Origin of the sequence: Gemmatimonas groenlandica (assembly GCF_013004105.1) — a bacterium.
Classification (GTDB): Bacteria; Gemmatimonadota; Gemmatimonadetes; order Gemmatimonadales; family Gemmatimonadaceae; genus Gemmatimonas; species Gemmatimonas groenlandica.
The window spans coordinates 634,387-692,057 of record NZ_CP053085.1 but is presented as its reverse complement, the minus strand read 5'-3'; the positions used below and the strand labels follow the sequence as shown (position 1 = coordinate 692,057).

The window sequence follows — 57,671 nt, the reverse complement described above, 5'->3', positions numbered from 1 at the left end:
GCCCAAGGCATACGCCATCAGGTTCTGCGTGAAGTTGCGCACCAGCGGCGTGGGCCGCTTGAGCAGCGCCTTCTGCAGTTCGAGCGCGTTGGTGATCTTCGTACCGTCGTAGAAGTCGCCACGGGTGTCGAGCGGGGTGCCGTTCTCGCGAATGCGCCACTGGCCGTTCACATCGAAGTTGTCCATGGCCAGGCCGATGGGATCGATGAACACATGACACGACCGGCAACTCGGATTGGCGCGGTGCTCTTCCATACGCTCGCGCGTGGTGAGCATGCGACCTTCCTTGCTGTCACCCGTCTTCTCGAGATCGGGCACGTTCGGCGGCGGCGCGGGCGGCGGCGTGCCCATGAGCACTTCCATCACCCACTTGCCGCGCAACACCGGCGACGTGCGATTCGCATGCGACGTCAGCGTGAGCACACTGCCATGCCCGAAGATGCCGACGCGGCCCGAGTTGGCCGGATACTCGACGCGACGGAAGTCGGTACCGACCACGCCCGGGATGCCGTAATGCTTCGCGAGATCCTCGTTCACGTACGTCCAGTTGGCCGTATAGAGGTCGAGGAAGCTGCGGTTCTCGCGCACGAGATGATCGAAGAACAGCTCGGTTTCCTGCACCATGTCGTCCGCCAGCTGTTCCCGAAAGTCGGGATACTGCAGCGCATCAGGATGCACTTTTTCGATGTCCGACAACCGCAGCCACTGCGCCGCGAAGCGCGTGGACAGGGCGCTGCTGCGCTTGTCGGCGAGCATGCGCTTGGTCTGTGCGATCAGTACCGTGGTGTCAGTCAGCAGACCGCGACGGCCCAGCGATACGAGCTGCGAGTCGGGCGGAGCGCCCCACACGAAGAACGAAAGACGCGAGGCCAGATCGAGGCCATTCACCGCCACGCGCGAGCCCGGCTTCGACACCGCCGGCATCTCTTCCACACGGAAGATGAAGTGCGGGCTGGCCAGCAACGCTTCGACGGCGGTGCGAATACCGAGTTCGAAACCGCCGTCCTTGGCCCCGGCGTCATAGAACGTGAGCAGTCCCTTCAGATCGTTCGGCGCGAGCGGGCGACGATACGCCTGCGCGCCCAACCGCGTCATGATCTTCTCGGCGCACGGACGCGCCTCGGACGGCGTGAGCGGGCGGCAGCTGAAGATGCGACGACGGCTCGGCGTATCCGACACACCGGTCGGATTGAACGGGCCCGTGACGGCGAACATCTGCACGTGCGACTGCGTGGTGATACCGGCCTGCGAGCCGATCTGCGTGTCGGCAATGCTGTGCCCGATCGGCGCGATATTGTCATTCACCGGACCTTCGAACGTCCGGATAAACGCGGCCGTGATGCGCTGCGGACCGGCGCGCACCGAGATCGGCTTTGTGCGGATCTCCATGCCGTTCGGGTCGGCCTGCGACATGCCGCGGTCGACATCGAGCACCGCCATGCGCTCACCATTCACCGAGATTTCGATCTTCTCGTCGAACGGTGCGGCTGAACCGAACAGCTGCCCCGTAGGAATGGCGTGCAGCGTGATCGTGAACACGTACTCACCATCGGCCGGGAACGTGTGTGTCACCGACGTTCCGCCGCGCGTGCCGGCCGGTGCGCCTTCGACCGGATCAACCTGCGACGCCAAACGCGCAATCTTGTAGCTCGACGTGCTCACGCTCGCCTTCGGGTCGCCCACCGCGAGGCGACTGATCTCGCTGGCCGCGTCGAGGTAGGAGTCGAGCAGCGTGGCCGACGGCATCTGCACGTCGGCGATGTTGTCGAAGTTGGCGCTCTTGGTATCGAGCGGCAGCCAGGATTCGGCCTTGATATCCACGCCGAGGAGATCCTTCACGGACCGTTCGTACTCGGCGCGATTCAGACGCTGAAAGGTGCGCGCGCCGGGATTGGGATTGAGCGCGTAGCGCGCATCCATCATCCGTTCGAGGGTACCGGCGAGCACGTCGAGCGTGTCACCACCCGGCTTCGGACGACCCGGCGGCGGCATCATGCCTGCACGCAGCTTGCCGATCATCTTTTCGGCGAGCTCAGGACTGCCGTTGATGTTCGCCATGTCGAAGCCCTGCAGCGACAGGTTGCCCTGTTTGCGCTGCTCGCTGTGACAGCCGGCGCAGGTCTTCTTGACCACGTCGGTCAGCGCCGAAGGCGCGATCGCGGACGGGGCGGGCGATAGCACCGGATGCCCCAGACCGCGCCGCGTCGGCGCGGAAGCTCGCACGGGGGGATCCGAAAGCGGGGCGTCGAATGAAGCAGACGAGGCGAGCGGCGATGTCAGCGTCGGATTCGCGGCGGGATCAGGTCGATCAATGATCGCGACAGCGAGGAGCGACAGGCCACCAACCGAAGCGGCAACCAAGGATTTCATCCTCGGAACTCCGGGCTCAGGCGGGAACGGGCAGGATACGGCAACGTACGTGGATGCTGATTAACGCACGCGAAGTGGAAAGTGCTGAGATATCTATGAAAGCTATCGCGTTTTTGCCGGAAGTGAGCGCTTGGGGTACCGATTCTCAACACTCTTGCCCCGAATCTCGTTGGGGGGCATATACGCGGTACCCGGGGGCATCCCTGCCCCTTTCCCACCTGGAGGACTCTCCGTGCGCCCCTGCTGGATGCTGTCGGCCGCTGCTGTGGCCGTCTCTCTGAGCGCTGTCTCCCCCCTGCACGCTCAGACGCGCCTGAATCCCGTGATCGACCTGATTGCCAAGAAGCAGCCAGTGTTCGGTCTGTATGGCCCCGCCAACCGCCGCGCCCGCCCCGGCCAGCCCGCGCTGTCACCCGACTCGATCAAGTCACCGGCCCAGCTCGCCACCGACGCGCTCGGCTACAAGAAGGCCGACTACATCTTCGACGGCAGCATGGAAGGCGACTTCGACGCCGCCCTCCCGCAGTTCGCCGCCTTCGCGAAGGGTATGAGCGACCAGGGTGCCCTCCAGAAGGGTAAGGCGCCGCGTTTCACGCACCCGATCTTCGTGAAAACGCATGAAATTGCCCCCGATCCGGCGCTGGCCGCCAAGCGCATTGGTCAGCAGCTCAACCTCGGCGTCACGGGCATCGTGTTCGTCGGCGTGGAGAGCCCGGAAGAGCTCAAGCAGGGCCTCGCCGCCATGCGTTTCAAGTCTCAGGGCGGCACGCGCTCGGACGACGTGGGTGACGCCCCGGCCATGTGGGGCGTGACGCCGACCGAGTACAAGGCCAAGGCGGATCTGTGGCCGCTCAACCCGAAGGGCGAGCTGTACAACTTCACGATCGTGGAGAGCAAGGCCGGCCTGGCCAAGGTGCGCGAGATCGCCGCGGTGAAGGGCGTCGGCGTGCTCTTCCCGGGCGCGGGCACCCTGCGCGGCGTGTTCAGCACGACGGATGCGGCCGGCAAGCGCACGTTCGACGAGAAGGGCTGGGAAGCGGCAATCCAGCAGGTGCTGGCGGCATGCAAGGAATTCAGCGTGCCGTGCGGTTATCCGGCCGGTGCCGCCGATATCGAGATGCGCATGAAGCAGGGGTTCAGCGTCTTCGTGATCGGCTGGGGCGAGCCGGGCTTCAAGGCGGTTGAGATCGGCCGCGGCGTAGCGGGTCGGTAACACACGTCGCAGTTCGCTTTATACGCAAGCGAACAAAGAAGGCCGCCGATGCAGTTCGCATCGGCGGCCTTCTTCACGACTTCAATCGGCAACCGTTACGGGTTGCGGTCGAGGCAGCCGGTGAACTTCGGGTTGTTCCGCTCGATGAACGGAACAATCAACGTCACATCGGTGCCGTAGTTGTTGCCCGGGCGATAGCGCATGGGGCCCGTCGGGAACACCGTCGCTGCCGTACGCTGGTACTGCCGGATGAGCCGGCGCATATCGCCAAGGCGATGGCCGGTGAGGTACAGCCAGTAGGCGCGCTCCTTGAAGAGCATGTCGACGGCCGCGGCCTGCGTGGTCGGCGACGCCGCCAGCGGAGCGATGGCCGTGCTGAGACCGGTGGCACGCAGCGTATTCAGCTGCGCGAACACGGCATCACGATCGCCCTGCGTCGCGCCCTGCAAACGCGCTTCCGCTTCGATGAGTCGCGCTTCGATACCGTCGGCCAGCGTGAACGGCGCGGACTGCGACGTGTACTTCTGCTGACGCGGCAGGTTCGTGCTGGTGCCGTCGAAGCCAAGGTTCAACGTTGGCACCCAAGGCACACGCGGATCAGCCGGCGTCACGAGGTAGTCGATACCGTTGATGCCTTCGTTCGTGGTCACCGTGTATCGCGTGCCGGCATTGTACATCGCCGTCCAGAGGCCGTTGGTCTGACGACCGGTGGCGATCGAGTGGCTGAGCACGTACTTGTAGGTCGTGAGCACACCGCTCACGGCCGCTGCCGCCGCTGCGAACTGACCCTGGTCGAGCAGCACGCGCGCCTTGCCGATCTGGGCAAGACTACGGTAGTTGACGCCCGTCGCGTTCGTGAGCGCGGTGTCCATCGACGCGAGAGCGCGGGTGTAGACCTGCGCCGTCGTGAGCGGATCGCCGTACTCGAAGTCACCGCTCGCCGACACCTTACTGAACGGAACGCCCGAGCAATACCCCTCACCGAAGGCGGTCTCGGCAAAGCCGCGAATCGCGTACATCTCGCTGAGTGAGTCCTTGACCGCGGCCGTCGTGGGCTTGACCACGATCCACTTCTCGATCGCGGCGGCCAGACCGGCGCGCGCCAGCTGCAGCTGATTGTACGTGGTGTTCACGGCGCCACCGAGCACCTCGTTCGAGTTGCGCCCATCGGTGTTGTACCGGTCGGCAAAGGTGTCGGTGGTGTTCAGCTCATCGCCGAGGTTGCCCGAGACGACGACGAAGCCGTCCTGGGTGCCGGAGTACGAGACGATGAAGTCCTGCATGGAACCGTTGCGCAGCGTGGTCACGCCAAGGCTGCCGCCAATGGCACCCTCGGCGATCACGTCAGGCGTGGGGACCGAGAGAAGGTCCGAGCTGCACCCGGCCACCGCGAACGCGGCAGCCATGGCGCCAACTGGACGGATCACCCGGCGTGCGGAATTAAAGAATCGCATGGATGTGGGTCGTCTCAGAAGGAGAAGTTCATGCGCAGCGTCATGATGCGCAGAGGCGGCGTGGAGAAGTACTCCTCGTTACCGCGGGCGTCGTTGTTGGACTGCGCGGCTTCAGGATCGACGCCGGTGTAGTCCGTGATCACGCCGAGATTGCGGCCGGTGACGATGACGCTCCAGCGCGACGCGCGAACCGCGTTGGCCCACTTGGTCGGCATTTCGTACGACGCCGACAGTTCGCGGAAGCGCGTGAACGCGCCGTTCTCGAACATGCCCGTGTACACCGCCTGCGACGTCGCCAACGCGTTGGCCTGTTCCTGCAGCGAGGCGCTCTTATCGTAGCGGCCGCGGCAGGTCACGCCGTTCATGCACTGGTGACGCAGCGTGTTGTTGAACTTCTTGAAGCCCCACTTGCTGTCCACCTGACCCGAAATCTTGAGCTTCTTGTTGAATAGCTCAAGAGTCGGCGAGAACGCGATTTCGCGCGTGGGGAAGGTGTTGCCCTGGTACACCGCCGTATCACCACCAACGGGTCCGAACGTCAGCTCGCTGAGGTCCCGGTTCGCGTTGAACGTGATGATGCCGTCGTTGTTCTTGTCACTGAAGTTGATCGGCCGGCTCCAGAGTCCGAACAACGGATAACCCGGACGATTCTGCTGCGTGTCGCGATTACCCGACGCGATCGACGAAACACCTTCGCCAAGCTTCGTCATCCGGTTCTTGTTCGTCGAACCGGTGAACGCGAACGAGAGTGCCGCGGCGTCACGGTCGATGATGCGCTGATTCCACGTGAACTCGACACCCGAGTTCTTGATGTTGCCGATGTTTACGAACTGCGTGGTGAGACCCGACAGCGACGGCGCGATCTGGCGCTGAATCAGGGCGTCCGTCGTGCTCTTGCTATACGACGTCACTTCGATGTTCGTACGACCGGAGAACATGGCCACGTCGAAACCGAATTCGGTTTCGGCCGAGTATTCCGGCTTGAGGTTGGCGTTACCGAGCGAGCCGAGCGATGCGGCCGGGGCATCGCCACTGGCCGTCGTGAGCGGACCCGGCGAGTAGAAGCGCACGGCGTCGGTCGCACCCGGGATCTGCCCCGACGCGCCGTACGTACCGCGCAGACGCAGCGAGTTCACGAACTCCGGGAGCGGAAGGAACGTCTCGTCGGAGATGAGCCACGACGCACCGAGCTTCGGATAGTACACAGCGCGCGTGTTGGCACCGAAGGCGCTGGCGGCGTCACGACGCACGCCGCCCGTGATGAACAGGCGATCGCGCAGGGCGACCTGCTGCTCCACGTAGTAGCCGAGCGTGCGACGCTCGTTATACGTCTGGGTGCTGGAGCGCGTCGCGGCGGATGACACCGTGACACCGCCCGGCGGCAGGCCGATACCGGTACCCGACGTGAGGCCCACGGCGTTGCGGATGTACTGCATACCGATGCTCGTGGTCGACTTCATCCAATCGGTCAGCTGAAAGGTGCCGGTGGCACCGTAGTCTGCGGTCTGCTGGTTGATGTCGACACGCTGGCTCTGGATGTTGCCGGTACGGACCGTGCCCGTATTCGGGCCTTCACCGACCTTCGAGATGAAGAAGTCGTTGCGGCCGGTGTAGTCCGAGCCGATCGCGGCGCGGGTGGCGAGCCACGTGGTCGGCGTCCACTGGGCGGACACGCTGTTGATGAAGCGATTGAGCCCCTGCTTGGTGGTCTGCGAGAGCACATCACCCAGCATGAAGGCGCGATAGCCGCGGAGCGAATCGCCCTGCGCATCGACCAGGTCGGCGCGCCACGGGCCGCCGAGGGCGAGCACCATGAGGCCGTTGCCGTTGTCTTCGTTCTGCGGCAGGCGCAGCTCGCTGTTCACGTAGCCGGAGGATGCCTGCACGAAGAGTCCCTTGCGGAGCTCGGCGTTCACGTTGGCGCGGAAGCTGTTACGCGCCAAGGCGTTCGGGCGCACGATGTCCGACGGCAACGCGGTCACACCGCGGCGCGCCTTGAGTCGCGCGATTTCGTTGTCGGGCAGCTTGTAAATGCCCGTTTCGCCTTCGGTCTGACCGGAGACGAAGAACTGCACCTTATCGTTGCCGCCCGACGCCTGCAGGTTGTACTGCCGACGGCTACCGTCGCTGAGCGGGGTCAGGTTCGGATCGTTCAGGATGTTGCCGTGCGAGAGCGAATCCACGGACGTACAGGTGCCGAGGGACACGGCCGTGAGCAAGCAGGGCACGGCCCGGGTTGGCGAGGCCGCGGTGCGGCCCCACAGCGTCCACAGGTCGGGATATTCAGCCGTGTTGTCGATCTTGCCGTTCTCGACGCTCAGGCTGTAGTTCGTCTTGCCCGACTTACCGCGCTTGGTCGTGATGACGACCACGCCGTTCGCCGCTTCGGTGCCATATAGCGTGGCGGCCGACGGACCCTTCACGATTTCGATGGTCTCGATTTCGGAGGGGTTGATGTCGTCCAGACGCGACGGGCCCGAACCACCAACGCCAAGAGCGTTGTTCGTGGTCGAGGTGGCACGCACACCGTCGATAACGACGATGGGATCGTTCGAGAGCGAGAACGAGTTCTGGCCGCGGATACGGATACGCGAGCCGGTACCGGTGGCGCCGGTCTGCACGACCTGCACGCTGGAGGTACGACCCGAGAGCAGGCTGCCCATGTTGGACACGGGGAGCTCGGCGATCTTCTCGGCCACGTTGATCTGCGCCGTGGCGTTCGCCAGTTCGACCTTACGCTGCTGGCCGGTCACCGTGGTGACGACGGCGGCGAGCGAGAAGGCCGCCTGCTTGATCTGGACGTCGGCAACCACCGGCGTGGCGCCGACCGTCACCGTGATCTTCTGTGCTTCGTAGCCGATGCGATTCACATCGAGCGTCACGGCACCAGTCGTGGTGACGCGAAGCGTGTACCGCCCGTTATCGGCGGTGAGCGTACCGTTCTGCGTGCCGGAGACCAGCACACGTACCTGGGAGACCGGGTTCCCGGTGGCGGCGTCGGTGACGCGTCCGGAGATAGTTCCGCCGGCAGCCTGCGCTTCGAGGCGCGGAGCCGCAAGCAAGGAGGCGCCGACGAGCCCGGCAAACAGGGCAAGGCGGGCGCATACAGCGGCCAGTGGGCGGCGATAAACGGAATGATGTGGCGAGCGGATTCGCTCGCCACGATCAGTCGCGACGGGTCCGAACAATCGCATCTCGTGACTCCCTCAGAGAGCTGGATCACTCAACGGCCACCCAGTGTGGCCGAACATGGCCACGGCCAACATCCATCGCTCGCCTGACGGCGGGCAATCCAGTTGGCCATGCCACTACGGTGCACGGGCGTCGAAACACCCGATAGGCGCGAGGGGAACGGAAGGACGCTGCGGAAATCGCGCGACGCTCCCGGGTACGTGACACGCACGCGGTGGGAACTACAAGGGGATGAGCGGCACTACGCGGGACAACAGTCCGAACTGACAATCCGTCACCGAGGGCTGCGAAAATCGGTCGCGCCGCTATCGAACTGGTGTAGGACTGATACAGTAGGACCGCGAGAGGGTACGGCGCGGTACATCCCCTGTCAATATCGAACGGCATTAAGCGTGCTCTGAATACAACAATCGCATTCCCGTCGACGGACGAAACGTCCGCCGACGGGGACGACGGGAATTACGGTACCAACGGTGATGTCGGCGGTGGTGCCGGCAACTCGAACTTCAGCGTCGACATGGTTGCCGAATCGGACACGAGGGCCGTCTCGCCCGCCGGCAGCCCATTGAGCTTCAGAATGTATGTAACGGAGGTCAGGTACTGCTCCGGCGTCAACGTGCCAGGCGCATCGTCGGGCATGGTCGTCCGGATCTGCTCATACAGCTCGAACAACGAACGACCGACCCATTTCGTCTTGAAGTCGGCGCTGGTGACATCTTTCGATTCGTGACAGCCCGAGCATGTGGCGGTCCACACCTTCGCCCCCTCGACCGCCTGGGCTTCGGTATACAACTTGGCGCTGTCGGCTACGAACATCGCGGCGCGCAGCGGAGGTACGGCCAGAGGGCGCTGCGCGGACATCCGGCTACCACCGAAAACGCTGGCGGCGACCACCGTCGCGAGAAATGCGCTGGGAAGAACGTTGCTGATCGTCATGGCCGATCAACGTGCGTCGCGGGCAGAACGCTGACAAGGTGTGACGTGCGCGGCATCTCGTGATCCTTTCGTAAAAGTCGATTGCGATTGTGCGGGCTTGTGGACATTTTCGCCCCATGACGCTTACCCCGCCTGACCACGAACGTTTGAATCCCGCTGAGGATCCCATGGAGGATCCCGCGCACGAGCCCTCGGCCCTGCCCCGTCGCGACTTCCTCCGGATCGCCGGTGTCGGCGCGGGCGCCTTGCTCGCCTCAGGTTGCGCCTCCGCTGGGGCCTTTGCATCAGCCGCCCCGGTGCGCGGCATCGAGCGCGGTCGAGCGAAGGACGGCGGCGTCGGGCATGTCGTCGTGATCGGTGCCGGCGCCTGGGGCGGATGGACCGCCTACCATCTCCGCGAGCGTGGCGCCCGCGTCACCCTCATCGACGCCTACGGCCCCGGTAACTCGCGCTCCACCAGCGGCGACGAGACGCGGGGCATCCGCTCGTCGTACGGCGATCGCGCGACCGGTGAGCTCTGGACCCCGTGGGCACGTGCCGCGATCGAGCGCTGGCGGCTCTTCGAGAAGGAATGGGCGCCCGTCTTCCGCACGTCGTATTTCCACCAAACGGGCGATGTGATCATGCGGGCGACGGCCGAGCCCTTCATCACGAAGACGCTCGAGCTCTGGAAGGCGAACAACGTGCCGCATGAGGTGCTCAACGGCGCCGAACTGCGCAAACGGTATCCGGTCATCAAGGCCGATGACATGACCATCGCCATCACGGAGCCCGATGCCGGCGTCGTGCGCTGTCGGGCCGCGACGCAGGCGGTGGCCGCCGTTGGCCAAAAGATGGGAGTGAAGCTCGTCATCAGCCGAGTACGTCCCGGCCCGATCGTGAACGGCTCGATGGATGGCGTGATCCTCGAAGACGGCACCACCGTACGCGGCGATTCCTATGTGTTCGCCTGTGGACCGTGGCTGCGCAAACTCTTTCCATATATGGAGAACAGGATGCGCGTACCCATCGGCGTCGCCTGTTACTTCGGGGTGCCGGTCGGCGATTCACGATTCACGTTCCCCAATCTTCCCAGTTTCAACTTTCCGGGTGTCACCGGCTGGCCCGTGTTGCCCGTCGACTCGCGCGGCTTCCGCGTGCGCGGCGCGATCGCACCGCCGGCGCCACCGGCTGGCACGGCGCCCGCGACCCCGGCTGCCGTGGGACCCGCCGCGGGTGCACCCGTGGCGGCCGATCCGCTCCAGCAAGACCCCGACACCAGCGGTCGCTGGGCCAGTCAGGATCGCATCGATGGATCCCGTCGCTTCCTCGCCGCGCGCTTTCCGCTGCTGGCCAACGCCCCGCTGCTCGAAACGCGCGCCTGTCACTACGAATCGAGCGTGAACGGCAACTTCATCATCGATCACGTGCCAGGCACGTCGAACGCCTGGATCGCCGGTGTCGGTCAGGCCGAGGGATTCAAATTCGGACCCGTGGTTGGCGAGTACGTCGCGCAGCGCGTTCTGGGTATCAACGGAGAACCGAAGCTCGTGGCGGCGTTCAAGCTACCCACCGAAGAATACGAGAAGCCGCCCGGTTGATGCGACGCGTCGCACTCTTCGCGTTCGCGGCGCTCTTCTTCGCCTACGAACAGTGGTCGTTCTATACGTGGATGCAGCTGCACGGCTCGGCCACGGTCGGGCTCGCCTACGCGTGGGCCACACTCCGGCAGGATCCCATGGTGTTCATGGCTTGGAACGACATGGGCGTGTTTACCGCCATCGTCCTCGTGTGGCTGGCGCGTGATCTGCGGGCTCGCGGCCGCGCCATCTGGTGGTGGCCGGCCACACTCATCATGGGGTGTCCGCCCCTGCTGGTGTATCTGGCCACCGGTAGCGACGCGTCTCGCCATGGCGCAGCACCCGGAACCGATCGGGCGGTAACCCGCGCGCCGTAAGCGCGGCCGCCAGATCGCGCGGCGGCTGATCGAGCGGCTCGTCGGTGAGCGCGAACGTGCCCCAATGCACACCAACAGCTTCGTGCGCATTCACATCGAGCATCACCTGCACCGCTTCCTCGGGGTTCACGTGCTGCGTGCGCATGAACCACCGCGGCTCGTAGGCACCGATCGCGATCGCGGCGGCATCGAAGTGACCGAAGCGCGCGCCGATCTCGCGCGGTTCGTTCGAGTAACCGAGGTCACCGGAGTACCAGAAGCGGAAGTCGGGGTGCACGATGGCCCAGCTGCCCCATAGCGACAGATTGCGATCGAGCATCGTGCGATTCGACCAATGCTGCACCGATAAGAAATGCAGCTCGAGTTCCCGCGTGAGGCCGGGCCATCGCACCACGTCATCCCACGCGCAGCCGATCACGCGGGCATCCTGCGCCGCGCGCGGCAGATTCGTGGCAAACCACGATTCCGTGCCACGCGGCACGATGAACGCCGGAGTGCCACCACGCTGCACCGCCACGTCGCGCATCGAGCGCCGATCGAGATGATCGTAGTGGTTGTGCGACAACACCACCACATCGATGCGCGGGAGCTGGTCGGCGCGCAGGCCAGGAGGCTGGTGACGCTTGGGGCCGGCGAACCGAAATGGTGAGGCCCGCGAACTGAACACGGGATCGATCAGCACGTTCACGCCGTCGATCTGCAGCAGCAACGATGAATGGCCGATCCACGTGAGCGCCGGCTCACCGCGGTTGCCATGAATGAATGCAAGATCCGGCGCGACGCCGACGATGGGATGCGCGGGCGGACGCGGGAGTCGGTCGCGCGCCCGCTGCACCATCCACGTCGCCGCGCCGGCACCATCCACGTTGACGCCGGAGCGATTGGAGTACGGCGGTCCGGCGGGTGTGCTCACTCCGCCGACGGCCCCACGGACGACGGCACCACGCGTCGCTTGTTGGCCCGCGCACGGAACGGCAGGATGAACAGATACATCCCCGTGATCCAGAGCCCGAGCACGATCACGGCCGCGGGAAAGAAGACCCAGAGCTTCATGAGCGGATGAAAGAACGACCCGTCATGAATGGTCTCGATGAGATCCGACCGCCGATACGCCGACTGCAACAGCGCGCCGGTGGCGAGCTCCATCTGGATCTCCCAATTGGTAATCGTCGCGACCTTCACGATCCCCTTGCCCGGGCGGACATCGAGTCGATCGATGTCCGCCCAGCTCGACACCTTCGCCTCGGGCACCGACTGCGCGGTGGCGAGAATCTGCTCCATCGTGACCGTGGGCACGCGCACTGACGTTTTCTCCTCGGGCGGCTGCACCCAGGCGAGCTGCTTCTTGAGCTGCAAGAGCAGTCCGCTACAGAGAACGATAACGAACGGCAGCGCAACGCCGATCGAGCCCCAGCGGTGCAGCTTCCGATTCCAGATACGCGGATTGAATGTCGTCACGGCTTCCGCTTGCCCCACACCGGGGGCAAAGGCTCCTTCGTGGCGCGATCGTTCTTCCACGTGGAGAGCAGCCGCATCGCTTCCTGCACCGCCCGCTCGAGCTGGGGGTCGCGACCGGCGATCACGTCCTTCGGGAAATTCTCGACATCGATATCCGGTGCGACGCCTTCGTTCTCGACCGCGAACTTGTCGTCGCGCGAGAAGAAACCGAAACGCGGCGCGATCATCGAGCCGCCGTCCACGAAGTTCGGCGTGTCGGTGGTGGCCACCAGTCCGCCCCACGTGCGTGCACCAACCAATGGGCCAAGTTTGCGGCGCTTGAACATGTACGGCATCAGGTCACCGCCCGATCCCGCCATTTCGTTGATGATCATCACCTTCGGTCCCCAGATCCCATTGGCAGGGCTGGTAAACGGATAGCGCTCGCCGACGGGGTTGTTGAAGTAGCCGTCGTAGTCGCGGCCGAGCAGATCGACGATGTAGTCGGCCGCCGAGCCGCCGCCGTTGTACCGCTCGTCGACCACCACGCCCAACCGGTCCTGCTGGGCGAAGTAGTAGCGATTGAAGCTGGTGTAACCCGGCTGACCGGTGTTCGGCAGATACACATAAGCCAGCTTGCCCTGCGACAGCGAATCCACCTTGCGCCGGTTCGACTCCACCCACGCCCGGGTACGGAGACCCTGCTCGTTGGCGATCGGCAGCACGGTCACGCTGCGCGCGCCCTGCATCTCGGGACGCGAGTTCACCGTCAGCACGGTCTGCCGGTTCGCGGTGCCGTCGAGCAAGCGGAACATGTTATCCGGCGCGCGCAGCTCCACGCCGTTGATGGCGAGCACATAGTCGCCGGTGCTCACGTTCACACCCGGCACCGCGAGCGGCGCCCGCAGCTCCGGATTCCAACTCTCCGCGTCGTAGATGCGAGACAGACGATAGCGCCCGTTCTCGATCGTGAAGTCGGCGCCCAGCAGGCCGCCCGTGTTGGCCGGCACGTCGGGGATGTCGCCACCGCGCACGTACGAGTGCCCGATCGCGATCTCGGCGCCCATGTTGTCGATCAGATAATTCAGATCGGCACGGTGATTCACATGCGCCAGCAGTGGCTCATACATCTGCTTCACCGCCGGCCAGTCGGCGCCATGCGCGTTCTTCACGTACAGATTGTTACGCTGATTCCGCCAGCCTTCGTTGAAGATCTGCCGGAACTCTTCGCGCGGATCGATGTACGCACGTAGCGTCGCCGTAAGACGACCAGTGCCGGCCGTCGGCACAGTGCGGTCGGCGTCGACCAGATACAACCCGCCCTGCGCACCACCCGTGCGATACAGCAGCTTGCGGCCATCGGCACTCACCACGTACTGCGCCACACCCGTCACGAATTGCGCGGCGCGGCGCGTAGACAGCTGGAAGCGATGCAGCGTGTTGCCTCCACCCGGAGCACTGGCGCCACCAGTGCCCGTTACCGGCACCGGCTCGAGGAAGAACACGGTACCAGCCGGCCCCGCGCGCAGGTCGCCGTAGTCGCGTTCAGCCACACCCTGCACCGCAATGATGCGCTGCTGAATGCCGTCGAAATCAATGCGCACCGCTCGCGGCGCGGGGGCTGCCGCCGGTCGCGTGCTGTCGGCGCGTGCCGGCGCCGCCGCCGGTGCCGCCGCGCTGTCGCCCCGCGTGCGCGCCGCCTCTTCGTCGCTCTCCGGCAGCAACGGCGACGCGTCAGCTTTGCTCAGGACCGTGAGATACAGCGAGCGCGTTTCCGGACGGTCGTACTTCGACATGTCGAGCAGCGACGAGTTCAGAGCGAAGTTCGTCGACGCCAGGAACCACAGATACTTGCCGCCGGCGTCCCACGCCGGTGCCGTCGCATCGGCGAGGCCGTCGGTGATCTGCTTCACCGCACCCGTCTCCGCGTCGTACACGAAGATCGCGCGGAACAGCGACTTGAGTCGTTTCGGATACGCCATGTAGCGCGAATCGGGGCTCCAGACCGGCACGATCGAACGGTCGGCCATGAAATACGGATCAGTGTCGGCCACCTTGGCCTGCCCGCTCGCGACGTCCACCATCCAGATGCGGAAGTGCGTATCCTGAAACGCGATGCTGCGGCCGTTCGGCGACCAGCTTGGCGAGTACGGACGGCTCGGCTCGGGCAGCGTGATCTCGCGACGCGCGCCGAGTCCATCCTGCGGTGCGATCACCAGCTTGTACTCACCGCTGGCATCGCTGAAGAACGCCAGCGACTTGCCATCGGGCGACCAGACCGGCGCGATCTCGGCCGCGCCGCTCGTGTTGGTCATGTTGCGCACATCGCCCTTCTCGGCGGGGATCGTGAAGATCTCGCCGCGCGCTTCCACCGCGGCCCGTTTGCCGGTCGCTGAAATCGCGAGACTCGTGATACGCGACGACACATCCTTCCACGACGCCATCATCCACGGGAAGTCGCCGGCGGCCGTGATGTTCACCACGTGCTCGCGACCCGTCTTGGCATCGAGTTCGTGCACATAGCCGGCCTGCTCGAACACGACCGTGCCCGCCGACGCATCGAGCGACTTCACGTCGAAGTCACGGAACTTCGTGATCTGCGCCAACTGCTTCGACTTCGTGTCGTACGAGAATACGTTCGACACACCATCGCGATCCGACAGGAAGTACACAGCGTCGTTCACCCACACCGGGTCCATTTCCTTCGAGTTCGTGAACGGCGTCGAGTCGAGCACGAAACTCTTGAGATCGAGAATCCAGATCGGCTTGTTCTGTCCACCGCGATAGTTGCGGCGCTCTTCATCCCACGAACTCGGCATGCGATACGCCACGCGATTGCCGTCGGCCGAGAGCTTGCCCTGATACGCGCGCGGCATCGGCATCGGTGTTTCCACACCACCGGTTACCGGCACCGTCCAGAACCGCTGCGCGGCCGACGGCGCCCACGACGCGCGCGGGCTCGCGAACATCACCGACTTTCCATCTGGCGTCCAGCCCTGCACCATGTCGGCCGACGGATGCCACGTGAGGCGCTTGGGCTGACCACCACCCACCGGCACCGTGTACACGTCGGTGTTGCCGGCGTATTCGGCACTGAAGGCAATCAGCGCGCCGTCAGGCGAGAGCTTGGGGTTCTGCGTCTGCCCCTGAAAGCTCGTCAGGCGGCGTGCCGCGCCACCAGCGCGCTCGACCACCCAGATATTGTTGGCGTAGGCGAACGCGATGTGCTGCGCGCTCACACTTGGCGTGCGCAGCAGTCGCGTGCCGGACTGTGCGGAGGCAGAAGCCGCTGAAGCGGCGAGCAAGGCGAGCGCTGGAAGCGCTGCCCACGAGCGGGCGATCAATCGAGACATAGGGACGCCAGAGGGGGCCGCGAGATCGGGAGGGAACACACCGAGCACATCCTTCCTATCTTACACCTTGGCCTAGTAGATCGCGACCGCACCATGGGCGTCGGTGCGTACGACTAGCGACGCCACGACCTTTGAGTCCGCGCCGCGCGTCTTCACGCCAGGATCGGCAACGCGGTCAAGCACCACGCGCACCACGAACGCGGATGACGGCGCCAGTCTGGACAGGGCCAGCCGCGAGGCTGTCATCGCGAAGGCCCGACCATCGGCCGAGGCCGTCCATTTTGCCAAGGCCCAGTAGCTGTTGGACACGGCCGTTCCTCCGTCGGCCCCGCGATCCTTCTTGCGGACGTCGACCAACACGCGCGCGGCAGCACCAGCCCAGCGGCGATCCGCATCGGAGAGCGACAGCAGAAGGACCGGCTCGGTGTCGGGGAGTGCCGACAGGGCCGCTGGCACGGCGTCGCCGCTGAAGCTGCTCCAGCGATCGGCCCGCACCATCGCGGTGGTCGCGAGCCGCAGCGATGACGCGTGCGGGGCCTTATCGGGCAGATCGTCGAACCCGCCGAACTGGTGCCGAACCGACGCGGTGAGGTCGTCGTGCGTATCCACGAAGTTGGCCATCAGCACGCCAAGCGAATTCGTGGCGCTCAGGGCACCATGAGTCCCGCCCAGCGGACGCATGCGGTTCGCCACCGAGACCGCGCCGAGTCCCACCCGCATCTTGTCGTCGAGTGACACGAGAATCGGCGCCGGATTGAGTGTGATCGCAGTGTGCCCACGAACGATGCGGGGCGGCGCGGCCGGAAACGGCTCGGACGCCGTGTAACGGAGCCACGTCGCTGCCGTGGCGTAGCCGTCCGGCGATACCTCACGATCGTGCTGCATGCGCGTGAGCACGGCGGCATAGCGCAACGGGTCGCCGCGCACGGGGCGATAACGGTACACGGCGGAATCACCGCGGCCGCGCGTCGTCACCTCGGCCAACGCGCTATCGGCGCGCACGAGGAAGCGCCCGGCGCTCTCGCGTGTCGTCACCACCGCCACGCCGTCGAGCGCGGCCAACAGCGATGCCACGCGCTCCACCGAGTCGGGGTTCGCGAAGACGCCAAAGCCGGTCGTCACGCCATCGACGCTGAATGCCACGTCACGGGGATCGCGCAGCGTGCGCGCGGTGTGAAAGCCCTGTTGCTCCAGCGCCTCGACCACCGGGAGAAAGTCGGCCGAGATGGCGCGGTTGTGTCCATGATCGGACAGTATCAGGATCTCGAGATCGCGACCGGTACGCGCACGATACGTCCGCTGCAACTCCGCCAGTTTGCGGTCGAGATGCGCGAGATATCTGTCGAGATCCCCGCGCGTGTGCTGCAGCGCGTCGGGCCCGACATTGTACGCATAGATCGTGGGCCGACCGCCGCGCTTCAGGAACTCTTTCACGTCGACGTCGACTTCCTTCCGCGCCACCTGATTCGAGAGCAGATACGCCCCGAGGTGATGAAACTTCGTGCCGAAAGCGAAGTCCATACGATGCTCGTACTCGATCGGTTTGATCGCGTCGAACAACTCGCCCACCACCGCGTTCTGTCGCGCGCTGTAAAAAATCCGCTGGTATCCCGGGGGTGGCTGCACACCCATGATGTCGTGCCACGACACGTCGCTGATCGACGGGAAGGTCGAAATCAGGCGACTCGGCTCCCGGAACCCGGCGAACAGTCCCCTGGCACGCGCCTCCACGACATCCCGGTAGTCCACCCCGTCGAGCGCAAGGACGAGCCTGTTGGCTACCGGCGGCTCGCGCGGCGGGGCCCGACGCCAGGGGACACAGGCAACGGCCAGCGGGAATAAAAGCAGGTGAAAGACGGTCGTCTTGATGAGGCGGGTGGCGCTGTGCATGATTCACATGCTACCCTGACGGGAGGACCACACAAGCCCACCGCTCGGTCTCCTATGCCGCACTGCTCGTCCCACCTGAAGAATCTGCGCGCAACCCGACGCTGGCGCGTCGCATTGGCCGCATGCGCTGCCACGGCGCTTCTGCCCTGCACCGACCTCGCCGCGCAAGTCGCCACGCCGGTCCTTACCGGGCTCGTGAAAGGCACCGTCCTGACCGAGTTACGACGGCCGCTGGTCGGTGCACAGATCCGGTTCGGTAGCGCCGTCGACTTCGCCGAATCCGACGATGCCGGCCAGTTCACCGCCGCCAAAGTGAGTGCAGGCGCGATGTGGCTACGCGTACGCCGCATTGGCTACCGACCGGAATCGCTCCTCGTCACCGTCGTGGCCGGACAGTCGATCGAGCCGACCGTGACGATGAGCCAGATCGCCCAGAATATCGCAGCGGTGAAAGTGATCGGCCGACGCGACATGACTGGGCCGATGGCGGGCTTCTACAAGCGACTGCAGGCGGGCGGCGGACGCTACTTCACGCAGGCCGACATCGAAAAGCGTCAGCCGAACAGGATGTCGGACCTCCTACGCTCGGTGCCGGGGATCCGCATCGAGTCACGTGGCCTCGAGAACAAAGTGCGCATTCGAGGCGCCCGGTGTTCTCCCTTGGTGTGGATCGACGGCCAAGGCTTGTTTGCCGCCGAATTCGATCTTGATGCCGTCGACCCGCGATCGTTCGAAGGGATCGAGGTGTACAGCGGCCCGGCCAGCGTGCCGATGGAGTTCCAGGGCAACCAGCGCATGAGCAGTAGCTGTGGCACGATCGTCCTGTGGTCGCGCCGCGGCGAGTATCGCGAGAAGAAGCTCAAGAAAGGCGAGGTCACGCCGGCCGCGCGCATCGCGCAGTTGCTCGAGGAGGCCACGGTATTCACGGCCACTGATGTCGACGCCGGCGCGCGTGTCGATTCGTCCATGCTCGTGCGGCCGATCTATCCCGACTCCCTATTCGATGCGCAGGTGGCCGGCGAACTGATCGCCGAGTTCGTGGTCGGTACCAACGGTGAAGCGGTGATGGAGACGTTCAACTCGATCACGACCACGCATCGTGCGTTGGTCGAGCCGGTGCGCCGTGCCGTGCGCGAGCAGCGCTTCGTGCCCGCGGTGCGTAAGGGACGCGTCGTGCAGCAGGTCATGCAGCTGCCGTTCACGTTCGTTCCCGACTCCACCGCCCGCCGACGCCGCTGACATGAAAGCCTCAATGCTCGTCGTGATCGGATCGGTGCTGTTGGCATCGCCGGCCGCCGCACAGAAACTGGTCGAGATCGGCAAGACGTCGGTGGGCACGCCGGTATTTCTCGAGGCCAATTCGGTGCGACGCGCCAACGGAATTACGACCGCCACGGTGCGGGTGCGCCTGCAGCCGCCACTCAAACATGCCCTGGGTGATCTGCGCAGCTCGCGCACGATCGCGATGGTCGACTGCGCCAAGCAGACCGTGGCGACGAAAGAGAGCTGGTATTACCTCGACGACGCGGGGAAGAAAGTCGGCATGCACAAAGAGGTGAAGATCCCTGGCTTCGGTCCGTCGTTCAAAGGCTCGCTGGCTGACGTGGCGATGCGGCACCTCTGCGCGACTCCCCAGCCGCGCTGAGCAAGACACCGGCGATCACGAGCGCCGCTCCCGCCAGCCCCAGCGGCGAGAGTCGTTCCCCCCACACCACGTACGCGGCCACCACCGCAATCACCGGCTCCAGCGTCGCAATCGTGGCAGCGCGCGCCGAGGGCAGTCGCTTCACCCCCTCGGCGTAGGCGAGATACGCCGCATACGTGCACACGACGGCCAGGAACGCCACGCCGCCCCAGGCCGAGCGCGAGAGCGACTGAAACTGCACGAACGGCAGCATGGTGGCGGCGCCGACGCCCAACGCCCACGCCATCACGCGCGACGAGGCGTTGCGCGAAAAGAGCCGACGCCCCACCAGAAAGTAGAGCGCGTACATCGCGCCCGAGAGCAAACCCCACCCCACCGCACCCGGCGACCAGCGCACCTCGCCGGTGCCGCTGGCCAGCGCTACGATGGCGACGCCGACCAGGGTGAGCGAAAGCGCCGCGGCGGCCCGCGCGCTGACCCGTTCGTGAAAGAAGATCCGTCCGCCGATCGCCACCCAGATCGGCGCCGAATACATCAGGATCGACGACAACGCCACGCCGCCCTGCTCGATCGCGTTCAGATACGAGTAGTACAGGACGGCGACGCCGGCCACACCGAGAAACACGGCGGCGGGGCGATCGGCGCTGTGCATGGGCTCAGCACGCGTAAACGCGGCGTGAACCGTGAACAGCACAGCGGCGATCGCGGCCCGCCAGAAGGCCACCGTGAGGGGTGGCGAGCCGTCGGCCATGGCCACGCGCGACATGACGCCCAGCAGACCCCAACAGAGCACCGCCAACAGAATGGCGATCGTGCCGTATCGAATGGTGGCGGGGGACTGGGCTGTCATCGCGCGGAATCTAGCAGCCGTTGCCGGTCCGCCCCATGTTGAACGGGTCCCCTTCATCGGGTCCCGCACCCTCTTCCTCGGCTCAGGCTCCCCGTGCGTATCCCGCGCTCTCTGCAGGCCCGCTGCTCGTTCGCGCTTTCTCTCGCGACGGCGCTCTCACCGATCGCGCGCGTGCTCCCCGCGCAAACTGATTCGGGCTTGAGCGCGCTGCATTGGCGCGCTATCGGTCCCCTCCGAGCCGGCCGTGCGCGCGCCCTATCCGGAGTGCCCTCGCAGCCGAGTGTGTTCTACGCCGGCTTTGACAACGGCGGCGTGTGGCGCAGCACCGACTACGGCTCGAACTGGGTGCCGTTATTCGACGACCAGCCCACCGGCTCCATCGGGGCGATCGCGGTCGCCCCGTCGAATCCGAACGTCATCTACGTGGGCAGCGGCGCCGGCATCATCCGTCCCGATCTCGCGGTCGGTGATGGCATGTACAAGTCGATCGACAACGGTAAAACCTGGGCGCATCTCGGCCTGCGCGAGTCGCAGATGATCGCGATGGTCGATGTCGACCCGAAAAATCCCGACCGGTTGTTCGTGGCCGCACTCGGACATCCCTACGGACCGAACACGGAACGCGGCGTGTTCCGGTCGCTCGATGGTGGCGCGTCGTTTCAGCGCGTGCTGTACAAGGACGAGTACACGAGCGCGAATGACGTGCGCATCGATCCGCAGAATCCCGACATCGTGTACGCCACGCTCTGGCAGCAGCAACAGAGCTTCATCGAAGGACAAGGCTTCGGCGGTGGCGGCAACGGCATCTTCAAGTCGACCGACGGTGGCACTACCTGGAAGCAACTCACGGTAGGACTGCCGTCGGTGCTGCAGGCGAACATTGCGTTCGCGCCCGGCAACTCGAAGGTGCTGTACGCCATGGTCGCCGCGGCGCCACCGGCCGGGTCTGCCGCCGGTGCATCGGGGCCGATCGGATTCTACAAGTCCACCGACGCCGGCGAGCATTGGTTCCTCGCGGTGAATGGTCCCGGTTCGACCGTGGGCGCCGCGCCCAAGTTCGTGGACAATCGTCCGTTGGCGCGCATCGGCGGTGGTGACCTGCCCACGATCACGGTCGACCCGAGCGACGAGAACGTGGTGTATAGCGCGTCGACGGTCATGTGGCGCACCGAAGACGGCGGCCTCACCTGGTCGGCCGTACGCGGCGCGCCGGGCGGTGACGACTATCAGAAGATCTGGGTAAATCCCAACAATCCCGATCTCATCTTCGCCGTGGCCGACCAGGGTGCGGTGGTGTCGGGTAATCGCGGCGCGTCGTGGAGCAATTGGTACACGCAGCCCACGGCGGCGATGTATCACGTGACCACAGACAACGCGTTTCCGTATCGTGTCTGCAGCGGCCAGCAAGACTCCGGTTCGGCGTGCGTGAACAGCCGCTCCGACGACGGCCGCATCACGTTCCACGACTGGCATCCGGTCAACATCCAGGAGTACGGTATCGCCGCGCCGGATCCGCGTGATCCCGATGTGGTGTTCGGTAGCCAGCGAACGAACGTGTCGAAGTACGATCGTCGCACGGGACAAACCGTGCTGGTGGGCCCCGACCTGTCGGTACGCGGCCCCAAGGGCGAGAACTTCGGCCGCAACGTGCGCACGATGCCGTTGCACTTCTCGCCGGTGAATCCTGACGTGCTGTACTACGCGTCGAACGTCGTGTGGAAGACGCTCGATCGCGGCCAGAGCTGGACGCGCATCAGCCCCGATCTCGCGCGGCAGACGTGGGACGTTCCCGCCACGGCCGGCAAGTACAGCAGCGCCGTGACCCCGGCACCGGCCGGTGCGATCACCGCGTTGTCACCGTCGCCGCGCAGCGCCAGCGTGCTGTGGGCCGGCACCGACGACGGACAGGTGCAGGTCACCACCAATGGTGGCACGTCGTGGAAGAACGTGACCCCGAGCGCTCTCAAGGCGTGGACGCGCATTTATAACATCGACGCCGGGCACTTCGACGCCGGCACGGCGTACATCGCCGCGAACACCTTCCGTCTTGATGACTTGCGTCCGCATTTCTATCGCACGCACGACGCTGGTGCGACATGGACGGAAATCAGCAACGGACTGCCGGGCAATGCGCCGGCGAATGCCATCCGTGAAGATCCCAAGGTGAAGGGGCTGCTGTACGGCGCCACCGATACGCAGGTGTGGGTGTCGTACGATGACGGTGACCACTGGGAGTCGCTGCGCATCGACATGCCGGCCATTGCGGTGCGCGACCTTCAGGTCAAGGACGACAGCACGTGCCTGTGCAGCGACTTGATCGCCGGCACGCATGGCCGCGGCTTCTACATTCTCGACAACATCACTCCGCTGCGTCAGATGGCCGCCTCGCGCGCGGCCGTCGCTGCTCGCAACGCGTATCTCTTCAAGCCGGCCACCGCGGTACGCGTCCGCTTTGCCACCAACGATCCCACGCCGTGGCCGCCGGAGATGCCGTCGGGCGAGAGCGCGCCATCGGGCGTGTTCATCGACTACATGCTCGCCGCCAAGGCCTCCTCGCCCATCGCGCTCGAAATTCTCGATGCCACGGGGAAGCTGGTGCGCTCGTACTCCAGCGCGCAGAAGGCGCTCGATCCACATCCGTACATCGATCGTGCTCGCTACAACGAGGTGTGCAAGAAGACGCCGACGGCGCCGTATTGCGGACTGCCGCTCTACTGGCCTGGCCCGCCGCAGGCGTTGTCCGACGATGCGGGTCTCCACCGCTTCACGTGGGATCTCCACTTCGATCCGGTCACCCCGGAAGACGCCATTCCGCAAGGCGACGATGACGCCACCGGCGCCGTGCCGGGCCGCACGCTCCCCGTCGTGAACGCCCCGTGGGCCCCGCCCGGCCGGTACACCGTGCGTCTCACCGCCAACGGCACGACGTACGAGCAGCCGCTCACGCTTCGGCTCGATCCGCGCGTGAAGACGCCGGCCGCCGGCCTCGCGCGCCTGCACGCGCTAAGCACCGAGATGTACCGCGGCGCCGTGGAGACCCACCGCGCCTTCGTGAGCGCCCGTGCCGTCGTCACGCAGCTGAACGCCATGAGCGGGGCCGATGTCGATGCCCTCAAAGCGCAGCTCGAAGCGGTCGCGCCGTCGTCGGCCACCGCCCGCAATATCCGAGGCTTCCGTCGTCGCGGCGCCACCACCACCGCGGCCTCACTCGAAAGCGCCAGCACGGCGATGCTGGCCGCCGCCATGGCGATGCACAACGCCGACGTGGCCCCCACCTCCACGCAGGTGGCAGCCTGCTCCGCAGCGCGCGCCATGGGGGTCGACGTATTACCCAAGTGGAACGCGCTGCGCACCACCGGCATCGCCGCCTTCAACGCCAAACGCAAAGCGGCCGGGCTCCCCACTCTCACGCTCCCCTGATCCATGTCTGCACGCGCACGTCTTCGCGTCGCTGTCGTCGCCTCGGTCACCGTGACGGCTTCCCTGTTCGGCGCCTGTGCGTCGGGCAGCGGCGGCGCACGCAGCACACGTCCGCTTACACCCGCGCAACTGGCGGCGCAGGACGGCGGCATTCCCCCCTACACCAAGGCGGACGTCGCCTTCATGCAGGGCATGATCAACCATCACGCGCAGGCCGTGACGATGTCGTCGTTCGCCGACGCGAACGGCGCGACGTCCGAAGTGCGTGTGCTCGCCGGCCGGATCACCGTCGCGCAGACCGACGAAATCGCCTTCATGAAAACGTGGCTCGGCAAGCGCAAACAGGCCGTGCCGGCCGGCGACATGGAAGCGATGGCGCATGCGCCTCACGCCGGCATGGATATGTCGAACATGAGTGGTGCCGGCACGAGGGCGAGCGCGGGCGGCATGATGCCCGGCATGCTCACCACGGCGCAGATGGATACGCTCAAGACGGCCAAAGGGCCGGCCTTCGATTGGTACTTCCTCACTTTCATGATCCAGCACCATCGCGGCGCCATCAGCATGGTGGATGAGCTCATGAGCGCCAAGGGCGCCGCCAACGATGATGACGTCTTCAAGTTCGTCTCCGATGTCGTGGCCGATCAGAGCACCGAAATCGATCGCATGGAGCTGATGCTCAAAACTCGCTCGCGTCCGTAAGCACCGACAACACGCACCGGCGTCACACACCGACATCGCAGCAGTCCGTCCTTTCCCCACTCTCCCACTCTTCCCATGCGAACGCCCTTTCGATCGCTGCTTGGCGGCGCCCTGCTGGTGGCCGGCAGTACGGCGGCCATACCGGTTGCCTACGCGCAGCCCACGCCCGACCCGCGCGTCGGCCTCAAGGCCGGTTGGTTCGACGCTGGCGAAGCCTCGTGGAACCTCAAACTCGTCTCGAACACGAAGAATTCAGAGGCGTTTCTCAATCTCAGCACCCCCGGCGACGCGCGACTCAAGAACTCCGACCTCGCTTTCAGCGGGAATCTGGTTTTCCAGGGTAACTACAGCGGCTGGCAGGTGTGGGACATCGGCAATCCGCGCAAGCCGAAGTTGCGCGCCGCCTTTGTGTGCCCCGGTTCGCAGAGCGACGTTACGGTGTACGGCAATTTGCTCTTCGTGTCGGCCGAAGCCGTGAGCGGTCGCGTGGACTGCGGACTGGGCGGCGTGCAGGATGAAGTCAGCAAAGATCGCGCGCGTGGCATCCGCATCATCGACATCAGCGACATCGAGCATCCACGCTCGATCACGACCGTGCAGACGTGCCGTGGCTCGCACACCAATACGCTGGTCACCGACCCGAAGGATCCAGAAAACGTATACATCTATGTTTCCGGCTCAGCGGGCGTACGCTCAAATGAAGAGCTGGCAGGATGTTCGGCGGCCAATCCCGACATCGATCCGAACTCGTCGCTGTTTCGTATTGAAGTCATCAAGGTGCCGGTGAAGAACCCGGCGGCAGCCGCCATCGTGAGCTCGCCGCGCATCTTCGAAGGACTCGGTGAAGCCGTGCGTCACGCCGACGCCGCCGCCGATCGGCGCGAGCGGCCGGCTGGTGCGCCGGCGCGCCCTTCGGTGGCCGGACGCGGTGGTCCCACGCAGTGCCATGACATCACCACGTATCCGGCGGTTGGTCTGGCCGGTGGTGCATGCAGCGGCTACGGCATTCTGCTCGACATTCGCGACATCAAGAACCCGAAGCGTATCTACGCCGCCGCTGACACCAACATGTCGGCGTGGCATTCGGCCACCTTCAGCAACGATGGCAGCAAGGTCCTCTTCTCCGACGAATGGGGCGGTGGCACGGCTCCACGCTGCCGTGCGACCGACAAGAAGGAATGGGGCGCCGACGCGATCTTCGTGCGCAACGGCGACAAGCTCGATTTCAAGAGCTACTTCAAGCTGCCCGCCGCGCAGAGCAATCAGGAGAACTGCGTAGCGCACAACGGCTCACTGATCCCGATTCCCGGCCGCGAAGTCATGGTGCAGTCGTGGTATCAGGGCGGCATCAACGTGTTCGACTGGACCGACCCCGATCACGCGTTCGAGATCGGCTTCTTCGATCGCGGCCCGATGGATTCCACCGCGCTGGTGAGTGCCGGAACGTGGTCGGCCTACTGGTACAACGGCTTGATCTACGGCTCGGAGATCGCCCGTGGGCTCGACGTGTGGGAGCTTACCCCCAGTGAGTTCATCACGAAGAACGAACTCGACGCCGCCAAGCTCGTGAAGTACGCGTACTTCAACGCGCAGGAACAGCCGCAGGCCGTGTGGCCCGCCGCGTTCGTCGTGGCACGGGCCTACACCGACCAGCTGGCCCGCAATAGCGCGGTACCAAAGGCGTGGCTCACCGGCGTGCTGGCCCAGCTGGCGACCGCCGAAAAAGCAAACGGTGCCAAGCGTGCGGCGGCGTTGAACACGCTCGCTGCACAGCTCGACACCGATGCCGCCGCCAGCCCTGAGGCCAAGCGGGTGACGGCTCTCAGCGCCGTCGTGAAAGCGCTCGCCAAGTAAGGCGAGCGCCCGCGTCCTCACGCCATCTTCGCCTGCAGTCGGCGATCGATGGCGTCGAGGAACGCCTCCGTATGCAGATACGGCGTGTCCTTCGAAATGAGAATCGCGAGATCCTTCGTCATCTCGCCCGCTTCCACCGCTTCGATGCACACCTGCTCGAGCGTGTCGGCGAATGCCGTGACCGCCGGCGTGCCATCGAGCTTGCCGCGATGCGCGAGCCCGCGCGTCCAGGCGAAGATCGACGCAATCGGATTGGTCGACGTCTTGTTGCCCTTCTGGTGCTCGCGGTAGTGACGCGTCACTGTGCCATGCGCCGCTTCGGCTTCCATCGTCTTGCCGTCGGGCGAGAGCAGCACGCTCGTCATGAGACCGAGCGAGCCGAAGCCCTGCGCCACGATGTCCGATTGCACGTCGCCGTCGTAGTTCTTGCACGCCCACACGTAGCCACCTTCCCACTTGAGCGCCGACGCGACCATGTCGTCGATCAGGCGGTGCTCATACGTGAGACCCTTCGCGTCGAACTCGGCCTTGAACTCGGTGTTGAACACTTCCTCGAACAGATCCTTGAACTGGCCGTCGTACGCCTTGAGGATCGTGTTCTTGGTGCTGAGGTACACCGGGTAGTTGCGCTGCAGGCCGTAGGTGAGGCTGGAGCGGGCGAAGTCGCGGATCGAGTCGTTGAAGTTGTACATGCCCATCGCCACACCACCGTCGGCGCCGAACTTCACCACTTCGAACTCCATCGGCGCACTGCCATCGGCCGGCGTGTACGTCATGGTCACGGTGCCGGCACCGGGCGCCTTGAAGTCCGTCGCCTTGTACTGGTCGCCGTGCGCATGACGGCCCACCACGATCGGCTTCGTCCACCCCGGCACCAGACGCGGGATATTCGAGATGATGATCGGCTCGCGGAAGATCACGCCGCCCAGGATGTTGCGGATCGTGCCGTTGGGGCTCTTCCACATCTTCTTGAGCCCGAACTCCTTCACTCGGGCTTCATCAGGGGTGATCGTCGCGCACTTCACCGCCACGCCATGCTTCTTGGTGGCTTCGGCCGAGTCGATCGTGACCTGGTCGTTGGTCGCATCGCGGTGCTCGATCCCGAGGTCGTAGTACTCGAGTTCGACGTCGAGATACGGCAGGATGAGCTTGTCCTTGATGAACTGCCAGATGATGCGCGTCATCTCGTCGCCGTCCATCTCGACGACGGGGTTCACAACCTTGATCTTGGCCATGCCGGGGTACCGAAGAAGTTCGGAGAGGGGAGTGGGAAGCAATCCCGAAGAATAGCCGCCGCCGAGGGCTCCTGCTACGCCTCGCCCAGCGGCTCGAACACGCCTACGTCCCTGTTTTTTCGCACGTCATCCCAGCGAAAGCAGCGGCCGTTCATGGCCACGTACACACCGGGCGCGAGCGCCTGCACGAAACTGAGCGCGCTGCCCAGGTTGAACAGGCCGTCGGAGCTGCCGAAGGCATAGGGTACCATCGCGCCCGTGAGCACGATGGTCTTGGTGGTCACGGCGGCAGCGATCACGGTGGCCGTTTCCACCATCGTGTCGGTGCCGTGCGTGATCACGATCTGCGTTTCCGTGCAGGCGACGCAGGCATCCACGATGCGATGTCGATGCGACTCCTTCATCTCGAGACTATCGATCATCATCAGTACTTCGACGTTCACATCGAGCATGCACCGACCGCGACGCAGCATCTCTTCGACATGCGTGGCCTCGAAGTGCAACGTGCCCGTGAGCTCGTCGTACTCCTTGTCGAACGTGCCGCCGGTGACGAACACGCGCAGGCTCATTCGGACTCCGCAGCGTCAGCGGCACTCTTCCGCGCTGCCCGCGCACGGGCGCGTTCCTTCGCCGCCTTTTCCTTCGCCTTCTTCAACGCCTTCGCCGCCTGCACACGCTCCACGGCCGCAATGGCCGCCTCGCGCGTGGCGATCATTTGCTCGCGCGCGGTCCATTCGGCGCGATCACGCGCCTCGGCATCGCGCGTGCGCTGCAGGCTCTGCTCATCGCGCCACGCCACCTGCTTCGCGTGGTCGCCACCCACCAGCACCTCGGGTACCGTGAAGCCGCGATACTCCGCCGGCCGCGTGTAGCTGGGCGCGCTGATGCCGCGATCGTAGAACGAATCGGTGCGCGCGCTTTCCAGGTCGCTCATCGCGCCAGGCAGCAAACGCACGGTGGCATCGATGATGGCCAACGCCGCCGGCTCGCCGCCGCTCAGCACAAAATCGCCGAGTGAAAGTTCTTCGGTGGCCAAGTGCGTCGCCACGCGCTCGTCGACGTCCTTGTAATGACCGCAGAGCAGCGTGAGCTCGGTGCCGGCGGCGAAGCGCACCGCGTCGGCGTGCGAGAAGCGGCGACCGCGCGGCGACAGCAGCACGATCGGCGCTCTGGCCTGCACCGACTCCACCGCTTCGAAGAACGGCCCGGGCTTCATCACCATGCCGGGTCCGCCACCGAACGGATAGTCGTCGACAGTGCGATGCCGGTCGTACGTGAACGTGCGTAGATCGATCAGGTTGTACGACACGCCACCAGTACCCGCCGCCTTGGCCGGAATGCTGATGGAAAGCGGCCCTGCGAAGAAATCGGGGAAGATCGTCACGACGTTGATGCGCAGCACGGCTGTGGTCTCGTGGCCGCGCTAGTCGTCGAGCAAGCCGTCGAGCGGCTTGAGCACGATCGTGTTGCGCTCTTCGTCCACGCGCTCGACGATTTCGGGGCGCCACGGAACCAGCGGACGACCAGTCGCGGTCTCCACTTCGAGAATCAGCCCCTGCGGCGCTTCGTATACGTCGCGCACTTCGCCCACGTGGCCCTGACCATCCACTTCGACCTGCATGCCGATGAGCGCGAAGATGTACATCTCATCGTCGTCCGGCTCGGGCATGTCGGCGGTGTCGGCCAGCAGGTACCGGCCGCGCCACGTCTCGGCCACATCGCGGTCGGTCACTTCCGTGACGCGCACGAGCCAGTCCTTGTTCATCGGACGGCCGTCTTCGATGTGTAGCATGGACGCCGTGGCGTCGCCGCTGATTTCACCCTTCCGGTCGCCCGCATAAATGACAGCGCCGGACGTGAAAATCACGTCCGGCGCCGCAGATAGCGACTCGACGGCCCAGGCGCCGCGCACACCATGCGCGCGACGCACCTTGCCGACAATCACATAGTCCGGCAGATCACGCCTCGGGGAGGGCGACCGCGTTGGCCTGCAGCTTGGCCGCGAGACGCGCTTCGTGGCGCGACTTGAGGATGCCGGCGCGGCGGAGGAGCGAGCGGACCGTGTCGGTCGGCAGGGCGCCGACGTTCATCCAGTATTCCACGCGATCATGCTTGAGGTTGATCGCGTTCTCGCCGAGCTGCGGCTGGTACTGTCCGATGATCTCGATGAAACGGCCGTCGCGCGGCGCCTTCGAATCAGCAATGACGATACGGTACATCGGGGTCTTCTTCCGGCCTTCGCGGCGGAGACGAATCTTGACGGCCATGTTCTGATCTCAGTTCAGACAGTTTGGACAGCTCGCCAGCGTGATGCCCGTTGCGGGGCCGCCAGCGTTCCGGGCTCGTCGCGAAGTCGGCGTTTCCGACCCGCACCCGGGTCCCCGTTTCCGGGGAGCCTTGAAGCATAGTCAGGGATGGGAGGAAAAGGTAGATTCGCCCGGTCCAGCCTCCCCAACCCCGCCGATCCATGGCTCTCTCTACCCTGCCCGCTCGCGCCGCCGCCCGTATCTGGCTGGCCGGTGCCGTCCTCCCCCTCGCCCTAGGCGCGCAGGAACCGGCCGCCGCCCGGGCCCCGCGCGCCGCGGTCGACGCCCCCAAGGGCATGGTCGTGTCGGCCAGCGCCATCGCCAGCCAGGCTGGCCGCGACGTGCTCGCCAACGGCGGCAACGCGATCGACGCCGCCATCGCTACCGGGTTCGCGCTGGCAGTCACCTACCCCACCGCCGGCAACATCGGCGGCGGCGGCTTCATGGTGGTTCGCTTCCCCGACGGCAAGACGACCACCATCGATTTCCGCGAGAAGGCTCCCGCGCGCGCCACGCCGGAGATGTTCACCGACAGCACCGGTGCCTACTCCTCGCGCATTCATCACAACTCGCACAAGAGCGTAGGCGTGCCGGGCACGGTGGCCGGCTTCGCGCATGCGCACCAGAAGTACGGCAAGGTGTCGTGGGCCAAGTTGGTCGACCCGGCCGTGAAGTTGGCAGGCGATGGGTTCGCGGTGCCGAGCGGATTGGCCGCATCACTGAAAGGCGCGCAAACGCGATTGTCGGCGTATCCCGCCACGATCGCGGCGTACTACAAAGACGGCCAGCCGTACGCGGAGGGCGAGAAGCTCGTGTTGGGCGATCTCGCGAAAACGCTCACGCGCGTGCGCGATCAGGGGCGCGACGGATTCTACAAGGGCACCACGGCCAAGTTGATCGCCGAGGAAATGGCGTCACACGGTGGCCTCATCAACGAAGCCGACCTGGCGGCGTATCAGCCGGCCGAGCGCGCGGCGGTGAAGGGCACCTATCGCGGCTACGAGATCATCTCGATGCCGCCGCCGAGTTCCGGCGGTACGGCCATGATCGAGATGTTGAACATTCTCGAAGGTTACGACCTCAAGAGCCTCGGTCACAACTCGCCGCAATACGTGCACTACCTGGCCGAGAGCATGCGCCGGGCGTTTCGCGATCGTGCGCTATTTCTGGGAGATCCCGATTTCACCAAGCCGCCGCTCGAGAAGCTGATGAGCAAAGCGTACGCCACCGAGCTGCGCAGCACGATAACGAAAGACAAAGCGTCGCCGTCAGCACCGGCCGACGTGGCGCAGGGCTACGAGAGCGACGAGACGACGCACTACTCGGTGGTCGACAAAGACGGCATGGCCGTGTCGGTCACGTACACGCTCGAAGCCGGCTACGGATTAGGCGCGGTCGTAAACGGCGCCGGCTTCCTGCTGAACAACGAGATGGGTGACTTCAATGGCAAGCCCGGTCTCACCGACAGCACCGGCCTGGTGGGCACCAAGCCCAACATCGCGCAGCCCGGCAAGCGCATGCTCTCCAGCATGACACCGATGATCCTCGCCAAAGACGGCAAGCTCGTAGCGGTGGTGGGCAGTCCCGGTGGTCGCACCATCATCAACACCGTCATGGAAGTCGTGCTCAACCTCATCGACTTTCAGATGCCCGTGCAGGACGCCGTGAACGCGCCGCGGCTGCACCACCAGTGGTTACCGAACGTGATCACGATGGAGCGCAACGGCACGCTACCGGAAACGGTGAAGGCGCTGGAAGCCATGGGCCACACCGTGCGACTCGGCGGCAATCAGGGCACCGCGCATTCGATCTTTGTGAACGCCAAGGGCGTACGGCAAGGGGCGGCGGACCCGCGCGATCGTGATGCTGGGGCGATTGGGCATTAACAGCGAAGTCGGGAGTCGGGGCTATGACGAATTGGCTGCGCCTCAGTGCCCCAATATATTGGGGATCATCGTGAATGACTTGTACGTACCAAAGAGCACCGAGATCGCGCGGGGGCGGCGTTAGCGGTAGCGACTCAGCGTGACCACTCCAGAGCACAACGGTACGCCACCGGATGCCGTAGGCGCACCGAACGCCATGGGCCAAGCGGTAGGCCTCGGCGGTTTGTCTGCCAGCTCGCGACCATCTTCTCCTCACTCAATGACATCACCTCGTGAATCGGTAGTCTCGTCCTATAGCGGGAAGGTGTCGTGGTCGCACGACGCGCCAGCCGGACTCGTCGTCTTCCTCGTGGCGCTACCGCTCTGCCTCGGCATCGCGCTCGCCTCCGGAGCGCCGCTCTTCTCCGGCGTCATTTCGGGCATCATTGGCGGACTCATCGTCTCGATGCTTTCCGCATCATCGGTGAGCGTGAGTGGACCGGCCGCAGGCCTCGCCGTAATCGTGGCAACGGCCATTCAATCGCTCGGTTCCTTCCCCGCCTTTCTGCTGGCGGTGCTGGTGGCAGGCGTGGCGCAAGTGGGCTTCGGGTTTCTGCGTGCGGGTCGCATTGCCAACTATGTGCCCAACGCGGTGATCAAGGGGATGCTGGCCGCGATCGGCGTGGTCATCATCCTCAAGCAGATTCCGCATGCGCTCGGTCGTGACACCAGTTACGAGGGAGATTTCGACTTCTTCCGCTCGGCGGATGGAGCGTCAACAACGCTCTCCGATGTGGCGGATGCCGTCGTATCCGCGAACGGAGAGGCTATTCTCATTTCGGTCGTCTCCCTCGCGATCCTTCTCGCGTGGGAGTCCCCGTGGATTAAGTCACGCAAGTCGCTCGCGATGGTCCCCGGCGCGCTCATCGTCGTGGCGGTTGGCATCCTGCTGAACGAGTTGTTCCGCACCATCTCGCCCGACTTCTTCCTGCGCGCCGAAGACGGCCATCTGGTGACGCTACCGGCAGGGGGGCCGACTGACCTGCTTGCGCAATTATCCGGTCCTGACTGGTCCCGGTGGACGGACCGCCGGATCTACTCCACCGGCCTGACGCTCGCCATTGTGGCGAGTATCGAATCCTTGCTCTCGCTCGAAGCCTCCGACAAGCTGGATCCGCAGCGACGGATCTCCAATCCGGACCGTGAACTAATGGCCCAAGGTGTGGGAAATATCGCGGCCGGACTGATTGGCGGTCTTCCGGTCACCGCGGTGATTGTGCGGAGTTCGGCCAACGTATACGCCGGAGCCCGATCGCGGTGGTCCGCCTTCATTCACGGAGTCCTCCTGCTCGTGTGCGTTGTTGCGATACCGAGCCTCCTCAATCGCATCCCGCTGGCCAGTCTGGCTGCGGTGCTTCTGATGGTGGGCTACAAGCTTACCAAACCCGCGTTGTACCGCGATTCATGGAAGGCGGGCGTTGATCAGTTCCTCCCGTTCATCGTGACGGTCATTGCAATCGTCTTCACTGATCTGCTGATCGGCGTGCTGATTGGCGTGGTGTTCGGCGTGATCTTCGTGATCCGGACGAATCACCATTCGGCGTTCACACTGGTGCATCAGGAGTCGATGTATCTGCTGCGCTTCAACAAGGATGCGTCGTTCGTCAACAAGTCTGAGCTCAAGGCCAAACTCGCCTCCCTACCCACACAGTCGAGTCTGATCGTCGACGGCACGCGGGCCAGCTTCATCGACAGCGACCTGTACGACGTGATTGCGGACTTCCAGGAGGGAGCGCCCCACAAGCAGATCGCGATCGAGTTCAAGCAGTTCCACAACAAGTCGCAAAACTACCGGAAGCGGAGACGGACCAATGGAGTCGTATAAGAAGCTGCTCCTCGCCAACAAGGCCTGGGTGCAGGACAAGCTCAACGTCCGTGACGACTACTTCTTGCGCATGGCCGACGACCAGACGCCGGAGTTTCTCTGGATCGGCTGCTCGGACAGTCGTGTGCCCGCCGAAGACGTGACCGGCACCGAACCGGGCGAGCTGTTTGTGCACCGGAACATCGCGAATCAGGTGATTCATACCGACTTCAACATGCTCAGCGTGCTCCAATACGCGGTTGAGGTGTTGAAGGTGAAGCACATTATCGTCTGCGGTCACTACGGGTGCGGCGGCGTCAAGAATGCGCTCTCGCACAAGCATCTGGGCCTGATCAACAAGTGGCTGCGCAACATCAAGGATGTATATCGCATTCACCGGCACGAACTCGATGGGCTCGCCGACCCCGATCGTCGCCTGCGCCGACTGGTCGAATTGAACGTCCAGGAGCAGGTCTGGAAGCTGGCGGAGACGTCATTCGTACAGCACGCGTGGCAGACGCATCACGACATTCACCTGCATGGATGGGTGTACGACCTGCACACCGGGCTTATCAACGATCTGTTGATGCTTCCACCGGGCACGCACATCGACGACATCTACAAGATGGACTTTGACGACGTCAAGCCGAGGTAGGCACGCATCGCGTGGACAGATACGGGGTACGAAGCGATTGCGCTCCGTACCCCGTGCTTCGTACCCCGTACTTCGTACCGCTTACTTCGCCGTAAACACCGCCACGGCCTTGTAATTGTCCCACGCCACAATGAGCTCGCCGCCCTTACCCGCCGGCTTCACCATGATCTCCATCTTCTCGACCACCGCGTTGTTGCTCGTTACCGTCATCGGAATGCGCGCAAGATCCTGCTTCTCGTCGTAGTCCGTGCCCCACTGCTTGGTCTGCTTGTTCACCACCAGCTCCCACTTGCCGTTCTCGACGATCTTCGTGAACAGCGTGTAGGTACCCGCCGGCACCAGGGTCGCACCGAACTGCAGCGGCTTGCTCGTGGTGAAGTGCGTGGCTTCGTTGGCCCCTGTGCGCCACACCATGCCCCACTTCATGTCGCCGAGTCCGTTGAACAGCACGCGACCACGCTTGGACGGACGCTATGGTCGCACCTCGCGACTGTTGTCCGACGGCACTCGGTCAATCAGCAGATTGTACGGATCGATACCTGCGCGGGCTGGCGTGCTCTTGACGATGAATTCCGCGCGCACCACGCCACTGGTCACCTTGATCTTGCGAACTGCCAGCGGCGCGCCAATGCGCGCGCCGGCTTTGGGCGCAGCAAAGACGCCGACGTCGATATAATCGTTCAGGGGTGCCGGTGCCTCGGTGCCCAGCGAGTCTGCGCGAAACTTCGTGGCGGTTCCTACGACCGTGACCTTGTACTGCCCATTGGCCTGCTTGGCGGTCAGCACGCTATCGGTCTTCACGTCCCACAGCGTGATCGTCTCGAAATAGTCGTCGACCGCCATTTGCATTGAGTCTGGCGTCGCCGCACGAATGTGTTTCATGAGGTCGAGCGTCGTGGCATACGGCGGCCCCGCGAACCGGCCTTCATCGAGGTACGCGCGCAGTGCGCCGTGCAGTGCACTCTCGCCAATCAGATCTCGAAGCGCGAACAGCGCCAGGGACCCCTTCTGGTACCAGATGTATGCTTGCAGGTCCACGCGGGTGAGCGGGTGCTCACCCTTGGTCTCACCCGCACGGCCACGCAGATAGCGCTCGAGCTCGGCGCGAAGAAACTTCTGCGTAAAGGCGCGCCCGTGAAGACGGTCCGTGACCACGAGCGCAGCGTACTCGGATAGCGACTCGGAAAGCATCTGCGCGCCTTCCACGTCGGCCGGCATGCGTTGATACGGAAACCACTGGTGCGCGATCTCGTGCGCGGTCACGAAGTACGGCAAGTCGGTGTCCTCCACATCGGATGAATCGACGCGGGCCACGAAGCCGATGGCTTCCGAGTATGGGACGGTGTTCGGGAACGATTGCGCGAAACCCGCGTACCGTGGGAACTCGAGAATGCGCAGCTGCCGATGCGGATACACACCGAACTCATTGGAGAAGAACTCCAGCGAGGCCTTCGACGCCTCGAGCATGCGTGCGACGTTGAACGTGTGCCCTGCATAGTGGTACACCTCGACGGGCACGTCGCGCCACATCGTCTTCGTCACGGTCCAGCGCGCCGAGAGTACCGAGAAGAAATTCGGCATCGGCTTGTCCATCACATAGTGAAAATAGCGGCGGCCGTTGCTTGCCCACTCTTTCTGCAGGTACCCCGGCGCCATCGCAATCTGGTCGGGGTCCGTGCTGACCGTTGCCTCGAACGAAACGAAGTCGGCATCCTGAGAAAACGATTGCCGTTGCAGGGCGACGACATCGGTGCGCGGCTTTCCGCGGCGCTGCAGCGGAAGCTTGTACTTCCTGCGCAACTCGTCGCTCTGCAGCTCTTGGTCCTGACCGTACCCGAGCGTCGGAAACTTGTCGCGGTTGAAGAACGTGCCGTTCTCCACCAGTGAGCGGTCTGGCTCCCCGCTCGGGAAGCCGCGCCTGGCATAGTGTTGCACGACCCGAAGGCGCAGCGAGTCGCCGGGCGCGAGCGGTGTGGCGAGCCGAACGAGTTGAACACCGAAGGCGGTGTCGGCCTTGAGCACGGTATGCGGACGATCAAAACGCAGGGTATCGAGCGTCACCCCGAGGCCTGGTAGATCGCTCGCAACATTGACCAGGACGCTGTCAATCGCTCGTGATAAGCGATTGACCATCGTGTAACTGGTGGCCGTGCGCGCCGTGCCGGCCGTCGGCTGAAGGTCCACGGTGATGGACGTGGCCACGACCTTTGGCGGCGTGAGCGTTTCGAGCGGCCGCCACGTGCGTTCATATGCGACTTGCCGGCGCTCCCCTTCCTTCCGCGTGAAGTACGGGTTGACGATGCTCGCGTTGTAGTAAAACAGGCCGCCAAACGCGGTTGCCCCGACCGCGCCGCCCGCCGCCAGGGCCGACACGCCACCACGAAGCCGGGGGGCCAACCGATCGCGCAAGGACGCCATCGCCGTTCCCCGATGCCAGACCACATAAGTGACCGCCAGCAGGATCGCGGCGACACTTAGATTGAAGCCATGCACCGCCAGAAACGACTGCAGATACGGACCCGTGGCGTTGAGATCGGACCAACGCATGGCCGGAGATGCCGCGATCTGCAGCAGTCGGTAGTCATAGCCGAGATTCGCCGTCGCGATATTGGCGACCCAGATCAGGATCACGATCACGTGTCCGATGGGCTTGCGCGGCACGAGGGACTGTACGAGAAACGCGAGCGCAACCATCACGAACCAGCCTGGAAAGTCCGTGCCGTACACGTACAATGCGTACACGCCAAGGTTGATGACCGGATACCCCTTGAGCACCTGCACGGTCATACTACCTAGCATGGCGACGGTGCCGAACGCGAACAGGAGCGCCATCATCGCCGTGAACTTTCCTGCCAAGACGCTGACAGTACGCACCGGACTTGCATCGAGTACCTGATCGAGCCGCACTTGCCGCTCGCGCCAGACCAACTCACCGGCGTAAAACGTCAACAACACGACCATGAACAGTGCGGCCGAACCAACCGATGTTTCCGCCATGAGCCAGCTCATGGGCCAGCTGCGGTTCTGACCATTCTGGTCCGCGAACCACGCGCTCATTAGCACGTTGATGAATCCGATCGCGGCGATCGCGAGAAACGGCACGGAACGAATCAGTGACCGAATATGAAAGGTGGTCACACCCCACCAGCCGACGATGGCGCTGGGCGGCGCATAGGTCTCGCGAGGTCGCCAGCCGCTCTTTGGCATGACACGTTCCCTTTCGGCCGCCTTGATCGCTTTTCGCCGTGACGTCACCGGCGCCTCCTTCTCGAGGCGCATGAAGCGGAATGCCGCTACCAACAGCACGACACCGACTGCAACCCACAGCAGCCGATTGGCCCCCAAAAACGAATCAAGCGGCAATGTGCGCGCGTTCTTTTCTACCGGTGTCCAATAGCGCGTCACCAGATCGATCGAGCGGAGCGCGAACGGGTCGATGAGGTTCGCCAGCTGATCACGATCGAGCGTTTGCACCAATCGGCCAGCCACTGAGTAGCCAACCAAGAGCAGAATGCCACAGACGTACACCGCGAAACTGCTGCGCGTCAGTGAGCCCACGGCAAACAGCATACTACTGATGAAGAACACACCGGGAACGCCGACGGCAAGGAACGGTTGGATGTAGTGCCAGAGTACGATGCTTTGGACCGTGCTCCCGTCGATCCATGGCATCAGGGTGCCCAACAGCGCGCCGACCGGCAACGCGGAGAACACCAACAGCATGGCGATCAAAGCCGCGACGTACTTGGCCGCCAAATACCCCGCGCGCGTGATGCGCGTGGTGAAGAGCAATTCGTGGACGCCCGCCTCGTAGTCGCGCAATACGGTGGTGCCCACCAACGCGCTGGTGATGATCTGACCGATCGCCAGCATGATGGCATACATCTGTGCGAGCGCATACGGGCTATTGCGTTTCACTTTACCAAGCGCCGGGCCCACAAGCACCGCATCGGTGCTGATCGCAAAGAACGCCAACAGGAACACAATCGCGACGTACAGCCACGTCGCTGGTCGCCGAAAATGGCCTCGCAGTTCAAAGGCGAAGAGCGTGCCGAACATCAGGCCTCCACCGGCACACGGCCGCCCGATGCCGCCGCAAGGCGATGGAAGTAGACATCTTCCAGATCGGGTTCAATCGCAATGAACCCGTCCCCAGGATCAGTCTCGGCGTAGGCATGCAACACGGTGTTGCCCGCCGCCATGCGAGTCGAGATGACCTCGTAGCGCGCCTTGTAGGCGTCGGCCTGAGCACGGGGCACCGTCCGACGCCAGATGCGCCCGCGCACCTCGTCGATGATTCGTTCCGGCTCACCGTGGACGATCACCTGGCCCTTGTTGATGATGGCCATCTGCGAGCACAGCTCGCGCACATCTTCGACAATGTGTGTGGAGAGAATGACGACGACCTTCTCCCCGATATCGGCGAGCAGGTTCAAAAACCGGTTTCGCTCGGTGGGATCAAGGCCCGCGGTCGGCTCATCCACGATCAACAGCTGGGGGCTACCGGCCAGCGCGATAGCAATGCCAAGCCGTTGCTTCATGCCGCCCGAGTAGCCGCCGGCACTCTTTTTACGAACGTCGTACAGGTTGACCTGATTCAGCAGGGCGGCCACGAGTTCCTTTCGTTCGCCAGCGTGCACCACGCCCTTGAGGGTTGCAAAATGATCGAGAATGGCCTCGGCCGGCATGTTCGGGTAGAGCCCAAACTCCTGCGGCAGATACCCGAGCTGCGCCCGCAATTTCTCCGGTTCCTTCAGCACATCGATGTTGCGAAAGTGAATGGATCCACTATCGGGAGGCTGCAGCGTGGCAATCGTGCGCATCAACGACGACTTACCCGCGCCATTGGGGCCAAGCAACCCGAACATACCGGGCGCGATGGAAAGAGAGATGTCCTGAAGCGCGCGTACGCCGTTCGGATACGTCTTCGCGATTCCTTCAATGCGGAGCGACATGGATACCTGTACGGAGTGCGTGGCGAGGGGTGAGCTCGCCATATCATGCGGCGCGAACGCCAGCCTAGCAACTCAGTGCTTTCCATCGGAGCGCCAATCGCCGTCGGCTGCTGCCGTGGAAGGAATGCTGCCGCGCACCAAGTAGAAACGCAGAACGGGGTACGAAGCGATCTCGCTCCGTACCCCGTACTCCGTACTCCCTACCCCCTACCGCCTACTTCGCCGTAAATCCCGCCACGGCCTTGTAATTGTCCCACGCCACAATGATCTCGCCGCCCTTGCCCGCCGGCTTCACCATGATCTCCATCTTCTCGACCACCGCGTTGTTGCTCGTTACCGTCATCGGAATGCGCGCAAGATCCTGCTTCTCGTCGTAATCCGTGCCCCACTGCTTCGTCTGCTTGTTCACCACCAGCTCCCACTTGCCGTTCTCGACGATCTTCGTGAACAGCGTGTAGGTACCCGCCGGCACCAGGGTCGCACCGAACTGCAGCGGCTTGCTCGTGGTGAAGTGCGTGGCTTCGTTGGCGCCCGTGCGCCACACCATGCCCCACTTCATGTCGCCGAGTCCGTTGAACAGCACGCGACCACGCTTGGACGGACGGCCGTAGTTCACGTTGATATTCGCACCAGCAACCGTGGTAACTACGGAATCGCGCGGCGACGCCGGCGCTTTGGGATCCATCTTCATGCCACCCTGAGCAGAAGCGGACACCGTCATCAGGGAAAGAGCAGCCACGGCGTAAGCGCCGCGACGAAGTGTACGGGTAAGCGACATAGTGTTGAGAAGGGTTGGTATGGTCGGGAATGGAAAGAAAAGCGGAACAGACAGCATGGGAATTTACCCAATCGGCGCCGGAAGGGTTCCCGACGCCGACGCTTCCCCTACTCCGCCTTCTTCCGGGCCTGGGCCAGGAACGCCGGCTCCAGCTGCAACAGGCTGGCCAGCTTCCGCATGAGATACGACTCCTGACTATCCAGAGAGCCGTCGGCCAGCGCCACCTGCCACATCAATTCTGCCAAGACAATGCGCTGCGCGACGTCGTAGTCCTTCACCACCTGCCGCGTGAACACGAAGTGGTCTACCGCGTCGTGATTGGCCGCCGCCGCTTCGGCCAGCATCTGCTTCGCACCGGCGTCGTCCACGCCGAAGTGCCGCTGCAAAATGTCCATGATCCGCGCCTGCTCGGCCTCACTGAACTCGCCATCGGCGCACGCCAGTTCCACCAACAGGGCGCACGCCGCCACCCGCACGTCGTTCACCTGCACCCGGGAGTGCGTGCCGGGAGTCCCCGGCACGCTGTCTCCGATCAACTTACGAATCGCGTCGAGCATGACTCGCGATTACATGCGCGTGGCCGGCCCGATCGCGCGATCGAGCTTGGCCTTCGCGGCTTCCAGTTCCTTGCGCAGGAACGTGTACCGCTCGTACGCGTCCTGACCCACCTTCTGGTCAGCCCGCGCCGTCATGCCGGCGAGATACTGGATGTGCGCCTGCAGCCCCGGCTTGCCGTAGCGAATGGGCTGCGTGTTCACGATCTCGCTCACTTCCTTCACCTTCGTGGCCGTGTCGGCCGCCGCGCCGGTGGCGCCCTTGTACTTGGCTTCCGCCGTACGCACCCGGGCCAGCAGCGCGTTCACGTCGGCCACCATCTCACGCATCTTCAGATTGTGCGTGTACTGCGCCTGCAGGTCGGCTTCCGTCGTACCGTCGGCCGCCAGGCGCGGGTCGATGCGCACGCGCAGCGGCACCGACTTCGTGACGCCACCGGCCGTCACCTTCGCGGTGTAGGTGCCCGGCGGTGAGCCAAGTCCGTTGGAGTGCTGCACGCCCCACACGAAGCGGTTCATACCGGCGTTCTTGGTCACGAGGTTCACCGTCGGCGCCACCAGCGTCGGGCGCGCACCACGTCCCGCCATCATCGCCTCATCGGGGTCATCCTCGCCGCCGCCGAAGCGCGGACGCGGTGCCTGCGGAATGATGCCGCTCTTGTACGTGTTCACGACCTTGCCCGCCGCATCGACGATGTCGATACGGACGGTGTCGTTCGGTGCACTGGCCAGGAAGTAGTCCACCGTCGGGCCGAGCAGCTGCGGCGTGGTCGTCGTACGGTAGCCGTCACGCGGCTTGAAGAGCACGAACGACTCGCTCTGCGTGGTCGGGCCGATCTGCTGCAACGCCGCGATGTTGTCCATGATCCAGGCGGCGCGACCCTGCGTCGCGACCACCAGGTCACCACGGTACACCTTGATATCGTTGATCGGGATCTGCGGCATGTTCAGGTTGAACGGCTGCCAGTGCCCACCGTTGTCGAACGAGATGTACATGCCGAACTCGGTACCGGCGTACAGCAGTCCTTCGCGCACGGGATCTTCACGCACCACACGCGTGGGCGCGTCGGCGGGAATACCATTCGTGCCATCGGTGAGCAGCTTCCACGTGTTGCCGTAATCGTTCGTGAGGTAGATGTACGGCTTGTAGTCGCCGAGCAGGTAGCGATACGTCGCGAAGTAGGCCGAGCCCTTGCGGTGCGGCGACGATTCGATCCATGCCACACGGCCGCCTTCACCCAGCTCCTTCGGCGTCACGCGCTTCCACGTCTTGCCATCGTCACGCGTGACCGAGAACGGACCGTCGTTCGAACCCGTCCAGATCACGCCCTTCTCCAGGGACGATTCGGTAATCGCGTACAGCGTGCTGTAGAACTCTTCACCCGTCACGTCACGCGTGATCGGCTCGCCGCTGCCGCCCTGACAGCACTTCGGGAACCAGGTGAGGTCGGGCGAAATCTTCTCCCACGTCGCGCCGTTGTTACGGGTGCGATGCAGGAACTGCGAGCCGTAGTACAGCACCTTCGGGTCATGCGGCGACAGCGCCATCGGCGTCGTGCGCTGCATGCGGTAGTCGAGATCACCACCGTCGTTTCCGTACAGCGACTGCGCGCCGATCCAGTAGTTCTTCGTCACGCCGGCGTCCACGTTCATCAGCGAGTACTGCCCCTTGCAGTTGCCGTGAATGAGGTTCCGGTCGCTCGGATGCGGAATGATCGGACCCGTCTCACAGCCCGGACCCGTGCGCACGGTGCTCATGTTGAACAGGTCGTTGTTGCTCGGCACGATGTACGTGCTGTTGTCCTGCTGCGCCATGTACAGCTTGTACGGGAACGCGTTGTCCAGCCACACGCCGTAGAACTCGGCCGTCGGCTGCACATCCTGCGAGCTCCACGTCTTGCCGCCGTCGTACGACACGTTCGCGCCACCGTCGTTCGACTGCACCATCGTGTTGCTGTTCGTCGGATTGATCCAGATGTCGTGATTGTCACCGTGCGGTGTGCGGAACGGTGCGACCGTCTTGCCGCCGTCGGTGCTCTTGTAGAACGTTTCGGCGCCACCGTACACCACATCGGCATTCGACGGATCGGCGCCCAGCGACGTGTAGTAGAACGGACGCGTGATCAGCCCCGGCGTGCTGTTCATGAGCGCCCAGCTCGCACCGGCATCATCGGAGCGATACAGACCACCGCCCGGCATCGCTTCGACCAGCGCGTAAATGCGATTCGGGTTGGCCGCCGTGACAGCCAGGTTGCCCTTGCCGGTGATCTGATTCGGCAGGCCACCCACCATCTTGGTGAAGCTGTCACCGCCGTTCGTGCTCTTGTAGAAACCGCCTTCGCGCGAGCCGGAGATGATCGACCACGGCTTGCGCTCGATGCGATTCATCCACGCGTACACCACGTTCGGATTGCCGGGCTGCAACTCCACATCCATCGCGCCCGTGCTGTCGCTCACGTACAGCGTCTTCTTCCACGACTTGCCGCCGTCGGTGGTCTTGAAGATGCCGCGCTCGTTGTTCGGCTTGAAGATGTCGCCGTATGCCGCGACCCAGACGATGTCCGGGTTCGTGGGGTGAATCCGCACCGCGCCGATCTGTCCGGCGTTGTACAGGCCGGCGAACTGCCAGGTGGCACCGTTGTCGACGCTCTTGTACACCCCACGGCCCGTGGACACGTTGCTGCGCACGCCGTCCGAGCCGGTGCCCACGTAGATGATGTTCGGGTTCGACTCCGCCACCGCGATCGAACCGGTCGAGCCGAGCGGGATCTTGTTGTCGGTGATGAAATCCCACGACTCACCGCCGTTGGTGGTGCGCATCACGCCACCGCTGGCGACACCGGCATAGAACGTCTTCGGCTGCGATGGCACACCGGTCACGGTGGTGACGCGGCCGCCGCGCGAATGGCCGACTTGGCGGTAGCTGAGACCCTTGAACAGGGCCGGGTCGGCGGCGGCCATCATCGCCGCCGCTGGGACCTTGGCAACGGCCCGGGCCGGCGCTGCGGCCGGCTTGGCCTGGGCGCCAACGGAAAGCCCCAGTGGAAGCGTGGCGCAGGCGGCCGAAATCGAGAGGAAGAGTGTACGGCGAATCATCTCAGGGAGCTCGAGGAGGGGCGGGACAGAGGCCATCAGAAAAGCTACGCCCAGCGGCGGCAGACGTTGAGGGGTGGAGCGTGTGACTACGCGGGACGAAGCACCTGCCCGGCCCCGGCCGACGGCCGTTGACCGTCCCGGACGGAGATCACGCCGTTCACCACGACGGCCGCTATACCGAGCGGGTACTGAAAGGGATTCGCGAAGGTGGCAGTATCGGCCACCCGAGCCACGTCGAATACCACGACATCACCGGCCAGACCGGTGGCGAGCCTGCCGCGATCGGCCAGATGCACCCGCGCCGCCGGCACCGCCGTCATCTTGCGGATGGCACTGGCCAGCGAGAGTGCCTTCCGCTCGCGCACATAGCGGCCGAGGACGCGCGGGAAGGTGCCGGCACCGCGCGGGTGCGGGCTGCCGCGTCGGGTGGGCCCATCGATCGCGAAGGCGCCGCCGTCTGAGCAGACCATGCTGAACTCGTGCGCCAGCAGGCGGTCGATGGTGTCCTCGCTCATGGCGAAGCCGAGCATGCCAACTTCGGCGCGGTTGCGCTCCAGCAGCCCGACGGCGGCCAGATACGGGTCAACTCCCTTGGCCGCCGCGTAGGCGCCCATACGCTTGCCCTCGGCGTCGCGGTCGACCGCCTCGGCCACCCGTGAGATCTGCACGTTGTCCCAGCCGCCGATCAGCTCCACCTTGGCCAACGCTTCGGTACGAACGCGCGCGGCAACAGCCGCATCCTTGAGCCGAGCAAGAAACGCGGTGGTCCCGCCGTCGCGACTCCACACCGGGAACAGGTTCGTGAGTCCGGTGGAATAGGCCTCGTACGGATACACGTCGAACTGGACATCGATGCCGGCCGTGCGCGCGGAAGCGATACGGGCCAACGCGGTATCGAGTTTCGGCCAGTTGCGCGTACCCTGCATCTTCAAGTGCGAGATCTGCAACGGGCAACCGGCGCCGCGCGCGACCGCAATCGACTCGTCGATCGACTCGAGCACGCGGTCGTCTTCGTTGCGCATATGCGTGGCGTACGGCAACCGCTTTGCCGCCAGTGGACGACAGAGCGCGACCAGCTCCTCGGGAGTCGCAAAGGCGCCCGGCGTGTATTCAAGACCGGTGGACGCGCCGCAGGCGCCGGCGGCGAGGGCTTGCTCCACCATGCGCACCATCCGCTGCAGTTCGTCGGCGGAGGCCTTGCGATCATCATCGCCCACTACGGCGCCGCGTACGCTGCCCAGGCCGATCATCGCGGCCACATTCACCGCCGGGCGCGCCGCCTCGAGCGAGGCAGCCCACGCCGTGAAGCTGCGCGCGCCATCCCCTTGAAAGCGCGAACTCCCATCGGCCCCCGCCACGATGGTCGTGATCCCCTGACGCACTAACGACTCGGCCCGCGGGTCGTCCAGCAACGACCCGTCTCCATGCGAATGGATATCGACGAAGCCCGGTGCCACGGCAAGGCCGCGTGCGTCGATCTCCTCCTCACCAGCGCCCACGATGCGCGGGGCAATCTCGGCGATACGACCGGCACTGATCGCGATGTCGGCCACGCGCGGGTCGCCGCCGCTGCCGTCGTAGATGGTGCCACCGCGAATTACGAGATCGTGCGCGGGGCGTCCCGGGCGCACATTGAGTCCGAAGCGCGCGTCGTTGGTCGCGACCGCCGCGACGATACCGGCCGCCTGCAGGAATTCCCGGCGGGTGCTCATCGCTTCGCTCCCGCACCGAGCACCACGCGTCCCGGCTTTGCGCCGGTATGCTCACCGTCCTTCAGCACCTGTACGCCATTCACGAACACGTGACGCATGCCGCTCGCGTACTGGTGCGGCTGCTCGAAGGTCGCGTTGTCGCGAATGGTGGCAGGATCGAACAGCACCACGTCGGCGAAGTAGCCCGGCTTGAGCATACCGCGGCGCGCCAGTCGCAAATTGCTCGCGGGCAGCGCCGACATGCGTCGCACCGCTTCCTGTAGCGTGAGCACCTGTTCGTCGCGAGTGTACTTGCCGAGCACGCGGGCGAAGCTGCCGTACGCCCGCGGATGCGGACTGCTCTTCAGAAACTTGCCTTCCGACGCCAGTGAACCGGCATCGGAGCCGATGCTCACCCACGGCTTCTTCAGTTCCTTCGCGATGTTGTCTTCGTCGATGATGAAGTAGATCGTCCCGACGCGCGTGCCGTCTTTCACTACCAAGTCCATCGCCGTTTCTTCCGGCGTGGTATTCCGCAGCTTCGCGACCGCGGCGAGCGTCATGCCCGTGTACTGCTTGAGCGAATCGGCCTTGAAGCCTGAGAGCACGACGCGTTCCGGCGAACCCGCCGCCAGCAGCAGGCTCTCCCACTTGTCGGTGGGCGCGCGCATTTCCTCCGCGACTTGCTTACGGGTAGCGGGGTCCTGCAAGCGCTTCGCCCACGCCGCGTAGCCACCCTCCTGCACCCACGGCGGCATCGCCGCGTCGAGTCCGGTTGCACCAGCCGTATACGGGTAAATGTCGGCGGTAATCTCCAGCCCTTCGGCGCGCGCCGCTTCGATGCGCGCGAGCACCTTGTCCATCTTCGGCCAGTTGCTCTCACCCGCCGCCTTCAAATGATAGATCTCCGCGCGTACACCCGCCTCACGCGCGATGGTGATCAGCTCCTCGACGGCTTGTTCCAGACGCGCGCCTTCGCTGCGCATGTGCGAGATGTACATCCCGCCAAACGGCGCGGCGGCTTTCATGAGCGCCACCAACTCCGGCGTCTTCGCATAGAAAGCCGGAGCGTAGATCAAGCTCGATCCCACCCCCAGCGCCCCTTCTTCCATAGCCGTGCGCACTTCAGCCTGCATCGCCTCGAGCTCCGACGCCGTTGGCGCGCGATCATCCCAGCCGACGTGATTGATCCGCACCGTCGTCGCGCCGATGAATGACGCGATGTTGGTGCTGATCCCCTTCTTCACGAGCGTGTCCTGATAGCCGCGCAACGTGCGCCACGTGATCGGGAAGGTGATGTCCCCCTGCTGCGACAGCATGTCCGCCCGCAGCGTATCCGAAAGCGGCCCCATCGAGTCGCCTTCGCCCATGACTTCCAGCGTAACGCCCTGCCGGATATCGCTCTGGCTCCGTCCGTCTTCGATGAGCGATTCGGTGGCCCAGCTCAGCATGTTGATGAAGCCTGGCGCCACGGCCAGTCCCTCGGCCTTTACCTCGAGCTGACCGCGCCCGCTCACCGTTCCGATGGCGACGATGGAATCGCCACGAATGGCCACGTCTCCCGTCATCGGCACGCCACCGGAACCGTCGTAGACGGTACCGCCACGAATCACGACGTCATACTCGGACGTGGCCGCGCAGGCGGCCAGGAGCAGGAGGGTCGCCACGTGATGGGCGACGCGAAAAAAGTGGATGCAACGGGTCATATGGGGAGGTTACGCGTTTCGGGCGCCCGCCGGAACCATTCGCCCGGTTCACGGGATTTCCCTCGGCGCCCCCCGTCCCGCTAGGTTGCGACTATGGCCAAGTCACCTACTCCCTATCGCGCACTGACGCCCGAGCGGCGCTTGTCGCTCGTCACGTCCGCCCTCGCCAAGCACAAGGGCGCGCGCACCCTGTACTCGCAGCGCCTCGCCTCCAAGGGCGGCGGGTTCCGCGCCGCCACGCTCATGTCGTGGCCGGTCGACAAGCTCGCCCGTGAATTCGTGCGCCTCAATGCGCAGACGCCGCAGGACGAGCTGGAACTGCTGCAGCTGCTCTATGTCGATCTCGAGCCGCAGATCCAGATCACCTTCCTCGATACCGCCGGCGTGAAGCACGAAGCCGGTGTGATCCCGGAAGATCTCGAGCCGCCGTATGCCGACGCCGAGGCGGTCGCCCGCGGCGCCGCGGCCGTGCTCACGCAGCACGGAGACGAAGGACGGCACTACCTGCGCACCCTCGTGGTGTACAATCTGCCGTCGTGGCCAGGGCTCGATACCGAGCTGGCGAAAACAGAAACGGCGAGCTAACGCTCGCCGTTTCGTTCACCGCATTCCGCCGAACATCCCGCCACCGCCGCCGAATGGCATCCGGGGGCATCCCACCGCCCCCCTTGCCACCGGCGCCGCCCGGGCCGCCGCCCATCTTCTTCATCATCTTCTGCATTTCGCGGAACTGCTCGAGCAGCTTGTTCACCTCGCTCACCGGGCGACCGCAGCCCTTTGCGATGCGCGCACGACGTGAGCCGTTCAGGATCTCCGGCTTCTTGCGCTCCTGCGGCGTCATGGACAACACGATGGCCTCGATGTGCTTCATGCGCTTCGGGTCCATCTTGACGTCCTTCAGCATCTTCGAGTTCACGCCCGGCAGCAGCTTCAGCAGATTCTCGAGCGGTCCGAGCTTCTGCATCTGACGCATGGCCGTGAGGAAGTCCTCGAGGTCCATGCCTTCCTTGCGGACCTTCTTCTCGAGCTTCTTCGCTTCGGTGGCATCGAACGTTTCCTGCGCCTTCTCCACGAGCGACACGATGTCGCCCATCTGCAGGATACGACCCGCCATGCGCTCCGGATGGAACTCCTCGAGCGCATCCGGCTTCTCGCCGACACCGATGTACTTGATCGGCTTCTTGAGCACGCCGTAGATCGAGAGCGCCGCACCACCGCGCGCGTCGCCATCGAGCTTGGTCAGGATCACGCCGGTCACGTTGAGCGCTTCATCGAAGCCCTGCGCGATCTTCACCGCTTCCTGACCCGTCATCCCGTCGGCCACGAACAGGATTTCGTCGGGCTTGATCGCGGCCTTGAGCTTCTTGAGCTCGTCCATCATATCGGCGTCGATCTGCAGACGACCCGCGGTGTCGATAATGACCACGCGATCGCGCGCGCGCACGCCCTGGTCGATACCGGCCTTCGCGATCTTGACCACGTCCTTTGTGTCGCGATCGGCGTACACCGGCACGTTCAACGCCTTGCCCAGTGTCTCGAGCTGATCAATAGCGGCAGGGCGGTAGACGTCGGCCGCCACCAGTCGCGTCGACCGATTCTCGAGCATCAACTTGCGGGCGAGCTTGCCGGCGGTGGTCGTCTTACCCGACCCCTGCAGGCCGACCATCATGATGATTGTCGGCGGCACGGTGCTCATCTTGAGCCCCTCGCGCCGTTCGCCGAGCATCGCGGTGAGCTCGTCGTGGACAATCTTCACCAACTGCTGAGCTGGCTGGATCGTCTTGATCTGCAACACGCCGACGGCCTTCTTCTCCACCCGTTCGAGGAACTCACGGGTAAGCGAGAAATTCACGTCGGCTTCGAGGAGGACGCGGCGAACCTCGCGCAGCCCTTCCTTGATGTCGGCATCGGTGAGAACGCCACGTCCGCGAAGCTTCGCGAAGACGTTCCCGAGTTTGTCTGAGAGCTCGTCAAACATAGACCTGAAAGGCTAACGGACCGGGTCGCGCCGTACAACTGTTTCGTGCCAGGGGGGTGACGGAACAGGCCACCCATGACGCAACTTGCGTCGGAATCACGCGTTGTAAGCCTTTCAGCCCATCCTAGATTGGCTGTGTTCGGATCACGCTGTCACTTTCTTCGCCCGTCACGTGTCACGATCGAATCCGCGGTTTCCCGGCATCCCGATGCCTCGCGGCCAGCGCAAGGAAGAAATTCTTCGCGCCGAGCTGCCCCCGACGCTGCCCTTGATGGCGCTGCGCTCCACGATCGTGTACCCCTTGGGAACGATCGCGGTGCAGATGGGCGCCCCGGAGAACCTCGCGCTGCTCCGCGCGCACGAGGAGTCCGGCTTGGTCGTCGCCTTGGTCGTCGCCTCCGGTGATGGCGATGACGCCATCGATCCGCACAACTTCATCGGACGCGTCGGTGTAGCCGCCCGCGTGCACGAGCGGATCAATCTGCCCGGTGACACCGTCCAGATCACGCTGCAGGGACTTCGCCGCATCACGATCGACGCGATCGATCAGGTGAATCCGTTCGCGATCGCGCAGATCCAGGGCGCCAAGGAAACGCCTGCTGACCCGATTGAGCTCGACGAGCTCGTGGCGCGCACCGTGTCCGCTGCCGAAACGTTGGCCGAGTTGGTGGACCGTATTCCGAACGAAGTGCCGCAGATCCTCAAGATGAATGTGTCCGATCCCGGACGCTTCGCCGATCTTGCGGCTACGAACATGAATTTGCGCATCTCCGACAAAGAGGAGGTGCTGCAGCGTCTCGACATCGGTCATCGCATCCGTTTCATCCTCTCACGCCTCGAGCGCGAAGTCGCCCGCGCCCGCGTGATGGAAGACGTGAAGAAGCAGACCGAAGTGAAGATCGAGCAGCATCAAAGGGAGTTCTATCTCCGTCAGCAGCTGCGTGCGATTCAGTCCGAGTTGGGCGAAGCCGATCCCAATGAAAAGGAATCGGTCGATCTGCTGAGGCGCATCGAAGAGGCGCATCTTCCCGAGAAGGTGGCCACCGAAGCCCGCCGCGAAACAGAACGGTTGCGTATGCTCTCGCCGGCTTCCAGCGAGTATCACGTGCTGCGCACGTATCTCGACTGGGTGCTCGCGCTCCCTTGGCACCAGCGCAGCGCCGACGATCAGGAGATCGTGCTCGCCAAAGTCGAAGATGCGCTCGGCGATCGGCACTACGGACTCGATGAAGCCAAGGAGCGCATCATCGAATACCTCGCCGTGCGGAAACTGCGCGGTGGCGATCCCACCGGTCCCATTCTCTGCTTCGTTGGACCGCCGGGCACCGGCAAGACCTCACTCGGTGAAGCGATCGCCAACTCCATCGGACGCGAGTTCTATCGAATCTCGGTGGGTGGCGTTCGCGACGAAGCCGAAATCCGCGGCCACCGTCGCACCTACGTGGGCGCCATGCCCGGCCTGCTCATCCAGGCGCTGCGTCGCGTGGAAGTGCGCGATCCCGTCATCATGATCGACGAGATCGACAAGATGAGCAACGGCGGCAACGCGGGCGATCCCACCGCCGCCATGCTCGAAGTGCTCGACCCATCGCAGAACACCACGTTCGTCGATCACTATCTGAACCTGCCGTTCGACCTGTCGAGCGTCTTGTTCATCTGCACGGCCAACAATCTCTATGACATCCCCGGCCCGTTGCGCGATCGCATGGAAGTGATCCGCATCGCCGGCTACACGATCGAAGAAAAGGTCGAGATCGCACAGCGGTATCTCATGCCGCGCTTGCTCGAAGATCACGGCCTCACCTCCGACGATATTCACGTGCCGGAGGCCACGCTGGGGTTCATCACCAGCCGCTACTCGCGTGAAGCTGGACTGCGCACCTTCGAGCGTTCGCTCGCGTCGCTGCTGCGCAAGCGCGCCCGCGCCAAGGCCGACGGCGACATGAGCGCGTGGGAGATCGGCATCGATCGCGCCGAGGAGATTCTTGGCACGCCGCGCTTCTCCATGGAAGAAGCCGAGATGGAGCCGGAGATCGGCGCTGTGACCGGCCTCGCCTGGACCAGCACCGGCGGTGACATCATGACCATCGAAGCGTTGCGCATGCCGGGCAACGGCAAGCTCACCGTGACCGGTCAGCTCGGCGACGTGATGCGCGAATCGGTGGACGCCGCGTATTCGTTCGTGCGGTCACGCGCGACCACGCTCGGCATCGAGGACAGCGAGTTCCGCGAGTCCGACATGCACCTGCACTTCCCCGCCGGCTCCATCCCGAAGGACGGCCCATCGGCCGGCATCGCGGTCACGCTGGCCCTCGCCAGCGCGCTGTCACGTCGCCCCGTGCGTCGCGATCTCGCCCTCACCGGCGAGGTCACGCTGCGCGGCCGCGTGCTCGAGATCGGCGGCGTGAAGGAGAAGGTACTCGCGGCGTATCGCGCCGGTCTGCGCGAAGTCATCATGCCCAAGGGCAACGAGAAGGACGTGCGCGACGTGCCGCAGGAAGTGCGAGACAAGATGGCGTTCACCTTCGCCGCGACCATGGACGAAGTGCTGCACCTCGCACTGCTGCCGCACGCCGATGCGCATCCGGCCGACGCGATGCCGCTCAACTCCAGCAGTGCGGTCGTGGAGAGCGACGGTCCGGCGGTGACAGCGGCCGATACCTGGTGACGCACCAAGCCTAACGGTTCAGCAGCAGCCCAACCGAATACAGGATCAGTCCCACCAGTCCGCCCACAATCGTTCCGTTGATTCGAATGAACTGCAGATCGCGCCCGATCTGCAGTTCGATTTTGCGGGAGGTCGCATCGGCGTCCCACGCCGCCACGGTCGCCGATATGAGCTTCGCGACTTCCTCACGCGCCTGCTCCACCGAGTACGACACGATCTCCACGATCCAGCCGTTCACCTTGGCCGACAGCACGGGGTCCTCGAGCACCTTCTGGCCCAGTCCGGCCAGCCACTGCTCGAGTTGATCCGGCTCTTTCTCCGCGTCGTCGGCCAGCCGCTCGGCGTAGTTGGCGAGCTTCTCCTTCACGTCGCCCCACACTTCACGCGAGAAGTCCGCCACGCCGGGATGCGCCAGCACATCGAGCTTGATCAGCTCGAAGCGCGCGATCGTTTCCGGATTCTCGCGCAGCGAGAGCACGAACCGATCAACGGCTTCATCGTAGCGCTGGCGCAGCGGATGATCGGGATCGGCCGCGACGGCCACCAGCGTCTTTTCCACGCCGCTGACGATCTTGTCACCCACGCGGCTGTCCACCGCGCCCGGTACCCACCACGGGCTCTCCGCCTTTACCTTCTCGCGGATCATCGCCTCGTTCTCGAACAGGAACTTGGCCGCCAGGCGCAGGGCGTCGTCGAGCAGCGCCTGGTGACGTCCGCCGGTGGTCATCAGCTCGAAGAGGCGCGCCATGAGTGGAGCCGCCTGCATGCGTCGCAACCGCGACACGATGCCACGATCGACCATCTCTTGCACGTCTTCGTCGCGCATCACGCCCACCGCTCCGGACAAGCCGTGCGCCGCGTGACGCGCCAGACGTCGGCTGTTCTCCGGTCGCGCCAACCACTGCGCGGCGCGGTCGCCCAACTTCATCGCCGCGATCTTGCCGGCCACCACTTCGCGCGTGAGGAAGTTGCGCTGCACGAAGTTGCCGAGCGCCGTGCCGATCCGGTCCTTCCGCGACGCCACGATAGCCGTGTGCGGAATCGGGATGCCAAGTGGATGCCTGAACAGGGCCGTCACGGCGAACCAGTCGGCGATGCCACCCACCATGGCCGCCTCGGCGAACGCCCGCACGAAGCCCAGCCACGGATACTGCGACTCGAACCACCGCGCGACGACAAACACCAAGGCGACGACGACCAGCATGAGCGTGGCCACGCGCTTCATTTTGACCAGCCGGACGCGCTTGAGTTCGTCGTCGGGCGTGATCTGCAGCGCGGCCGGCACTGCCGCCGGCTGCACCGCGGCCGAATCCGTGACCGGCTCGATCGCCATGCGGTTAGCGGGCGACGGTGATGCCGGCCAGGTCGATCAGCGTGGTGCCGATCTTTGCGGGAGTGTCCATGTAGATCACTACGGGCTGGCCGTTCACCTGTTCCAACTTGAGCGACACGGTACGCGCCGGGCGCGTGCCCTTGGCCGGCACATCGTACTGCCGCGACGTCGCGCCGGCCGGGAATGCGATGCGTGCCAACTCGTACCGGCGACGCGCAGCGTCACCCATCAAATCGAGAAAGTCAGCCGCATCCACCGCCGAATCCCACGCCGTGGCCCACACCAACGCATCACCGTCCGCCGTGCGGATCACCGCAAACTTGTCGCCATCGCCACCACCGGCACCGCGGCGGGCCAGCGCCTCGTCCTTGAGATGCTGAACTAGCATCAACCGCGTTTCGAATTCGCCGAAGCTGTTGCTGTACACCACCGTGCCCGTGCGCGGCGCGGGTAGGGTGACCGCGACCGGCAGATCGCGCGTGGCTTTGGAGTCGGTGAAGTACGCCGCGTCGTTCAGGATCTGCTTGGTGGAGATCGGCAGGTCCAGCAGCAGCTCCTTCTCCGGCCGCTTCTCGATGAATCGCCGGACGAAATCCGCGCCGCCGAGATACGGGAACAGCAGCCCTTCGCGCACGGCGCGCGGAGCGGCCGAGAACACGGGCATACCCGTCTGTGCATCCTTCATCGCATCGCGGATGCGATCCCAACCGCCGGGCATTTTCAGCATCGGTCCGGCATTCGGATCCATGCGCAGCTGCAGGAAGACCGCCTCGCCTTCAAGCACGGCCTGCGCCGCCGCCTGACGATCGGCGTTATCCACCTGCGCCTGCACCGAGTCGATCTTCACGTACTGGTCCTGCAGCGCGTGCACCAGTTCGTGCGACACCGTCTGTCGCAGCAGCGCCGGCGCGGCACCATCGACGACGTACAACACCTTCGTGGCGGGATCGTAGTAGCCCACGATCTGCTCCTCGAGCAGCTTCTGCAGGAGCGCCAGCAGGTTCATGGTGTCGGGCACCATGCCCAACAGCTTGTACGCCGACTCCTGTCCAGCCAGCTGCGCGCGCGCGCGCTCACTCTCTAGCTGCTGCCGCACGAACTTCCCGACTTCGTCGCGCGTGCGCGACTCGATCTTGGGAGGCGTCTTGAACGGGAGTCCCGTTTCTTTTTCGATCTTCGGGACGAACTCGGCGACGAGTTCGGCGTACGGCCCTTCCCCCTTCGCCTTCTTCTCACCGCAGCCGGCGATCGTCGTGAGCGTCACGCCGGCGCCCAGCAGGCAGGCAACACGAACGGTGCGACGACGTGTCGAAGCGGAAAGGAGGGCTCGCATCAGATTCGATATCAGGTCGGGAACGCGCGCTGCAGATACCACGCGATAAGGGGTTCTCCCCAAAGCAAGACGAGCATCGCGGCAGGCGCAAGGAACACTCCGAATGGCACATCCGGGAACTCGAACTCGGCGTCCGTGCCGCGCGTGCGCCATTTGACGATCGGCCCCACGATGAGCAGAAAGACCGCCGCCCCCACGAACGCGCCCACGATGATCGTGAGCAGCGACCGCTCAGCCCCGAGGGCCGCACCGACCACGGCCATGAGCGTCGTGTCACCGAATCCCATCGCTTCACGCTTCATGATCACTTCGGCCAGCCAGCCGATGATCGTGATCGCACCCGCTCCGGCACAGGCGCCGATGAACGCCGCCCAGGGCGACGCGAAATGCGAGCTCTCACCGATGAAGAAGTTCGCGATCGACGCGGCGAACACCATCACCAGCCCGCTGATGGTGAAGCCGTCGGGAATCAGATACGTCATGGCATCGGTCACCGCGATGCCGAACAGAACCGTGCCGAACACCGCCACCCGCAGCGCCTCGAAGGTCAACCCGAACGCCACGAAGCTTGCCACCCACCCCAGCGCGACAAGCAGCTCGACCGCCGGATACTGAATCGAGATCGGCAAGCTGCAACCGCGGCACTTGCCACGTAACAGGACCCAGCTGAGCAGGGGAATATTCTCGTGCCAGGCGATGGCGCGCTCGCACTTGGGGCATCGCGAGCGCGGGCGCACGACGCTGAGTTCGGCCGGCCAGCGTGAAATGCAGACGTTCAGGAACGACCCGATCGACGCGCCGAGCACGAACACCGGCAGCAGAACGAGCGTGACGAAATCAGCAGTAATGGGCAGCACGGAGTTGGGCGAAGGCGAAACGGCGACCAGCGAAACGGCGACGATGCAGCGATTACTCGACGCGGAGCGCGTGCAACAGGATCCCCGTTGCCACCGCCACGTTCAGCGATTCGATACCGGGCGCCATCCGGATCGCCACCCGCGACGTGACCGCCGCAGAGAGCTGTGCCGACAATCCGGCCCCTTCGTTGCTGACCACCAGCGCCAGATGCGCCGGCAGTGAGGCCGTCGTGACCTGATCGAGAGGAACACCATCGGTGTCCGCCGCCCACACGGGCACAGCGTGCGTCGCGGCAAAGTCCGCGAACGCCTCCCACGACATCGGTAGCGCCGGATGCACGAAGAGTGCGCCCATCGTGCTACGGACGACTTTAGCGTTCCAGAGGTCAACGGTTCCCGGCAAAGCCACGGTCGCCGTCACGCCCAGCGCCGCCGCCGTTCTGATGACCGTGCCCACGTTGCCTGGGTCCTGGAGAGCATCCAGCACCAGAAATCGACTGGCGGCACCCTCCGGGGCCCGCAATGACCGCTCAGGGATGGGCGCTACCGCCAGAACGCCTTGCGGGGTGTCGGTGTCCGCCGCGCTCTCCAGTTCCGCGTCGCTCACGTCGGCCACGGCGATTCCGCGGCCTTCGGCGGCCTCCATCAGCGCCCGCCCGCGCGCCTGCTCACGGAGGGCGGCCGTCACCAGCATCCCGTCCACCGGCAGCCCCGAGGCCAGCAACGCCTCGACCGTACGCACGCCTTCGGCGACGAATCGGTGCTGCCGCTCACGCGCTTTGCGGCGCTGCAGGTCACGAGCCAGACTCAGTAGCTTCACGGGGCAAACAGTGGCGAGTGGGGTATGCATCAGGGGCTGGCACGCGCTATGCCATCCGTTGGACGGGAAGCACCTTCAGAACACACCAGCATTTCGGACAGGCGACAGCCATGCGTGAGAATACACGACGGAACAACAAGTTGGCGATCATCGGCCTCGCGGCCGCATTCGGGCTAGCGGCCTGTGTGCCCGCCACCCAGGAAGAGGTGGCGATGGGCAACGACTACGCGCAGCAGGTCGAGCGCGAGTTGCCCATGATCCGCGACCCCGATGTCGTACGCTACCTCAACGTGCTGGGCGACTCCATAGCGCGCGTCTCCGACGACCGAAGCCTGACGTGGCGCTTCAACGTGGTCGACCAAGGGGAGATCAACGCCTTCGCTGTGCCCGGCGGCCATATCTACGTGTATCGCGGTCTCATCGAGAAGACCACCAACATGTCCGAGCTGGCCGGCGTGCTCGGACACGAGATCGCGCACGTCACGCAACGCCACAGCATGCAGCAGATGGCGAAGGCGCAGCGCGCCAACATCGGCCTGACGGGCTTATGCCTGTTTGTGCCCTCGGCCTGTCAGGGCGTGGCTGGAGCCGCCGTGCAAGTCGGCGCGCAGGCCGGCTTCGCCAAGTTCAGTCGTGATGACGAAGCGTCGGCCGACAAGTTCGGCGTGACGTACGTAACGCGCGCCGGTATCGACCCGCGTGGCATGCCGAGCATGTTCCGCATCTTGATTGCCGAACGCCAGCGCAACCCGAGTGGCGTCGATGCCTTCTTCGCGTCCCACCCGATCGAAGAAAGCCGCGTGGCCAACACCGAAGCCGAGATCCAGAAGATCAATCCGGTGGTGCTCAAGTCGCTCACCCGCGACACTCGCGCCTTTCAGACCTTCAAGACGCGCCTCGCAGGATTGCCGCGTACCCCCGCCAAACGGTAACGGTGGCAGACGCGATGACGCCTGCTACGGCAGGCGCCCTACGAACTCGGCAATCAGCGCTTCAAAGCGTCCGGCGACCGCCCGACCCGCCTCCATCACCTCAGCGTGATTGAGCTTCTCGAGCGAGAGTCCGGCCGCTTTGTTCGTAATGCACGACACGGCGGCCACGCGCATACCGAGCGCGCGCGCCACGATCACCTCGGGTACCGTCGACATCCCCACGGCATCGACCCCGAGGCGCTCCAACATCCGCACTTCTGCCGGCGTTTCGTAGGTGGGACCTAACAGGCCGCAGTACACGCCGTCCTGCAGTGGTACGCCCGTGGTGCGTGCCGACTCGTGCAACAGCGCCCGCAGCTCGGCGTCGTACGGGTCGGACATGTCGGGAAAGCGTTCATCCCCCGGCTCGACCGCACCGAACAGCGGATTGCGGAACATCAGGTTCATGTGATCGGAGATCACCATCAGATCGCCAGGATTGAACGTGCGCCGCACACCGCCGGCCGCGTTCGAGGCCACATAGACCCGAGCGCCAAGCGCGTGCATCACCCGCACGGGAAACGCCGCCAGCGCCGCCTCGTGCCCCTCGTACATGTGAAAGCGACCGGCCATCGCGATCACCTGACGGCCCCCCAGCATGCCGACCAACAGCTGTCCGGCGTGACCGGCCACGGTGGCCGTAGGAAAGCCCGGTACGTGCGAAAACGGAATGCGAACCGCGCGCTCGATACGGTCCGCTAGCCCACCCAGCCCCGACCCGAGCACGATGCCGCAGACCGGCACCGGCGCGTCG

At 64.6% G+C, this 57,671-nt stretch carries 41 protein-coding genes and 1 pseudogene (2 of these 42 only partly in view); 14 read left to right on the top strand and 28 right to left on the bottom strand.

Annotated elements, in window-relative coordinates; translation table 11 throughout:
- A protein-coding gene (locus tag HKW67_RS02825) for a DUF1592 domain-containing protein (protein WP_230981112.1) crosses the window boundary here: on the bottom strand, positions 1-2,223 show its 5' portion. The gene continues 183 nt to the left of window position 1, outside the view; the window shows 2,223 of its 2,406 coding nt (coding positions 1-2,223); it begins with the start codon at positions 2,221-2,223; its stop codon lies off the left edge, out of view.
- 379 nt (positions 2,224-2,602) lie between these two features.
- On the opposite strand from HKW67_RS02825, the gene HKW67_RS02820 reads away from it, so the two are divergent.
- Positions 2,603-3,583, top strand: a complete 981-nt coding sequence (locus tag HKW67_RS02820) for an aldolase/citrate lyase family protein (RefSeq protein WP_171223953.1) — start codon at positions 2,603-2,605, stop codon at positions 3,581-3,583.
- A 95-nt stretch (positions 3,584-3,678) separates the two neighbouring features.
- On the opposite strand, the gene HKW67_RS02815 is transcribed toward HKW67_RS02820, so the two are convergent.
- The 3 genes from HKW67_RS02815 to HKW67_RS02805 form a co-directional block, all read right to left on the bottom strand.
- Positions 3,679-4,989, bottom strand: coding sequence for a RagB/SusD family nutrient uptake outer membrane protein (locus HKW67_RS02815; protein WP_171223952.1), 1,311 nt, complete (start codon positions 4,987-4,989; stop codon positions 3,679-3,681).
- Positions 4,990-5,051: 62 nt separating this feature from the next.
- Positions 5,052-8,231 carry a SusC/RagA family TonB-linked outer membrane protein gene (locus HKW67_RS02810; protein WP_171223951.1) on the bottom strand — a complete coding sequence of 1,060 codons (3,180 nt, stop codon included), beginning with the start codon at positions 8,229-8,231 and terminating at the stop codon, positions 5,052-5,054.
- A 457-nt stretch (positions 8,232-8,688) separates the two neighbouring features.
- On the bottom strand, positions 8,689-9,165 hold the full coding sequence (locus HKW67_RS02805) for a c-type cytochrome (RefSeq protein ID WP_171223950.1): 477 nt from the start codon (positions 9,163-9,165) through the stop codon (positions 8,689-8,691).
- Positions 9,166-9,332: 167 nt separating this feature from the next.
- On the opposite strand from HKW67_RS02805, the gene HKW67_RS02800 reads away from it, so the two are divergent.
- Both HKW67_RS02800 and HKW67_RS02795 read left to right on the top strand, forming a co-directional pair.
- Positions 9,333-10,745, top strand: coding sequence for an NAD(P)/FAD-dependent oxidoreductase (locus tag HKW67_RS02800; protein ID WP_171223949.1), 1,413 nt, complete (start codon positions 9,333-9,335; stop codon positions 10,743-10,745).
- Positions 10,745-11,101 (top strand): hypothetical protein, encoded by a 357-nt coding sequence (locus HKW67_RS02795; RefSeq protein ID WP_171223948.1) that lies wholly within the window; start codon positions 10,745-10,747, stop codon positions 11,099-11,101. Before HKW67_RS02800 ends, HKW67_RS02795 begins: the two co-directional genes overlap by 1 nt.
- On the opposite strand, the gene HKW67_RS02790 is transcribed toward HKW67_RS02795, so the two are convergent.
- The 4 genes from HKW67_RS02790 to HKW67_RS02775 all read right to left on the bottom strand — a co-directional run bounded on the left by HKW67_RS02790 (position 10,998) and on the right by HKW67_RS02775 (position 17,781).
- Positions 10,998-12,014, bottom strand: coding sequence for an MBL fold metallo-hydrolase (locus HKW67_RS02790; protein WP_206044582.1), 1,017 nt, complete (start codon positions 12,012-12,014; stop codon positions 10,998-11,000). The two genes, HKW67_RS02795 and HKW67_RS02790, sit on opposite strands and share 104 nt — an antisense overlap.
- A complete protein-coding gene (locus HKW67_RS02785) occupies positions 12,011-12,559 on the bottom strand; it encodes a PepSY domain-containing protein (RefSeq protein WP_171223947.1) in 549 nt (182 codons plus the stop codon). Before HKW67_RS02785 ends, HKW67_RS02790 begins: the two co-directional genes overlap by 4 nt.
- Positions 12,556-15,891 (bottom strand): S41 family peptidase, encoded by a 3,336-nt coding sequence (locus HKW67_RS02780; protein WP_171223946.1) that lies wholly within the window; start codon positions 15,889-15,891, stop codon positions 12,556-12,558. Before HKW67_RS02780 ends, HKW67_RS02785 begins: the two co-directional genes overlap by 4 nt.
- A gap of 72 nt (positions 15,892-15,963) precedes the next feature.
- Positions 15,964-17,781, bottom strand: a complete 1,818-nt coding sequence (locus HKW67_RS02775; protein WP_171223945.1) for a hypothetical protein — start codon at positions 17,779-17,781, stop codon at positions 15,964-15,966.
- Between the two features lie 54 nt (positions 17,782-17,835).
- On the opposite strand from HKW67_RS02775, the gene HKW67_RS02770 reads away from it, so the two are divergent.
- On the top strand, positions 17,836-19,020 hold the full coding sequence (locus tag HKW67_RS02770; RefSeq protein WP_171223944.1) for a TonB-dependent receptor plug domain-containing protein: 1,185 nt from the start codon (positions 17,836-17,838) through the stop codon (positions 19,018-19,020).
- Position 19,021: 1 nt separating this feature from the next.
- Positions 19,022-19,426, top strand: coding sequence for a surface-adhesin E family protein (locus tag HKW67_RS02765; RefSeq protein ID WP_171223943.1), 405 nt, complete (start codon positions 19,022-19,024; stop codon positions 19,424-19,426).
- Here the strand turns inward: HKW67_RS02765 and HKW67_RS02760 are convergent.
- Positions 19,365-20,276, bottom strand: coding sequence for a DMT family transporter (locus HKW67_RS02760; RefSeq protein WP_171223942.1), 912 nt, complete (start codon positions 20,274-20,276; stop codon positions 19,365-19,367). The genes HKW67_RS02765 and HKW67_RS02760 overlap by 62 nt on opposite strands.
- A gap of 93 nt (positions 20,277-20,369) precedes the next feature.
- Between HKW67_RS02760 and HKW67_RS02755 the strand changes: the two genes are divergently transcribed.
- The 3 genes from HKW67_RS02755 (at position 20,370) to HKW67_RS02745 (ending at position 26,252) form a co-directional block, all read left to right on the top strand.
- Positions 20,370-23,696, top strand: a complete 3,327-nt coding sequence (locus HKW67_RS02755; RefSeq protein WP_206044581.1) for a hypothetical protein — start codon at positions 20,370-20,372, stop codon at positions 23,694-23,696.
- 3 nt (positions 23,697-23,699) lie between these two features.
- Positions 23,700-24,398 carry a DUF305 domain-containing protein gene (locus HKW67_RS02750; protein WP_171223941.1) on the top strand — a complete coding sequence of 233 codons (699 nt, stop codon included), beginning with the start codon at positions 23,700-23,702 and terminating at the stop codon, positions 24,396-24,398.
- Positions 24,399-24,473: 75 nt separating this feature from the next.
- The gene (locus HKW67_RS02745) at positions 24,474-26,252 is read left to right on the top strand and encodes an LVIVD repeat-containing protein (RefSeq protein ID WP_171223940.1); all 1,779 of its coding nucleotides are present in this window, start codon (positions 24,474-24,476) and stop codon (positions 26,250-26,252) included.
- 17 nt (positions 26,253-26,269) lie between these two features.
- Here HKW67_RS02745 and HKW67_RS02740 read toward each other — a convergent pair whose 3' ends face one another.
- The 5 genes from HKW67_RS02740 to rpsP form a co-directional block, all read right to left on the bottom strand.
- On the bottom strand, positions 26,270-27,487 hold the full coding sequence (locus HKW67_RS02740) for an NADP-dependent isocitrate dehydrogenase (RefSeq protein WP_171223939.1): 1,218 nt from the start codon (positions 27,485-27,487) through the stop codon (positions 26,270-26,272).
- A 74-nt stretch (positions 27,488-27,561) separates the two neighbouring features.
- Positions 27,562-28,056: an asparaginase domain-containing protein gene (locus tag HKW67_RS02735; RefSeq protein WP_171223938.1), complete on the bottom strand. Its 495-nt coding sequence runs from the start codon at positions 28,054-28,056 to the stop codon at positions 27,562-27,564.
- Entirely contained in the window at positions 28,053-28,889 is an 837-nt protein-coding gene (gene trmD / locus HKW67_RS02730) for a tRNA (guanosine(37)-N1)-methyltransferase TrmD (protein ID WP_206044580.1), read from the bottom strand. Before trmD ends, HKW67_RS02735 begins: the two co-directional genes overlap by 4 nt.
- Positions 28,890-28,910: 21 nt before the next feature.
- Positions 28,911-29,432 (bottom strand): ribosome maturation factor RimM, encoded by a 522-nt coding sequence (gene rimM / locus HKW67_RS02725; protein WP_171223937.1) that lies wholly within the window; start codon positions 29,430-29,432, stop codon positions 28,911-28,913.
- A 13-nt stretch (positions 29,433-29,445) separates the two neighbouring features.
- Positions 29,446-29,754, bottom strand: coding sequence for a 30S ribosomal protein S16 (gene rpsP / locus HKW67_RS02720; RefSeq protein ID WP_171223936.1), 309 nt, complete (start codon positions 29,752-29,754; stop codon positions 29,446-29,448).
- A 200-nt stretch (positions 29,755-29,954) separates the two neighbouring features.
- Here rpsP and ggt point away from each other — a divergent pair, with 200 nt between their 5' ends.
- The 3 genes from ggt to HKW67_RS02705 all read left to right on the top strand — a co-directional run bounded on the left by ggt (position 29,955) and on the right by HKW67_RS02705 (position 34,177).
- The gene (gene ggt / locus HKW67_RS02715) at positions 29,955-31,679 is read left to right on the top strand and encodes a gamma-glutamyltransferase (RefSeq protein WP_171223935.1); all 1,725 of its coding nucleotides are present in this window, start codon (positions 29,955-29,957) and stop codon (positions 31,677-31,679) included.
- 259 nt (positions 31,680-31,938) lie between these two features.
- Positions 31,939-33,543 carry a SulP family inorganic anion transporter gene (locus HKW67_RS02710; protein WP_171223934.1) on the top strand — a complete coding sequence of 535 codons (1,605 nt, stop codon included), beginning with the start codon at positions 31,939-31,941 and terminating at the stop codon, positions 33,541-33,543.
- Entirely contained in the window at positions 33,530-34,177 is a 648-nt protein-coding gene (locus HKW67_RS02705) for a carbonic anhydrase (protein ID WP_171223933.1), read from the top strand. The genes HKW67_RS02710 and HKW67_RS02705 overlap by 14 nt, the downstream gene beginning before the upstream one ends.
- Positions 34,178-34,258: 81 nt before the next feature.
- Here HKW67_RS02705 and HKW67_RS02700 read toward each other — a convergent pair.
- The 8 genes and pseudogenes from HKW67_RS02700 to HKW67_RS02665 all read right to left on the bottom strand — a co-directional run.
- A pseudogene (locus tag HKW67_RS02700) lies at positions 34,259-34,636 on the bottom strand (DUF2911 domain-containing protein); the annotation flags it as partial.
- Positions 34,637-34,648: 12 nt separating this feature from the next.
- Positions 34,649-38,236, bottom strand: coding sequence for an ABC transporter permease/M1 family aminopeptidase (locus HKW67_RS02695; RefSeq protein ID WP_171223931.1), 3,588 nt, complete (start codon positions 38,234-38,236; stop codon positions 34,649-34,651).
- Positions 38,236-39,132: an ABC transporter ATP-binding protein gene (locus HKW67_RS02690; RefSeq protein WP_171223930.1), complete on the bottom strand. Its 897-nt coding sequence runs from the start codon at positions 39,130-39,132 to the stop codon at positions 38,236-38,238. Before HKW67_RS02690 ends, HKW67_RS02695 begins: the two co-directional genes overlap by 1 nt.
- A gap of 214 nt (positions 39,133-39,346) precedes the next feature.
- Entirely contained in the window at positions 39,347-39,847 is a 501-nt protein-coding gene (locus HKW67_RS02685) for a DUF2911 domain-containing protein (protein ID WP_171223929.1), read from the bottom strand.
- 170 nt (positions 39,848-40,017) lie between these two features.
- Positions 40,018-40,467 (bottom strand): tellurite resistance TerB family protein, encoded by a 450-nt coding sequence (locus tag HKW67_RS02680; RefSeq protein ID WP_171223928.1) that lies wholly within the window; start codon positions 40,465-40,467, stop codon positions 40,018-40,020.
- A 9-nt stretch (positions 40,468-40,476) separates the two neighbouring features.
- The gene (locus HKW67_RS02675; protein ID WP_230981110.1) at positions 40,477-43,560 is read right to left on the bottom strand and encodes a WD40/YVTN/BNR-like repeat-containing protein; all 3,084 of its coding nucleotides are present in this window, start codon (positions 43,558-43,560) and stop codon (positions 40,477-40,479) included.
- An 86-nt stretch (positions 43,561-43,646) separates the two neighbouring features.
- On the bottom strand, positions 43,647-45,272 hold the full coding sequence (locus tag HKW67_RS02670; protein ID WP_171223927.1) for an N-acyl-D-amino-acid deacylase family protein: 1,626 nt from the start codon (positions 45,270-45,272) through the stop codon (positions 43,647-43,649).
- On the bottom strand, positions 45,269-46,957 hold the full coding sequence (locus HKW67_RS02665; RefSeq protein WP_171223926.1) for an N-acyl-D-amino-acid deacylase family protein: 1,689 nt from the start codon (positions 46,955-46,957) through the stop codon (positions 45,269-45,271). The genes HKW67_RS02670 and HKW67_RS02665 overlap by 4 nt, the downstream gene beginning before the upstream one ends.
- Before the next feature lie 93 nt (positions 46,958-47,050).
- On the opposite strand from HKW67_RS02665, the gene HKW67_RS02660 reads away from it, so the two are divergent.
- Positions 47,051-47,542: a hypothetical protein gene (locus HKW67_RS02660; RefSeq protein WP_171223925.1), complete on the top strand. Its 492-nt coding sequence runs from the start codon at positions 47,051-47,053 to the stop codon at positions 47,540-47,542.
- On the opposite strand, the gene ffh is transcribed toward HKW67_RS02660, so the two are convergent.
- A complete protein-coding gene (gene ffh / locus HKW67_RS02655) occupies positions 47,430-48,935 on the bottom strand; it encodes a signal recognition particle protein (protein ID WP_171223924.1) in 1,506 nt (501 codons plus the stop codon). The two genes, HKW67_RS02660 and ffh, sit on opposite strands and share 113 nt — an antisense overlap.
- Before the next feature lie 172 nt (positions 48,936-49,107).
- Here ffh and lon point away from each other — a divergent pair, with 172 nt between their 5' ends.
- On the top strand, positions 49,108-51,603 hold the full coding sequence (lon, locus tag HKW67_RS02650) for an endopeptidase La (protein WP_171223923.1): 2,496 nt from the start codon (positions 49,108-49,110) through the stop codon (positions 51,601-51,603).
- A gap of 10 nt (positions 51,604-51,613) precedes the next feature.
- On the opposite strand, the gene HKW67_RS02645 is transcribed toward lon, so the two are convergent.
- From HKW67_RS02645 to HKW67_RS02630, 4 genes are read right to left on the bottom strand one after another with little or no spacing between them, the layout of a single operon-like run.
- Positions 51,614-52,936: a DUF445 domain-containing protein gene (locus tag HKW67_RS02645; RefSeq protein ID WP_171223922.1), complete on the bottom strand. Its 1,323-nt coding sequence runs from the start codon at positions 52,934-52,936 to the stop codon at positions 51,614-51,616.
- 4 nt (positions 52,937-52,940) lie between these two features.
- Positions 52,941-54,269 carry a hypothetical protein gene (locus HKW67_RS02640; protein WP_171223921.1) on the bottom strand — a complete coding sequence of 443 codons (1,329 nt, stop codon included), beginning with the start codon at positions 54,267-54,269 and terminating at the stop codon, positions 52,941-52,943.
- A gap of 11 nt (positions 54,270-54,280) precedes the next feature.
- Positions 54,281-55,126, bottom strand: coding sequence for a prepilin peptidase (locus tag HKW67_RS02635; RefSeq protein WP_171223920.1), 846 nt, complete (start codon positions 55,124-55,126; stop codon positions 54,281-54,283).
- 52 nt (positions 55,127-55,178) lie between these two features.
- Positions 55,179-55,946 (bottom strand): TrmH family RNA methyltransferase, encoded by a 768-nt coding sequence (locus HKW67_RS02630; RefSeq protein WP_171223919.1) that lies wholly within the window; start codon positions 55,944-55,946, stop codon positions 55,179-55,181.
- 110 nt (positions 55,947-56,056) lie between these two features.
- Between HKW67_RS02630 and HKW67_RS02625 the strand changes: the two genes are divergently transcribed.
- Positions 56,057-56,878: a M48 family metallopeptidase gene (locus HKW67_RS02625; RefSeq protein ID WP_171223918.1), complete on the top strand. Its 822-nt coding sequence runs from the start codon at positions 56,057-56,059 to the stop codon at positions 56,876-56,878.
- A 24-nt stretch (positions 56,879-56,902) separates the two neighbouring features.
- On the opposite strand, the gene HKW67_RS02620 is transcribed toward HKW67_RS02625, so the two are convergent.
- A protein-coding gene (locus HKW67_RS02620; RefSeq protein WP_171227519.1) for a purine-nucleoside phosphorylase crosses the window boundary here: on the bottom strand, positions 56,903-57,671 show its 3' portion. Its footprint extends 62 nt past the window's final position; the window shows 769 of its 831 coding nt (coding positions 63-831); its start codon lies beyond the right edge, outside the window; it ends in the stop codon at positions 56,903-56,905.

Excerpts from the sequence above, each read along its gene's own strand:
- HKW67_RS02815 (WP_171223952.1), bottom strand. The coding sequence starts at position 4,989 with ATGGCTGCCGCGTTCGCGGTGGCCGGGTGCAGCTCGGACCTTCTCTCG.
- HKW67_RS02810 (WP_171223951.1), bottom strand. The coding sequence starts at position 8,231 with ATGCGATTGTTCGGACCCGTCGCGACTGATCGTGGCGAGCGAATCCGC.
- HKW67_RS02805 (WP_171223950.1), bottom strand. The coding sequence starts at position 9,165 with ATGACGATCAGCAACGTTCTTCCCAGCGCATTTCTCGCGACGGTGGTC.
- HKW67_RS02800 (WP_171223949.1), top strand. The coding sequence starts at position 9,333 with ATGGAGGATCCCGCGCACGAGCCCTCGGCCCTGCCCCGTCGCGACTTC.
- HKW67_RS02795 (WP_171223948.1), top strand. The coding sequence starts at position 10,745 with ATGCGACGCGTCGCACTCTTCGCGTTCGCGGCGCTCTTCTTCGCCTAC.
- HKW67_RS02780 (WP_171223946.1), bottom strand. The coding sequence starts at position 15,891 with ATGTCTCGATTGATCGCCCGCTCGTGGGCAGCGCTTCCAGCGCTCGCC.
- HKW67_RS02775 (WP_171223945.1), bottom strand. The coding sequence starts at position 17,781 with ATGCACAGCGCCACCCGCCTCATCAAGACGACCGTCTTTCACCTGCTT.
- HKW67_RS02770 (WP_171223944.1), top strand. The coding sequence starts at position 17,836 with ATGCCGCACTGCTCGTCCCACCTGAAGAATCTGCGCGCAACCCGACGC.
- HKW67_RS02765 (WP_171223943.1), top strand. The coding sequence starts at position 19,022 with ATGAAAGCCTCAATGCTCGTCGTGATCGGATCGGTGCTGTTGGCATCG.
- HKW67_RS02760 (WP_171223942.1), bottom strand. The coding sequence starts at position 20,276 with ATGACAGCCCAGTCCCCCGCCACCATTCGATACGGCACGATCGCCATT.
- HKW67_RS02750 (WP_171223941.1), top strand. The coding sequence starts at position 23,700 with ATGTCTGCACGCGCACGTCTTCGCGTCGCTGTCGTCGCCTCGGTCACC.
- HKW67_RS02745 (WP_171223940.1), top strand. The coding sequence starts at position 24,474 with ATGCGAACGCCCTTTCGATCGCTGCTTGGCGGCGCCCTGCTGGTGGCC.
- HKW67_RS02740 (WP_171223939.1), bottom strand. The coding sequence starts at position 27,487 with ATGGCCAAGATCAAGGTTGTGAACCCCGTCGTCGAGATGGACGGCGAC.
- HKW67_RS02735 (WP_171223938.1), bottom strand. The coding sequence starts at position 28,056 with ATGAGCCTGCGCGTGTTCGTCACCGGCGGCACGTTCGACAAGGAGTAC.
- rpsP (WP_171223936.1), bottom strand. The coding sequence starts at position 29,754 with ATGGCCGTCAAGATTCGTCTCCGCCGCGAAGGCCGGAAGAAGACCCCG.
- ggt (WP_171223935.1), top strand. The coding sequence starts at position 29,955 with ATGGCTCTCTCTACCCTGCCCGCTCGCGCCGCCGCCCGTATCTGGCTG.
- HKW67_RS02710 (WP_171223934.1), top strand. The coding sequence starts at position 31,939 with ATGACATCACCTCGTGAATCGGTAGTCTCGTCCTATAGCGGGAAGGTG.
- HKW67_RS02705 (WP_171223933.1), top strand. The coding sequence starts at position 33,530 with ATGGAGTCGTATAAGAAGCTGCTCCTCGCCAACAAGGCCTGGGTGCAG.
- HKW67_RS02695 (WP_171223931.1), bottom strand. The coding sequence starts at position 38,236 with ATGTTCGGCACGCTCTTCGCCTTTGAACTGCGAGGCCATTTTCGGCGA.
- HKW67_RS02690 (WP_171223930.1), bottom strand. The coding sequence starts at position 39,132 with ATGTCGCTCCGCATTGAAGGAATCGCGAAGACGTATCCGAACGGCGTA.
- HKW67_RS02680 (WP_171223928.1), bottom strand. The coding sequence starts at position 40,467 with ATGCTCGACGCGATTCGTAAGTTGATCGGAGACAGCGTGCCGGGGACT.
- HKW67_RS02675 (WP_230981110.1), bottom strand. The coding sequence starts at position 43,560 with ATGATTCGCCGTACACTCTTCCTCTCGATTTCGGCCGCCTGCGCCACG.
- HKW67_RS02670 (WP_171223927.1), bottom strand. The coding sequence starts at position 45,272 with ATGAGCACCCGCCGGGAATTCCTGCAGGCGGCCGGTATCGTCGCGGCG.
- HKW67_RS02665 (WP_171223926.1), bottom strand. The coding sequence starts at position 46,957 with ATGACCCGTTGCATCCACTTTTTTCGCGTCGCCCATCACGTGGCGACC.
- HKW67_RS02660 (WP_171223925.1), top strand. The coding sequence starts at position 47,051 with ATGGCCAAGTCACCTACTCCCTATCGCGCACTGACGCCCGAGCGGCGC.
- ffh (WP_171223924.1), bottom strand. The coding sequence starts at position 48,935 with ATGTTTGACGAGCTCTCAGACAAACTCGGGAACGTCTTCGCGAAGCTT.
- HKW67_RS02645 (WP_171223922.1), bottom strand. The coding sequence starts at position 52,936 with ATGGCGATCGAGCCGGTCACGGATTCGGCCGCGGTGCAGCCGGCGGCA.
- HKW67_RS02640 (WP_171223921.1), bottom strand. The coding sequence starts at position 54,269 with ATGCGAGCCCTCCTTTCCGCTTCGACACGTCGTCGCACCGTTCGTGTT.
- HKW67_RS02625 (WP_171223918.1), top strand. The coding sequence starts at position 56,057 with ATGCGTGAGAATACACGACGGAACAACAAGTTGGCGATCATCGGCCTC.